This is a genomic window from Staphylococcus simulans, assembly GCF_002902285.1.
Classification (GTDB): domain Bacteria; phylum Bacillota; class Bacilli; order Staphylococcales; family Staphylococcaceae; genus Staphylococcus; species Staphylococcus simulans.
On record NZ_PPRU01000025.1, the window covers coordinates 89,701 to 147,371 of the forward strand.

General features: G+C 35.3%; 59 protein-coding genes, 8 tRNA genes, 2 pseudogenes, 2 riboswitches and 1 other annotated feature (1 of these 72 running past the window's edge). Of the genes and pseudogenes, 18 read left to right on the forward strand and 51 right to left on the reverse strand.

Annotated elements, in window-relative coordinates; genetic code table 11:
* From CD112_RS13765 to CD112_RS06510, 5 genes and pseudogenes are all read right to left on the reverse strand, one after another.
* Positions 1-688, reverse strand: a pseudogene (locus CD112_RS13765) (DNA translocase FtsK); the annotation flags it as partial.
* A gap of 23 nt (positions 689-711) precedes the next feature.
* The gene (ytpR, locus tag CD112_RS06495) at positions 712-1,311 is read right to left on the reverse strand and encodes a YtpR family tRNA-binding protein (protein ID WP_002481216.1); all 600 of its coding nucleotides are present in this window, start codon (positions 1,309-1,311) and stop codon (positions 712-714) included.
* A 12-nt stretch (positions 1,312-1,323) separates the two neighbouring features.
* Positions 1,324-2,190, reverse strand: coding sequence for a DUF1444 domain-containing protein (locus tag CD112_RS06500; RefSeq protein WP_002481217.1), 867 nt, complete (start codon positions 2,188-2,190; stop codon positions 1,324-1,326).
* 92 nt (positions 2,191-2,282) lie between these two features.
* Entirely contained in the window at positions 2,283-2,591 is a 309-nt protein-coding gene (locus CD112_RS06505) for a thioredoxin family protein (protein WP_002481218.1), read from the reverse strand.
* Positions 2,592-2,615: 24 nt separating this feature from the next.
* On the reverse strand, positions 2,616-3,692 hold the full coding sequence (locus CD112_RS06510; protein ID WP_103364044.1) for a M42 family metallopeptidase: 1,077 nt from the start codon (positions 3,690-3,692) through the stop codon (positions 2,616-2,618).
* Positions 3,693-3,775: 83 nt separating this feature from the next.
* Here CD112_RS06510 and CD112_RS06515 point away from each other — a divergent pair, with 83 nt between their 5' ends.
* The gene (locus tag CD112_RS06515; RefSeq protein WP_103364045.1) at positions 3,776-4,087 is read left to right on the forward strand and encodes a hypothetical protein; all 312 of its coding nucleotides are present in this window, start codon (positions 3,776-3,778) and stop codon (positions 4,085-4,087) included.
* A 78-nt stretch (positions 4,088-4,165) separates the two neighbouring features.
* Here CD112_RS06515 and CD112_RS06520 read toward each other — a convergent pair whose 3' ends face one another.
* From CD112_RS06520 to CD112_RS06555, 8 genes and pseudogenes are all read right to left on the reverse strand, one after another.
* Positions 4,166-4,996, reverse strand: coding sequence for a YtnP family quorum-quenching lactonase (locus CD112_RS06520; RefSeq protein WP_103364046.1), 831 nt, complete (start codon positions 4,994-4,996; stop codon positions 4,166-4,168).
* A gap of 104 nt (positions 4,997-5,100) precedes the next feature.
* Positions 5,101-5,739 (reverse strand): tRNA (guanosine(46)-N7)-methyltransferase TrmB, encoded by a 639-nt coding sequence (trmB, locus tag CD112_RS06525; RefSeq protein WP_103364047.1) that lies wholly within the window; start codon positions 5,737-5,739, stop codon positions 5,101-5,103.
* A gap of 13 nt (positions 5,740-5,752) precedes the next feature.
* Positions 5,753-6,544 carry a phosphotransferase family protein gene (locus CD112_RS06530; RefSeq protein ID WP_023015987.1) on the reverse strand — a complete coding sequence of 264 codons (792 nt, stop codon included), beginning with the start codon at positions 6,542-6,544 and terminating at the stop codon, positions 5,753-5,755.
* A 266-nt stretch (positions 6,545-6,810) separates the two neighbouring features.
* On the reverse strand, positions 6,811-7,659 hold the full coding sequence (gene dat, locus CD112_RS06535) for a D-amino-acid transaminase (protein ID WP_070848365.1): 849 nt from the start codon (positions 7,657-7,659) through the stop codon (positions 6,811-6,813).
* A gap of 2 nt (positions 7,660-7,661) precedes the next feature.
* Positions 7,662-9,077, reverse strand: a complete 1,416-nt coding sequence (pepV, locus tag CD112_RS06540) for a dipeptidase PepV (protein WP_103364048.1) — start codon at positions 9,075-9,077, stop codon at positions 7,662-7,664.
* 342 nt (positions 9,078-9,419) lie between these two features.
* Positions 9,420-9,686, reverse strand: a pseudogene (locus CD112_RS13955) (YtxH domain-containing protein); the annotation flags it as partial.
* Positions 9,687-9,711: 25 nt separating this feature from the next.
* The gene (locus tag CD112_RS06550; protein ID WP_023015990.1) at positions 9,712-10,407 is read right to left on the reverse strand and encodes a pseudouridine synthase; all 696 of its coding nucleotides are present in this window, start codon (positions 10,405-10,407) and stop codon (positions 9,712-9,714) included.
* Positions 10,407-12,041 (reverse strand): putative polysaccharide biosynthesis protein, encoded by a 1,635-nt coding sequence (locus CD112_RS06555; RefSeq protein ID WP_002481228.1) that lies wholly within the window; start codon positions 12,039-12,041, stop codon positions 10,407-10,409. Before CD112_RS06555 ends, CD112_RS06550 begins: the two co-directional genes overlap by 1 nt.
* A gap of 269 nt (positions 12,042-12,310) precedes the next feature.
* Here CD112_RS06555 and CD112_RS06560 point away from each other — a divergent pair, with 269 nt between their 5' ends.
* Positions 12,311-13,567 carry a BaiN/RdsA family NAD(P)/FAD-dependent oxidoreductase gene (locus CD112_RS06560; RefSeq protein ID WP_103364049.1) on the forward strand — a complete coding sequence of 419 codons (1,257 nt, stop codon included), beginning with the start codon at positions 12,311-12,313 and terminating at the stop codon, positions 13,565-13,567.
* Positions 13,568-13,653: 86 nt separating this feature from the next.
* On the opposite strand, the gene CD112_RS06565 is transcribed toward CD112_RS06560, so the two are convergent.
* From CD112_RS06565 to CD112_RS06575, 3 genes are all read right to left on the reverse strand, one after another.
* Positions 13,654-13,971 carry a rhodanese-like domain-containing protein gene (locus CD112_RS06565; RefSeq protein ID WP_002481231.1) on the reverse strand — a complete coding sequence of 106 codons (318 nt, stop codon included), beginning with the start codon at positions 13,969-13,971 and terminating at the stop codon, positions 13,654-13,656.
* Positions 13,972-13,991: 20 nt separating this feature from the next.
* Positions 13,992-16,406: a leucine--tRNA ligase gene (gene leuS, locus CD112_RS06570; protein ID WP_103364050.1), complete on the reverse strand. Its 2,415-nt coding sequence runs from the start codon at positions 16,404-16,406 to the stop codon at positions 13,992-13,994.
* A gap of 51 nt (positions 16,407-16,457) precedes the next feature.
* Positions 16,458-16,648, reverse strand: a binding site (T-box leader).
* A gap of 137 nt (positions 16,649-16,785) precedes the next feature.
* Positions 16,786-17,964 carry an MDR family MFS transporter gene (locus CD112_RS06575; protein WP_002481234.1) on the reverse strand — a complete coding sequence of 393 codons (1,179 nt, stop codon included), beginning with the start codon at positions 17,962-17,964 and terminating at the stop codon, positions 16,786-16,788.
* A gap of 272 nt (positions 17,965-18,236) precedes the next feature.
* On the opposite strand from CD112_RS06575, the gene mnmL reads away from it, so the two are divergent.
* Positions 18,237-19,199 carry a tRNA modification radical SAM protein MnmL/YtqA gene (gene mnmL / locus CD112_RS06580; RefSeq protein WP_002481235.1) on the forward strand — a complete coding sequence of 321 codons (963 nt, stop codon included), beginning with the start codon at positions 18,237-18,239 and terminating at the stop codon, positions 19,197-19,199.
* Positions 19,196-19,753 carry a tRNA 5-(aminomethyl)-2-thiouridylate-methyltransferase MnmM gene (gene mnmM, locus CD112_RS06585; protein WP_103364051.1) on the forward strand — a complete coding sequence of 186 codons (558 nt, stop codon included), beginning with the start codon at positions 19,196-19,198 and terminating at the stop codon, positions 19,751-19,753. The genes mnmL and mnmM overlap by 4 nt, the downstream gene beginning before the upstream one ends.
* Positions 19,754-19,818: 65 nt before the next feature.
* Here mnmM and CD112_RS06590 read toward each other — a convergent pair whose 3' ends face one another.
* On the reverse strand, positions 19,819-20,775 hold the full coding sequence (locus CD112_RS06590) for an L-lactate dehydrogenase (RefSeq protein ID WP_002481237.1): 957 nt from the start codon (positions 20,773-20,775) through the stop codon (positions 19,819-19,821).
* A gap of 176 nt (positions 20,776-20,951) precedes the next feature.
* A complete protein-coding gene (locus CD112_RS06595) occupies positions 20,952-21,782 on the reverse strand; it encodes an alpha/beta fold hydrolase (RefSeq protein WP_002481238.1) in 831 nt (276 codons plus the stop codon).
* A 261-nt stretch (positions 21,783-22,043) separates the two neighbouring features.
* Here CD112_RS06595 and CD112_RS06600 point away from each other — a divergent pair, with 261 nt between their 5' ends.
* Positions 22,044-23,039: a proline dehydrogenase family protein gene (locus CD112_RS06600; protein ID WP_023015993.1), complete on the forward strand. Its 996-nt coding sequence runs from the start codon at positions 22,044-22,046 to the stop codon at positions 23,037-23,039.
* 73 nt (positions 23,040-23,112) lie between these two features.
* On the opposite strand, the gene ribH is transcribed toward CD112_RS06600, so the two are convergent.
* The 7 genes from ribH to CD112_RS06635 form a co-directional block, all read right to left on the reverse strand.
* Positions 23,113-23,574: a 6,7-dimethyl-8-ribityllumazine synthase gene (gene ribH, locus CD112_RS06605; RefSeq protein ID WP_070626312.1), complete on the reverse strand. Its 462-nt coding sequence runs from the start codon at positions 23,572-23,574 to the stop codon at positions 23,113-23,115.
* 32 nt (positions 23,575-23,606) lie between these two features.
* A complete protein-coding gene (gene ribA, locus CD112_RS06610) occupies positions 23,607-24,788 on the reverse strand; it encodes a GTP cyclohydrolase II (protein WP_103364052.1) in 1,182 nt (393 codons plus the stop codon).
* Between the two features lie 15 nt (positions 24,789-24,803).
* Positions 24,804-25,436 carry a riboflavin synthase gene (locus CD112_RS06615; protein ID WP_057509781.1) on the reverse strand — a complete coding sequence of 211 codons (633 nt, stop codon included), beginning with the start codon at positions 25,434-25,436 and terminating at the stop codon, positions 24,804-24,806.
* Positions 25,437-25,440: 4 nt separating this feature from the next.
* Positions 25,441-26,490: a bifunctional diaminohydroxyphosphoribosylaminopyrimidine deaminase/5-amino-6-(5-phosphoribosylamino)uracil reductase RibD gene (gene ribD, locus CD112_RS06620; protein ID WP_103364053.1), complete on the reverse strand. Its 1,050-nt coding sequence runs from the start codon at positions 26,488-26,490 to the stop codon at positions 25,441-25,443.
* A gap of 162 nt (positions 26,491-26,652) precedes the next feature.
* A riboswitch (FMN riboswitch) is annotated at positions 26,653-26,789 on the reverse strand.
* Between the two features lie 94 nt (positions 26,790-26,883).
* Positions 26,884-28,365 carry an FAD/NAD(P)-binding protein gene (locus tag CD112_RS06625; RefSeq protein ID WP_002481244.1) on the reverse strand — a complete coding sequence of 494 codons (1,482 nt, stop codon included), beginning with the start codon at positions 28,363-28,365 and terminating at the stop codon, positions 26,884-26,886.
* Between the two features lie 141 nt (positions 28,366-28,506).
* Positions 28,507-29,352 carry a peptidoglycan release complex glucosaminidase SagB gene (sagB, locus tag CD112_RS06630; protein WP_002481245.1) on the reverse strand — a complete coding sequence of 282 codons (846 nt, stop codon included), beginning with the start codon at positions 29,350-29,352 and terminating at the stop codon, positions 28,507-28,509.
* Between the two features lie 401 nt (positions 29,353-29,753).
* Complete coding sequence (locus CD112_RS06635; RefSeq protein WP_023016000.1) at positions 29,754-29,975, reverse strand: hypothetical protein; 222 nt, start codon at positions 29,973-29,975, stop codon at positions 29,754-29,756.
* A 204-nt stretch (positions 29,976-30,179) separates the two neighbouring features.
* Here CD112_RS06635 and CD112_RS06640 point away from each other — a divergent pair, with 204 nt between their 5' ends.
* Both CD112_RS06640 and CD112_RS06645 read left to right on the forward strand, forming a co-directional pair.
* A complete protein-coding gene (locus tag CD112_RS06640; protein WP_103364054.1) occupies positions 30,180-30,677 on the forward strand; it encodes a sigma factor in 498 nt (165 codons plus the stop codon).
* 80 nt (positions 30,678-30,757) lie between these two features.
* Positions 30,758-31,117, forward strand: a complete 360-nt coding sequence (locus CD112_RS06645; protein ID WP_126498008.1) for a hypothetical protein — start codon at positions 30,758-30,760, stop codon at positions 31,115-31,117.
* Here CD112_RS06645 and CD112_RS06650 read toward each other — a convergent pair.
* Positions 31,092-31,553 (reverse strand): hypothetical protein, encoded by a 462-nt coding sequence (locus CD112_RS06650; RefSeq protein ID WP_103364056.1) that lies wholly within the window; start codon positions 31,551-31,553, stop codon positions 31,092-31,094. The genes CD112_RS06645 and CD112_RS06650 overlap by 26 nt on opposite strands.
* Before the next feature lie 141 nt (positions 31,554-31,694).
* The gene (locus tag CD112_RS06655) at positions 31,695-32,411 is read right to left on the reverse strand and encodes a transaldolase (protein ID WP_002481250.1); all 717 of its coding nucleotides are present in this window, start codon (positions 32,409-32,411) and stop codon (positions 31,695-31,697) included.
* A gap of 187 nt (positions 32,412-32,598) precedes the next feature.
* Here CD112_RS06655 and CD112_RS06660 point away from each other — a divergent pair, with 187 nt between their 5' ends.
* The 3 genes from CD112_RS06660 to CD112_RS06670 are packed head-to-tail and all read left to right on the forward strand — an operon-like array spanning position 32,599 to position 33,685.
* On the forward strand, positions 32,599-32,907 hold the full coding sequence (locus CD112_RS06660; protein WP_057509776.1) for a hypothetical protein: 309 nt from the start codon (positions 32,599-32,601) through the stop codon (positions 32,905-32,907).
* 60 nt (positions 32,908-32,967) lie between these two features.
* Positions 32,968-33,339 carry a fluoride efflux transporter CrcB gene (crcB, locus tag CD112_RS06665; protein WP_103364057.1) on the forward strand — a complete coding sequence of 124 codons (372 nt, stop codon included), beginning with the start codon at positions 32,968-32,970 and terminating at the stop codon, positions 33,337-33,339.
* A complete protein-coding gene (locus tag CD112_RS06670) occupies positions 33,332-33,685 on the forward strand; it encodes a fluoride efflux transporter FluC (RefSeq protein WP_002481253.1) in 354 nt (117 codons plus the stop codon). Before crcB ends, CD112_RS06670 begins: the two co-directional genes overlap by 8 nt.
* 51 nt (positions 33,686-33,736) lie before the next feature.
* Here the strand turns inward: CD112_RS06670 and CD112_RS06675 are convergent, their stop codons facing one another.
* From CD112_RS06675 to metK, 3 genes are all read right to left on the reverse strand, one after another.
* A complete protein-coding gene (locus tag CD112_RS06675; protein WP_103364058.1) occupies positions 33,737-34,573 on the reverse strand; it encodes an aldo/keto reductase in 837 nt (278 codons plus the stop codon).
* A gap of 121 nt (positions 34,574-34,694) precedes the next feature.
* Positions 34,695-35,594, reverse strand: a complete 900-nt coding sequence (locus tag CD112_RS06680) for an NERD domain-containing protein (protein ID WP_103364059.1) — start codon at positions 35,592-35,594, stop codon at positions 34,695-34,697.
* Between the two features lie 96 nt (positions 35,595-35,690).
* A complete protein-coding gene (gene metK, locus CD112_RS06685) occupies positions 35,691-36,887 on the reverse strand; it encodes a methionine adenosyltransferase (RefSeq protein ID WP_002481256.1) in 1,197 nt (398 codons plus the stop codon).
* 110 nt (positions 36,888-36,997) lie between these two features.
* Positions 36,998-37,113, reverse strand: a riboswitch (SAM riboswitch).
* Between the two features lie 161 nt (positions 37,114-37,274).
* On the opposite strand from metK, the gene pckA reads away from it, so the two are divergent.
* On the forward strand, positions 37,275-38,867 hold the full coding sequence (pckA, locus tag CD112_RS06690; protein WP_002481257.1) for a phosphoenolpyruvate carboxykinase (ATP): 1,593 nt from the start codon (positions 37,275-37,277) through the stop codon (positions 38,865-38,867).
* Positions 38,868-38,919: 52 nt separating this feature from the next.
* Here the strand turns inward: pckA and CD112_RS06695 are convergent, their stop codons facing one another.
* Together CD112_RS06695 and ytkD are read right to left on the reverse strand one after the other, a co-directional pair.
* Positions 38,920-39,693: an alpha/beta hydrolase family protein gene (locus CD112_RS06695; protein WP_057509771.1), complete on the reverse strand. Its 774-nt coding sequence runs from the start codon at positions 39,691-39,693 to the stop codon at positions 38,920-38,922.
* On the reverse strand, positions 39,659-40,150 hold the full coding sequence (gene ytkD, locus CD112_RS06700; protein WP_002481259.1) for an RNA deprotection pyrophosphohydrolase: 492 nt from the start codon (positions 40,148-40,150) through the stop codon (positions 39,659-39,661). Before ytkD ends, CD112_RS06695 begins: the two co-directional genes overlap by 35 nt.
* A 77-nt stretch (positions 40,151-40,227) precedes the next feature.
* Between ytkD and yidD the strand changes: the two genes are divergently transcribed.
* Positions 40,228-40,485: a membrane protein insertion efficiency factor YidD gene (yidD, locus tag CD112_RS06705; protein WP_002481260.1), complete on the forward strand. Its 258-nt coding sequence runs from the start codon at positions 40,228-40,230 to the stop codon at positions 40,483-40,485.
* On the opposite strand, the gene menC is transcribed toward yidD, so the two are convergent.
* The 3 genes from menC to CD112_RS06720 all read right to left on the reverse strand — a co-directional run bounded on the left by menC (position 40,476) and on the right by CD112_RS06720 (position 43,685).
* Entirely contained in the window at positions 40,476-41,486 is a 1,011-nt protein-coding gene (gene menC, locus CD112_RS06710) for an o-succinylbenzoate synthase (RefSeq protein WP_103364060.1), read from the reverse strand. The genes yidD and menC overlap by 10 nt on opposite strands.
* Positions 41,487-41,488: 2 nt before the next feature.
* A complete protein-coding gene (menE, locus tag CD112_RS06715; RefSeq protein ID WP_103364061.1) occupies positions 41,489-42,877 on the reverse strand; it encodes an o-succinylbenzoate--CoA ligase in 1,389 nt (462 codons plus the stop codon).
* 115 nt (positions 42,878-42,992) lie between these two features.
* On the reverse strand, positions 42,993-43,685 hold the full coding sequence (locus CD112_RS06720; protein WP_023016242.1) for a hypothetical protein: 693 nt from the start codon (positions 43,683-43,685) through the stop codon (positions 42,993-42,995).
* A gap of 179 nt (positions 43,686-43,864) precedes the next feature.
* Here CD112_RS06720 and CD112_RS06725 point away from each other — a divergent pair, with 179 nt between their 5' ends.
* The 3 genes from CD112_RS06725 to CD112_RS06735 all read left to right on the forward strand — a co-directional run bounded on the left by CD112_RS06725 (position 43,865) and on the right by CD112_RS06735 (position 47,728).
* The gene (locus tag CD112_RS06725) at positions 43,865-44,377 is read left to right on the forward strand and encodes a hypothetical protein (RefSeq protein WP_002481264.1); all 513 of its coding nucleotides are present in this window, start codon (positions 43,865-43,867) and stop codon (positions 44,375-44,377) included.
* Positions 44,378-44,636: 259 nt separating this feature from the next.
* Positions 44,637-46,679: a heavy metal translocating P-type ATPase gene (locus tag CD112_RS06730; RefSeq protein WP_070626279.1), complete on the forward strand. Its 2,043-nt coding sequence runs from the start codon at positions 44,637-44,639 to the stop codon at positions 46,677-46,679.
* A gap of 446 nt (positions 46,680-47,125) precedes the next feature.
* Positions 47,126-47,728 carry a hypothetical protein gene (locus CD112_RS06735; protein ID WP_070626277.1) on the forward strand — a complete coding sequence of 201 codons (603 nt, stop codon included), beginning with the start codon at positions 47,126-47,128 and terminating at the stop codon, positions 47,726-47,728.
* A 266-nt stretch (positions 47,729-47,994) separates the two neighbouring features.
* Here CD112_RS06735 and CD112_RS13960 read toward each other — a convergent pair whose 3' ends face one another.
* From CD112_RS13960 to CD112_RS06795, 13 genes are all read right to left on the reverse strand, one after another.
* Positions 47,995-48,045 carry a hypothetical protein gene (locus CD112_RS13960; RefSeq protein WP_371099750.1) on the reverse strand — a complete coding sequence of 17 codons (51 nt, stop codon included), beginning with the start codon at positions 48,043-48,045 and terminating at the stop codon, positions 47,995-47,997.
* A 34-nt stretch (positions 48,046-48,079) separates the two neighbouring features.
* The gene (locus tag CD112_RS13965) at positions 48,080-48,220 is read right to left on the reverse strand and encodes a type II toxin-antitoxin system YoeB family toxin (RefSeq protein WP_372514647.1); all 141 of its coding nucleotides are present in this window, start codon (positions 48,218-48,220) and stop codon (positions 48,080-48,082) included.
* A 41-nt stretch (positions 48,221-48,261) separates the two neighbouring features.
* Positions 48,262-48,441 (reverse strand): hypothetical protein, encoded by a 180-nt coding sequence (locus CD112_RS06745; RefSeq protein ID WP_070626275.1) that lies wholly within the window; start codon positions 48,439-48,441, stop codon positions 48,262-48,264.
* Positions 48,442-48,710: 269 nt separating this feature from the next.
* A tRNA-Ser gene (locus tag CD112_RS06750) sits at positions 48,711-48,799 on the reverse strand.
* Positions 48,800-48,847: 48 nt separating this feature from the next.
* Positions 48,848-48,919: transfer RNA gene (locus CD112_RS06755), tRNA-Glu, on the reverse strand.
* Between the two features lies 1 nt (position 48,920).
* A tRNA-Asn gene (locus CD112_RS06760) sits at positions 48,921-48,995 on the reverse strand.
* 13 nt (positions 48,996-49,008) lie between these two features.
* Positions 49,009-49,082 (reverse strand) — tRNA-Gly (locus CD112_RS06765).
* Positions 49,083-49,093: 11 nt separating this feature from the next.
* Positions 49,094-49,169 (reverse strand) — tRNA-His (locus tag CD112_RS06770).
* 23 nt (positions 49,170-49,192) lie between these two features.
* A tRNA-Phe gene (locus CD112_RS06775) sits at positions 49,193-49,265 on the reverse strand.
* An 11-nt stretch (positions 49,266-49,276) separates the two neighbouring features.
* Positions 49,277-49,352: transfer RNA gene (locus tag CD112_RS06780), tRNA-Asp, on the reverse strand.
* Positions 49,353-49,371: 19 nt separating this feature from the next.
* Positions 49,372-49,445, reverse strand: a tRNA-Met gene (locus tag CD112_RS06785).
* Positions 49,446-49,856: 411 nt separating this feature from the next.
* On the reverse strand, positions 49,857-50,390 hold the full coding sequence (locus tag CD112_RS06790) for a transcription repressor NadR (RefSeq protein ID WP_002481268.1): 534 nt from the start codon (positions 50,388-50,390) through the stop codon (positions 49,857-49,859).
* The gene (locus tag CD112_RS06795; RefSeq protein ID WP_070626434.1) at positions 50,362-51,480 is read right to left on the reverse strand and encodes a cysteine desulfurase family protein; all 1,119 of its coding nucleotides are present in this window, start codon (positions 51,478-51,480) and stop codon (positions 50,362-50,364) included. Before CD112_RS06795 ends, CD112_RS06790 begins: the two co-directional genes overlap by 29 nt.
* A 103-nt stretch (positions 51,481-51,583) precedes the next feature.
* Here CD112_RS06795 and CD112_RS06800 point away from each other — a divergent pair, with 103 nt between their 5' ends.
* Genes CD112_RS06800 through nadA form a run of 3 tightly spaced genes read left to right on the forward strand, consistent with a single transcriptional unit; the run spans position 51,584 to position 55,043 of the window.
* Positions 51,584-53,158: an L-aspartate oxidase gene (locus CD112_RS06800; protein ID WP_070848415.1), complete on the forward strand. Its 1,575-nt coding sequence runs from the start codon at positions 51,584-51,586 to the stop codon at positions 53,156-53,158.
* Positions 53,109-53,942, forward strand: a complete 834-nt coding sequence (gene nadC, locus CD112_RS06805) for a carboxylating nicotinate-nucleotide diphosphorylase (protein ID WP_023016248.1) — start codon at positions 53,109-53,111, stop codon at positions 53,940-53,942. Before CD112_RS06800 ends, nadC begins: the two co-directional genes overlap by 50 nt.
* Positions 53,943-55,043 (forward strand): quinolinate synthase NadA, encoded by a 1,101-nt coding sequence (gene nadA / locus CD112_RS06810; RefSeq protein ID WP_002481272.1) that lies wholly within the window; start codon positions 53,943-53,945, stop codon positions 55,041-55,043.
* Between the two features lie 63 nt (positions 55,044-55,106).
* Here the strand turns inward: nadA and CD112_RS06815 are convergent, their stop codons facing one another.
* From CD112_RS06815 to hemH, 3 genes are all read right to left on the reverse strand, one after another.
* Entirely contained in the window at positions 55,107-55,664 is a 558-nt protein-coding gene (locus CD112_RS06815; protein ID WP_070626432.1) for an RBBP9/YdeN family alpha/beta hydrolase, read from the reverse strand.
* A 272-nt stretch (positions 55,665-55,936) separates the two neighbouring features.
* Positions 55,937-57,334, reverse strand: coding sequence for a protoporphyrinogen oxidase (hemY, locus tag CD112_RS06820; RefSeq protein WP_174165798.1), 1,398 nt, complete (start codon positions 57,332-57,334; stop codon positions 55,937-55,939).
* On the reverse strand, positions 57,327-57,671 hold the 3' portion of the coding sequence (gene hemH / locus CD112_RS06825; protein WP_002481275.1) for a ferrochelatase. It continues 612 nt past the right edge of the window; the window shows 345 of its 957 coding nt (coding positions 613-957); the start codon falls outside the window, past its right edge — the gene reads right to left on this strand; it ends in the stop codon at positions 57,327-57,329. The genes hemY and hemH overlap by 8 nt, the downstream gene beginning before the upstream one ends.

Genomic DNA, 57,671 nt, shown 5'->3' on the forward strand with positions numbered 1-57,671 from the left:
TTTCATTTTTTGTGTCTTCGGATTCTCTTGTTTCAACTTCATGTGCTTTTGAAGCTTGTTTACGTGAACCATTTAATGGATCTGTCGGTATTTTTTCTTGTTGCTTTTTAGGTTTTTCAGTAACACCCTCTGAACGTTGAATAACACCATTTTCTAAAGGATGACGTTTTTTCGTACCGAAAATAGCTGAAGGTACTTCTTCGGCTCTGAATTCACCACTTTTATAATAAATATCTTTCGTATCATAGCGTGTCGAATAATTCTGTACACGTCTATTTTGATGTTCTCTTTGATGCGTTTGTTCTGGAGCACGTTCTTTTGATTCTGATTGCTTACGTGTGTTGCGTGAAGAACGAAATGATGGTGTATCGTCATCATAAAACGTACGTCTTCTTCTATGACGACGGTCTGGTTTTTGATACGAAGAAGTTTCAACAAATTCTTCTGACTCATAAGTTGGTTCAGAATGATTGGATTCTGAATCTGATTCTGTTTGTTGGTCAGAATCATTCACATGAAGTGGAAATCTAAAATTACCTTTTGGACGTTCGTAAATATCATTATTTTCTGGTAGTAATGCATGACGACGACGTTCTTTTTCTTCTAATTTTTGTCTGCGCTGACTATATTTTCTTTGATAAACTTCTTCTTCGTCTTCATCACTAAACAATTTATCAAACCAGTTCATAATGTCACTTCCTTCCAATCACTTTATTCTTCGAAAAATGGTTGTCCTGTTTGGTAATCCTCAGATAATACCATAATCCCTTTTTCTTGCGGTGCGTTCGGTAAATTTAATTCTTTCATTGAGCAAACCATACCGCTTGATGGTACACCACGTAATTCAGCATCTTTAATAACCATACCGCTAGGCATTACAGCGCCTACTTTTGCGACTACAACCTTTTGATCTGCTTCAACATTTGGCGCACCACATACAATTTGTAATGTTTCATTTCCAACATCTACTTGTAAAATGCTTAATTTATCGGCATTTGGATGTTTTTCTTTAGTTTTAACATAACCTACTACAAATTTTGGTGATAAGTCAGAATCTAATTGATCGTCAATACCTGATTCTTTTAAAACGTTTTGTAAACCATCTAATAATTCTGGTGTAAGTTTAATATGTCCATTACCTTCGATTGGTAAATGCTTAGAAGCATTGAAGATATTATATCCTACAGCTTTACCATCTAACGTAATTCTCACTACGTCACCATGTGTTGTATAGTCGAACTCTCCTTCAGCAGGTTCTACTTGTAAGAATGCTACATCTCCTACGCCGTTTAAGTTGTAAAATAAATTCATTATCTATTCTCCTTATTTCTTATCGTTTTTCTTTTGATTTTTTACTGTGCTCAATTCTTGGACCACATTTGGACTCTTATCTTTTTTGTTTTTATTATTTTTAGCCAAGATAAAGATAGGTTCTAAGTGGCCATTATCGTATCCGAATGATAGCGATGTAATTGGTACAAGACCTTTCGTGAAGAATTCCATGGTTAAATGAGCCATCACATCGTAACCCGTTTTATTTCTGATATCTGCCACAACTAAAACATCTTGATGCGGAACAGCTACTAACATTTCACCTTCACAGTTTTCTTCAAATTGATTTAATAATGGCGTGTTTAAAATTCTACTCGCATCGTACCCATCATTCGTATTAATAAAATAGAACAGATTGCCTTTAACTTCATCTGTTTTGTATGGGTTATCTAATTTTCTGATATTGAATAATGCCATTTCTTTAATTTGTTGTGCAGTCACATTCAATTGTTTCAGCATTGATTCGTCAATGAGTCGATAAGACTTTCCTAAATCTAATGCATAATAGATATTTGTTTCTGCTGTATGTGCATCAATCACGAACGGATGCCCCTCTTTAGTTTCCTTATCGAAACTTGCTGCACGCATCACTGGCATCACTTTGATATTGTCCATTTGTTGAAGTGCATCATCACTCATTTGTTGAATTGTTTCATTGACATAGTAAACAATCTCATCAACAATTTTTTCTTGTTGATCGTTATATTTCGCGACGATGGGTGTTAATCTAATCGTTACACCTTTACCATTATCTTTACGTGCAATGCGCAAGGTATCTTCTTCTCTATTAAATGTAAAATTAACATCTAAATGATTTAAACGTTCTTTTAGTTTATCTCTCATTTGAAAGACATTCATATTAACACTCCTAATTACATACCTTTTTATAGTTTACCGTAAAAATACCCTTAGGAACAGAAAAAATGTGAATTTCCTAAGGGTATTTTTATTTAAATATTCGTAATAAATTCGCTGATTTGTTCAATCGTTTTTCTATCTTTGCTGACATAACTTCCGACTTGTTCACCGTTCTCGTAAACTAAAAAGCTTGGAATCCCCATAATTCCTAAGTCCGCTGCTAAATCAATAAATTTATCGCGATCTACTGACACAAATGTATAGTCCGGATGTTTTTCTTCTAATTCAGGAAGTCTCGGTGCGATAAAACGACAATCTACGCACCAATCTGCTGTAAACATAAATACAGTTTTACCTTGTTTAAGTTGTTCAAACGCTTCTACTGATTCTAATTGTTTCATATTTATCCACTTCTTTCTTCTTATTTATGAATATTGTAAATGTGCAATGGTTTCATCATCTAATCCTAAAATAGATGCTTCAAGTAATGCTCTTGCTGAATAATAGTCTCTGATATCAAATACTGAATCGGAGCTATGAATATAGCGTGCACAAACACCAATGACTGCAGTTGGGATACCTATGTTCGCTTTGTGAATCTCTCCTCCATCAGTGCCGCCTGGTGAAATATAATATTGTGTATTAATATCATGTTGTTGTGCTTGTTCTAATAAATAATCTCTGAATGCTGGTTTAAGAATCATGGTACCATCTTTAATACGGATTAATGTTCCTGCTCCCAGTTTACCAGAAAGTTGTTGTACACCTTTCATATCGTTAGCTGGTGAACAATCGACTACAAATGTTACATCTGGATCAATTTGTTCTGCAGCTGCACGTGCACCTCTTAAACCGACCTCTTCTTGGACATTTGCACCTACATATAAATCAACATCTAGTTCTTTGTCTTTAAATAATTTTAAAATTTCAATCGCTAATAAACAACCATAACGATTATCCCATGCTTTACCCGCAAAACGATGTTCAGATAATTGAATTAAAGAGGTATCAGGAACAATTGAATCTCCAATCTCTACACCACGTGCTCTGACTTCATCTGCAGAGTCACTACCGATGTCTAACATTAAATCTTTAATTTGCGGTCGACCTTCATTACCTGTTCTGAAATGTTTAGGAATGCTTGCAACAACACCTGTAATAATTTCTTGTTGTCTTGTTTTGACTTTTAAACGTTGACCTTGCCATATATCTGCAGCAACGCCGCCTAAGTTCGTAAAGTGCAGCATACCATTTGATGTAATGTCAGTAATCATAAAACCGACTTCATCCATATGTGCTGCTACCATCACTTTTTTCGCATTTTCTTTTTTAGATTTTTTTACCGCGTAAAATCCACCCATACGGTTATAGATGAACTCGTCAGCGTATGGTTCCATTTCTTTTTTTATGTACGCTCTTAAATCTTGTTCAAAACCTGGTGCACCATGAAATTCTGTTAAAGCTTTAATATGTTGTAATGTTTCATTTTTCGCAATTTCCACTGTTCATCGCTCCTTAATAATTCATTATCCTCCTAATGTTATGGTAGAATATTGTTATAACGTAAGTGGAGGTATAAATTGAGATGTCTCGAAGAAAAATTTTGTTATTGATAGTATTACCAATCACAGTTTTATTGAGTAGTTTACTAGCTTACCTCACATTTTTAGGCACTAAAAAGTATAACCCGCAAAAGTTAATTGAAGAAGTGAAAAGCTACTTTATGAACGTGACAGGGTCATACATTGTCTCAGAACCTCAACCATTCGAACAAGACGATATTCATTATGAAATATACCGTGGCGGTGTTACAACTAAAAACCACGGCAAAATCAGTAATTATGAATTTATCGCCGATGCGACAAATGGTAAAATCATTAACATAAAAGAAGTTTAATGATATTGGTATGCATACTTATTCTAACAATGTTTCCGTATAACGGAGACATTGTTTTTTTGTTGCATTTGTTTTAAGTTATTGATTTCTTTTTATTTCTGCTTTGATAGAATGATCTTCTTTATCAAATTTAAGCGCAAAGTATGACGCATCATGATAAAACAAGAACCAATAATCCTGCATAATCAACCAAGGCAGCCATCTTTCTTTCTCTCTGATTGATTGCATTGGATAATCATCATATGATGTTACCCATAATGGGTTCATATGCGCATGTGAAGGAAAAATATCTGCCATATGGACTGCTTTTTCTTCATCACTTTCAATAGTAATTATACTATGTCCAAAACTATGGCCACCCGAATGATACATATGAACACCTGGCACAACCTCAATCTCATCTTCAAATAAAATTAAACGCTTTTGATAATCACCGAGATTAAGTTCAGGCCAATATGTTGCTTTACTGCGTAGATTAGGTGCTAAAAATTCATGCCATTCATCTTGTTGTATATAATGAACTGCATTAGGGAATTTCGCATGACCTTCTACATCAGATAAACCTGAAGCGTGATCATAATGCATATGGGTCATCAAGACAATATCAATGTCCTCTGATGTTAAACCGAGCTTTTGCAGCCCTTCTTCAATTAATCCTTCATTTTCAACACCAAAGTTACGTTTTTGTTTTTCAGTAAGCTTGCCTTCACCTAAACCTGTATCAATCAAGATATTGTGTTCTTCTGTTTGAACTAAAATCGGAGATACACTCATGGGTACTTGGTTCTTTTCATTTGCTGGTATTTTTCTATCCCATAAGGGTTTCGGAACCGGACCGAACATCGTGCCTCCGTCCATGTGCGTCATACCACCGTTCAAATCATGGATTTTAAATTTTCCTAGTTTCAAAAGCCTCACCCTAACGTTCAGATATATAACTAAGTATAGGTTGATATAGACATATTTTCAAACTTTAGAAACGCAAAAAAACTGCATTCTATTGAATGCAGTGATTAATGATGAAACTTTGCTTCCATTCGGTAAATACGTGAACCTTTATCCGCAAACTTTCTTTCATATTCAGTTTCAATATTATCCTCATCATCTTCATCATGAAGATTAAGATTAATCTTAGTAAAATACATACCAAACTGAGACATACTTTCTAAACTATAAGCAAATAATCCTCGATTATCAGTCTTGAAATGGATTTCTCCATCTTCTTTCAAAATCGTTTTATATAATGCAAGGAACGTGTGATACGTTAGTCTTCGCTTCGCATGTCGTTTTTTCGGCCATGGATCAGAAAAATTTAAATAAACACGATCAATTTCGCCAGGTTTAAAGTAATCAGTTAATTCCATTGCATCATTACAAATTAGTTTGATATTCTGCAAATCCTTTTCCAACACTTTATCTAACACACGAATCATCACGTTTTTATCTCTTTCTAAAGAGACAAAGTTGACTTCAGGATGTTGTGCAGCGAGTTCTGTAATAAACTGCCCCATTCCAGAACCGACTTCAATATAAATCGGTTGTGATTTATCGAACCATGCTGACATCTTGCCAGCATGCGTTCCATCCATATCTACAACTGTATTATGTTTGCGCAAATAATCCTCTGCCCAAGGTTTATTTCTTAATCTCATTTGCTTATTCTCCTCAAATAAATACGTTGCTGTTCATCACTTCATTTAAAAATTTCAGCCATATATTCATATCTTTATAACGTTTCTGTTCTTCAGACCACTCTACAAGACCAATCGCTTGAATAACGGTATACCATTTCATTCTTTTACTTAAATCTAATGATTCTTTGCAACCATATTTTTCAAGCCATTCTGACCACTCATTTTGAGGAACGTAATTGTAAAGCAGCATTCCGATATCGATGGCAGGATCTGCTAACATTGCACCTTCCCAGTCGACTAAATAAAGTTCATCACGATCAGATAGCAACCAATTATTATGATTTACATCTCCATGAACGACTGTATAAAAGCGAGGGTCCAAATGAGGTTTATGCTCTTCAAGATACGTCAAGGCTTTTCTGACTACATGGTGCGTCAGTACCTGTCTGGAAAGCGAGGTATTGATTTTATTGTATAGAATATCTGGTGTAATAGGTTCCATTTCCATTCTTTTCAACATGGTCAATAATGTTTTTGAGCTATGAATTTTTTTCAATAACTTAGCCACTCTTGTCTGAGTCATTTCTTCGAAAGTCAATTCTCTGCCATTTTTCCAATGTTGCGCTGTGACAACTTCCCCTGTTTCTATTCGTTTTGTCCAAACTAATTTAGGGACAATACCTTCAGCTGATAATGCCGCTATAAATGGATTAGAATTTCTTTTCAAAAATAGCTTTTGACCATCTTGTTCGGCCATATAAGCCTCTCCGGATGCGCCTCCAGCAGAATCTAAAGTCCATCCTAACTGATAGAACTGCTCCAACACGTTCACCTCGCTTTCAATTAGAAAATGGCTCTAGAAGTGTATTTCAAGAGCCATATTTTATATTTCTTTAAAAAGTTTAATACTTTTACGTCCTTAGCACTCATTGTTAATTTTATAATTTTTAACCTTGGTTTTCAACCAAAAATGAGAAACAAAAAGACACATTTTACTTTCTAGAAAGCTATTGAAAATAATTAAATTTTCAGTAGCGACAAAATAAAATTATAACACATTTTCAAGGTAAGTTGGAGAAAATCATGCAATTAATGACTTTCCTCAATTTTTTGTTCGAAGCCTTTTTGTAATTGGCGAGTAATTGGACCGACTTCACCATTGCCGACCGCTTCACCATCCAATTTAATTACAGGCATCACTTCAACAGACGTACTAGAAACAATAATTTCATCTGCTTGTTTTAAGAAATCCACTGTAAACGTTTCTTCTTTAAATGGGATTTCTTGTTCTTCAGCAACTGCTTTAATAACTCGTCTCGTAATACCATTCAAAATATAATTATTCGTAGGATGTGTATAAACAACACCGTCTTTAATTGCGTAAACGTTACTTGAAGCTCCTTCAGTAACTGTTTCGCCACGATGTTGGATTGCTTCATCAGCGTTATATTTCACAGCGTATTCTTTCGCAAGCACGTTGCCTAATAAATTTAAGCTTTTGATATCACATCTTAACCAACGAATATCTTCTACAGTAACAGCATTGATACCATTTTCTAGTTTTTCCACAGGTCTGCCGTAGCTTCTTGTAAATGCCATCATCTGAGGTTTAACATCTGGTCCAGGGAATGCATGATCTCTTGGTGCTGCACCACGAGTAACTTGGATATACACCCCACCATTTTCAACATTATTTACTTCTGCAAGTTTTTTTACTTTGTCAGTTAGTGATTCTATTGTTTCATCTAAATCAATATTTAATTCTGACGCACTTCGTAAAAATCTTTCAAAGTGTTCTTTTGCAGTAAATAATGTATTGTCATAAATACGAATGTATTCGTAAATACCGTCACCAAAGTTATAACCTCTGTCATTGTATGGTACATTTGCATCCTGTTCATCTACAAATTGGCCGTTCAAAAATACCTTGTTTGTCATACTCATTCCTCCACACATAATGCGTATAGCGCTTCTAAATAAATGCTAGTAGCATTGAAAAGTTGTTTTTTCGTAATATATTCATTTCTTTGATGCATTAAATCCTCTGAGTCGCTGAACATTGCTCCGAATGCTACGCCTTTATCTAGATTACGTGCATAAGTACCTCCGCCAATTGTATAAGGCTCAGTCATGTCACCTGTTTGATTACGATAAGCTTGAACTAATGATTGTACAAATGGATCTTCTTTATCTACATTGTGCGGACGTTGAACTTTCCCAAGTTTAAGTTCGAATCCTAAATCATTCACTTCATGCTTGAATCCTTCAATTGCTTCATCAAATTCAAATCCCTCTGGATAACGTAAGTTCACACCGAATCTTCCGCCTTCAGGCAATGTATATGAAATAATACCGATATTTGTTGTTAAGTCTCCCATTTTATCAGTATGGAATTTCATACCCATTTTTTCACCGAAGTGAGATTCGAATAAGTAACGTTCACTTAAATCAACGAATTTAGCTGCTTGAGTATCTAATTCTAATCCACGTAAGAAGTGGAGTAAGAACAAACCGGCATTTAAACCGATAGATGGGTCCATACCATGAACCGCTTTACCTTTTAATCGTAAAACCAGCTTATCGTCTTCTAATTCACTGTTACCTACAAGTTCATGTGCTTCTAGATATTGTTGGTAACGTTCTGTTACTTCTGAATTGTTATTTTTAACTTTGAGATGTGCAACTGCTTCATCTGGAACCATGTTATAGCGTTGTCCAGATTCAAATGATAAAAGTGTAACTTCTGAATTTGTATCAGTAGAATCTTTTGCTTCACCAGCTAATTCAATATCGAATGTTGTAATACCTTTTTCACCATGGATTGCAGGGAATTCTGCATCAGGTGCAAAGCCTAGTTCAGGCATTTCTTCTGTTTTGAAATAACGATCTACACAAGTCCAGTCTGATTCTTCATCTGTACCAATGATAATGTGTACACGTTTTTTCCAGTCTACATTCATTTCATTTAAGATTTTAACCGCATAGTACGCAGCAATTGTTGGACCTTTATCATCCAATGTACCACGTGCAATAATTGCATCTTCAGTTACAGTCGGTTCAAACGGTGGTGTATCCCAACCTTCACCTGCAGGTACCACGTCAACATGACAAAGAATGCCGAATAAGTCTTCACCTTTACCTGCTTCAATTCTTCCTGCAACATGATCGACATCGTGGACATTAAATCCGTCACGTTCTGCAATTTGATACATATAATCAAGCGCAGCTCTAGGACCTGGACCTAGCGGTGCATCAGGTGTAGCTTTGCTATCATCTCTGACACTTTCAATTGAAAGTAAGCCGTTTAAATCAGCAATAATTTGATCTTGGTATTCTTGCACTTTTTCTTTCCACATTCGTGATCAACTTCCTTCTCAAATTTTAGTTCACTCTATATTTTACCCTAACTGATTCTTAAACAACAGTGGGAACCTACTTAATTTTCTGACTTAATCTCAAAATGTTGTCATCACAGTCATCTCAGAATGAAATTTTTAAATAAAAAAATACCTTAGCTATTCGCTAAGGTACTGAAGGTTCAATTGCTATTATTTAGTATCGTTTGAACCTTTATTGTCATTTTGTTTTAAGTCTTCTTCAGTCACAATTCTGATATTATTTTGTGCTTCATCAGATTGTTTAACATCATCTAAAGTTGGTGATGCTGCATCTTCTGAATTAGAGAAGCGAGCTTTTTACTCTTGTAAGAAACCTTTAGGGTCTTGTTTTACTTTTTCAGCATAGCCTTTAGGATCTTGTTTTACTTCGTTGAACGTTTCAGTTGCTTTAGATGCAACTTGGTTCGCTAATTCTTTAGCATTTTCTTTGTATGATTCTGGATTTTCTTTGTATTTATCATACTCTTGTTTTAGACGATCTCTGCTTTCTTTTCTTGATAATAATACTGCTGCAGTTGCTGCACCAATACCTAGTACTGCTTTAAAAAAGTTACTTGATTTTGCCATAATAATCACCTTGTCCTTTAAGAAATTAGTTTTTCACTAGTTCTAATTCTGCTTCCGTCAAAGTACGATATGCACCTTTTGACAGATTATCATCTAGTTTTAAGCTTCCGATTTGAACTCGCTTTAATTTAGTTACCTCATTTTCAATTGCGTGAAACATCCTTTTTACTTGATGGTAACGTCCTTCTTGAATTGTAACGTACACAATCCTTGGATTTTCCGTTAGTTCAAGCTTTGCAGGTTTAACCGGTCCATCTGATAATTCAATACCTTGTTCAAACTTTTGTACATCTTCCTCTGTTACAGGCAGTGCTGCTTCAACACGATATACTTTCGATACGTGTTTATTCGGACTCATTACATCATGATTAAATTGCCCATCATTCGTAATCAATAATAAGCCTTCAGTATCTTTATCAAGACGACCTACCGGAAATATGTCTAAATATTGGTAGTCTTCAATTAATCCGATAACCGTTAAGTGTTCTGCATCCTCTACAGCAGACACATAGCCTTCAGGTTTATTGAGCATCAGATAAATCTTATCAATATAAGTTATTTGTTCTCCATTGACTGTAATGATATCTGAATTCGGATCAATTTGTCGTTTGCTTTGTTTTTCTTTTTTGTTATTCACTTCAACAGCGTTCTGTTTAAGCAATTGTTTTACCTCACTGCGTGTTCCGACACCCATGTTCGATAAAAATTTATCCAATCGCATTATGAGATTCTCAACTTTCTACGTAACTTGCTTGGCAATTCACCTAAAAATTGGTCAGCAAGTCTTGTTTTCAGCGTGATACCGCCATAAACAACCATGCCTATAACAACCCCCACAATTAAGATAATCAGACTTCCGATTTTAGTTTGCGGTGACACAATCAGTTGCATTACCCAATATGCTGCTTCAACACAAAGCATCATGATAAAGCCATAGATAAAGATTTTCGCAAACTGTATCCAAGTTTCTGTAAATGTAAACTTAGCATACTTTTTCAAAATATAAAAGTTACATATGTTCGCAAACAATAATGCGATACCTGTACTTAATACCGCACCTGCTGTATGGAATGCGACAATTAATGGGAAGTTCAAGACAACCTTAACGACGACTGCTGCTAATATAACAAACACTGTCAATTTCTGTTTATCAATTCCTTGCAGCATTGATGCTGTAATACTTAATAAAGAAATCAGCATCGCGACGGGTGCGTAGAAGAATAATAAACGACTTCCGTCAAAGTTACTGCTATAGAACACTGTATATAACGGTGCTGCTAAAGCCATAATACCTAAACTTGCTGGAACAGTGATGAACATCAATACACCTAATGATGTTCTGATTTGACGATGCATTTCTGATAATTCCCCTGACTCATAAGTTTTAGTGATATAAGGGATTAAACTAATCGCGAAACCAGCAGCTAAAGATGTTGGTATCATCACAATTTTATTTGTTGTCATATTCAAGATTGTAAAGAAGTAGTCATGCAATTGTTGCGGTACTCCTGCCATACCTAACGCATTGTTATGTGTTAATTGGTCTACAATATTGAATAATGGGAAGTTCAAACTCACAATGACAAACGGGATACTATAAGAAATAATTTCCTTATACATTTTTGAATATGGTACATCTAAACCAGTGGTATCAGACGCTACCATTTTATCAATATGCGGTTTACGCTTACGCCAGTAATACCATAGCGTAAAGATACCGACGATAGCACCGATTGCTGCCGCGAACGTAGCGACACCATTCGCCATCAATACTGATCCACCCATCACATTTAACACGACATAACTGCCGCCTAAAATGAAAATAATACGTGCAACTTGTTCAGTTACTTCAGAAACAGCTGTAGGTCCCATAGATTTAAATCCTTGGAACACACCTCGCCAAGTTGCAAGTAACGGAATGAAGATAACAACTGTACTGATAATACGAATAATCCACGTGATGTCTTCGACAGTCCAGCCGCCCTCTATGTTTGATTTATGCGCAAGTGTCACATTGGCAATCAATGGTGATAATGCATATAAAATAATAAAACCGATAACACCGCTGATTGACATAACGATAAAACTTGATCGATATAACTTTTGACTGACATGATATGCACCGATTGCATTATATTTCGCAACATATTTTGATGCGGCCAATGGCACACCAGCAGTTGCTACCGCAATCGCAATATTATAAGGTGCATATGCATAGTTGAACGGGGCCAAGTTTTCTTCTCCGCCGATAATGGCATAAAACGGAATGATAAATAGCACACCTAGTATTTTAGTTATTAAAATACTTACCGTTAGAAGAAAGGTCCCTCTTACTAATTCTTGACTTTCATTCATTACAATCTTCCTATCTGAAAATAATTTTAATCTTATCCTACTACCAACAATTGTCAGCAGTTACTTTTTTTCATTAGTATTATAGCTTAAAATAGTGTTAACAGGAAAGATTATATAAATAATTTCACAACAGTGTCAGAGAAATATATCGCAGGCACTGCAAAACAAGCAAATGACTCACCTAAGCTTTCACAATAACCTAAATACTATACAGAAATCAAATTTAAAGGAGGCAGACGCGCATATACATTTCAGCGCGTACCGATTATATGTATCAATCGATTATTATCGGCGGCGGACCCAGTGGTTTAATGTCTGCAGCAGCCGCAAGTCAAAACAAACAAAAAGTATTATTAATAGAAAAGAAAAAAGGACTCGGCAGGAAATTAAAAATTTCAGGCGGCGGACGATGTAATGTCACAAATCGACTGCCCTATGATGAAATTATTCGCCACATTCCAGGTAACGGAAAATTCTTATACAGTCCTTTTTCAGTCTTTGATAACGAATCCATTATTGAGTTCTTCGAATCTCGCGGTGTGAAACTTAAAGAAGAAGATCACGGCAGAATGTTCCCGGTTTCTAACCGTGCTCAAGACGTCGTAGATACTTTAGTTCAAGAACTCAAAAATAATAATGTTGAAATTAAAGAAGAAACTGCAGTCAAACATATTAAGCTAGATGAGGACGGCCATTTTATTGTGACAGATCAAAATGATCCAGTTTATCATAGTAAGACCGTTGTTATTGCGACGGGTGGGACAAGTGTTCCGCAAACAGGATCAACTGGAGATGGCTATACGTTTGCTGAGTCTCTCGGTCATACAATAACTGAACTCTTCCCTACTGAAGTCCCAATTACTTCTAAAGCACCTTTTATTATCCGGAAGACTCTAAAAGGATTGAGTTTAAAAGATGTCGCATTATCAGTGCTTAGAAAAAATGGCAAACCGCGTATCACACATCAAATGGATATGATTTTCACTCATTTTGGAATCAGTGGTCCAGCCGCATTACGATGCAGCCAATTCGTCTACAAAGAACAAAAATCTCAAAAGAAACAAGACATTCAAATGCAATTAGATGTGTTCCCTGACGAAAAAGAAAATGAGGTTCAAGCGCGTATCAAATCTTTAATTAAAGAAACACCAGATAAACTTGTTAAAAACAGTCTGCGTGGGATTATAGAAGAACGCTATCTCAACTTTATACTAGAACAAGCTGGTGTAGCTGAAGACACTACAGGTCATCATATTTCCAACCAACAAATCCTAACGCTTGCACAACTGTTCAAAGGTTTTACATTTACAGTGAATGGTACGTTACCTATTGAAAAAGCATTTGTGACAGGTGGCGGTGTTTCTATTAAAGAAATTGAACCGCATACAATGATGTCAAAAATTACACCTGGCCTATTTTTATGCGGTGAAGTTTTAGATATTCATGGTTATACTGGCGGTTACAATATTACAAGCGCATTGGTTACAGGCCGTGTATCAGGTATCAATGCCGGACAGTTTGAATAGTTTTCCATTTAATTTAATCAACAAAATGAAAAATAGCCGAAACTGCATCGTAATTTTACGACCAGTTTCGGCTATTATCATTCAATTTAGATACTATTAATTTCTAAACCTTCATCGCCCCAAGCTTTCATACCGCCTTCTACATTAACCGCATGAATATTAGGGTTTTGTTCTTTCAAGTAATTCACTACATTCGCACTGCGAACACCTGCAGCACAGATAATGTAATACGTATCGTTCTCATTGAATTCATTAAGGTTATCAGGAATTTCATTCATTGGAATAGTTGTTGCTCCTGGAATAATACCTTTCGCTGTTTCTTCGTTTTCTCGGACATCAACGATATGAATTGGTTCATTATCGAACATTTTCTTTTTCAATTCATCAGTTGTGATTGATTCCATAACTTAATCATCCTCCTTTATTATTTAGCTACAATATTAACTAATTTTTGCGGAACTGCGATGACTTTCTTGATGTCTTTATCCCCTATATCTAATTTAACATTCTCATTGTGTAACGCAATATCTTCCATTTCTTCTTTTGACGCATCTTTTGGAATGAAGACTTTTGCTCTTACTTTGCCATTAACTTGGACAACGATTTCAACTTCGTCATCTACTAACAATGCTTCATCGAAATCTGGCCAAGGTTGGTAACTGATTGTCTCATTATGACCTAATTTAGCCCATAGTTCTTCACCTAAGTGTGATGCAATTGGTGATAACATTTTAACGAAACCTTCAACATATGGTTTGTATAATTGATCAGCTTTATAACCTTCATTGATGAAGACCATCAATTGACTGATTGCTGTGTTGAAGTTCAATGTATCAAAGTCTTCTGTCACCTTTTTAACAGTTTGGTTATAAACTTTTTGAAGTGACTTATCATCTGTATCTACAATTTTAGAAGATAATGAGCCATCTTCATTCACAAACAATCTCCAAACACGGTCTAAGAAACGTCTTGAACCATCTAAACCTTTTTCACTCCATGCGATTGCCGCATCTAAAGGTCCCATAAACATTTCGTATAAACGTAATGTATCAGCACCGTGAGAACGGATGATATCATCAGGGTTTACAACGTTACCACGAGATTTACTCATTTTTTCGTTACCTTCACCTAAGATCATACCTTGGTTGAATAATTTTTGGAATGGTTCTTTCGTTGGTACAACGCCTAAATCATAAAGTACTTTATGCCAGAATCTTGCATAGAGTAAGTGAAGTACAGCGTGTTCTACACCACCGATATATAAATCAACCGGTAACCAATGTTTTAATTTTTCTGGATCTGCTAACATTTCATCGTTATGCGGATCAATATAGCGTAAGTAGTACCAGCAACTGCCTGCCCATTGTGGCATCGTATTCGTTTCACGACGACCCTTCATACCAGTTTCTGGATCTACAACGTTTACGAATTCATCAATATTCGCAAGTGGAGATTCACCAGTACCAGAAGGTTCGATAGAATCAGTTTCTGGTAATAATAATGGTAATTCATCAGTCGGAACAGTTGTCATAGTGCCATCTTCCCAATGAATAATTGGAATAGGTTCACCCCAATAACGTTGACGGCTGAATAACCAGTCACGAAGTTTATAATTGACTTTTTTCTCGCCGGCACCTTTTTCTTCTAACAATTCAATTGCTTTTGTAATGGCTTCAGCATTATGCAAGCCATCTAAAGCACCAGAATTTACATGTGGACCATCGCCTGTGTATGCCGCTTCTGAAATATCTCCGCCTTCAATAACTTCTTTGATTGGCAAATCAAATTTTTGTGCGAATTCATAGTCACGTTCATCATGCGCAGGAACAGCCATCACAGCTCCTGTACCATAAGATGATAAGACATAGTCCGCAATCCAGATTGGTAATTTTTCACCAGATAATGGATTAATCGCATAAGCACCAGTGAATACACCTGTTTTGTCTTTTGCTAAATCTGTACGTTCCAAATCAGATTTCATAGAAGCATCTTTTTGGTATTTTTCCACTTCTGCTTTATGATCTTCTGTTGTAATTTGAGAGACTAACTCATGTTCTGGACTTAATACTGCGAAAGTCGCACCATAAATAGTGTCCGGACGTGTCGTAAACACATCAATTTTACCGCCATGATTTTCAACTTCAAACGTAACTTTTGCCCCTTCAGAACGACCAATCCAGTTACGTTGCATATCTTTAATTGATTCAGGCCAATCTAAATCTTCTAAGTCTTCTAATAAACGGTCTGCATATTCTGTAATACGAAGTACCCATTGACGCATAGGACGACGATATACTGGGAAACCACCACGTTCTGAAACGCCATCTACAACTTCTTCGTTAGATAAAACCGCTTTAAGCTCAGGACACCAGTTCACAGCTACTTCATCAACATAAGCTAAACCTTTATTGAACAGTTGGATGAATACCCATTGTGTCCATTTATAATAGTCAGGATCTGTTGTGCTTAATTCTCTATCCCAGTCATAACTGAAACCTAATTCTTGAATTTGGCGTTTAAACGTTTGAATATTCTTTTTAGTGAATTCACGTGGATCATTACCTGTATTCAACGCATATTGTTCTGCCGGTAAACCGAAAGCATCCCATCCCATAGGATGTAACACGTTGTACCCTTGCATACGTTTGTAACGTGAAATAATATCTGTTGCTGTATAACCTTCAGGGTGCCCAACATGAAGTCCAGCACCTGATGGATACGGGAACATATCTAAAGCATAAAATTTCTTTTGACCCAAGTTATCATTCGTTTTGAACGTTTTGTGTTCTGCCCAATAATCTTGCCATTTCTTCTCAATTTCTTGATGATTAAAACTCACTTTGCTTTCCTCCTAATAAAAAAATACAACTCAAACTATTATGCTTTGCTTATGAAGGACGACATTGTGCCGCGGTACCACCTTCATTCGTATCTTCTACGCACCTCATACATAATAGCTCGAGCTGTATTATTCTTAATATAATCGTTGGTAAGTTCATTTAAATGACTTAACTGGTTTGCACCGAACACCAGCTCTCTTGATAAGTCCATTAAATTACTACTCCATATACACTTATAACTATATTTTATTCTAACTCTTAATGCAAGTCTTAAATTCCTAGTCACCGCTTCTATTCTCATTGATATATTAATGAAGATTTTCTACGTCTCTGCTTATCCATAAAAAGAAAAAACAAGATATACCACGTATACCTTGTTTAAACATCAAATTCATCTGGTGATAAACGTTTATCATATATAAATAAGAAAAACATCGAAATAAACAATAAGCCCATCATCGTTAAGAACATGGCTTGCATATTGAAACTGTCAACTAAAATACCGCCGATTAAAGGTCCGAATGCTTTACCGACCGTCGCTGCTGAATTAACAATACCTTGATAAGCACCTTGTTTACCTTCAGGCGCTAATTGATTCGCAATAGTTGGAACGGCTGGCCATACGAACATTTCACCAAGCGTTAAAATGATCATCCCAATCACAAATACTGAAAATTGCTCCGCAAAGCTTGTCACAAAGAATGACACGATGAATACGCAAATTCCGACAAACATCTGTTTTTTCAAATTACCTCTAAGTAAGCGAATAACCGGATAAATTAAAGGTTGGGCTACTAAGATCATAATACCGTTAATTGTCCATAGAACACTGTATTGAGACAATGAAATATTCATTTCTTGAGTGAATGAAGCGATAGTGCTTTCCCATTGAATATATGCAATCCAACAAATTGAAAACATAACACAAAGTAATAACAAAGCTACAAAACGTTTGCGATATTTCTTTTGTGCCCATTGGTTTGCATCGGGTATTTTAACTTTACCGCGATATTGTAAATTAAATTGTGTCACTGCCACGATAAAGAATGCGACATACATTAACAAGTTTGCGATGAAAATGTAATTAAAGCTGAGTTCAGCTACATACCCAGCAATAGCAGCACCAAATGCGACACCTAAGTTTTGTGCTAAATAGATAGCATTAAAGGTTTGGCGTCCACCATTCGGCCAAACTGCACCTGCCATCGCATAAATTGCCGGGATAATGATACCGCCCCCAAATCCTAACATGACTAACCATACCGCATATAAAGGCCATCCATGATAGAAATTCAATAATGTCGTTGCACATAAACAAATCACTGCACCGCTCATAATCGTAATAAAACCACCGAGCTTATCAAAGAAAAAGCCACCTAATAAGTTCCCGACAACCATACCTAAAGAGTTGATCATTAAAACCATTCCGGCAGTCGTCAAACTCTTCCCTAATTCCTGACTCATATAAATCGTATTTAAAGGCCATAAAAAACTAGCACCCATAATATTGATGGCCATACCAATAACTAACCACCAAATGGATTTAGGCATATTCATACTGTTCCACCCGCTTTCTATTCTTTTTATCTTTTTCTCAGGCAAAAACGTTCTGTATTTTTACCAATAAAAATTTCGCAAACAGAGACAAATAACTGTAAGCGAAACGTGTTTAGGATTTATATTGAATTGAATTTTGAATTTTGCAACCAAATCATCTTACTATAATTTTCAAATGAATAAAAGACCTAATTCGGATTTTCTCCTCAACATGTCCCTTCAATTTATGGTAAAATCTTACAATGGATTAATTTAAGAAAGGAAAATGTCATATGGGTCGATATTTTACGTATGCATTTGAAGATAAACGTTATCATACATGGAATTACCATTTAAAAAATAGATTCGGACAAAAGATATTTAAAGTCGCATTAGATGGAGGCTTTGATTGCCCAAACCGAGACGGCACTGTTGCACATGGCGGTTGCACATTCTGCTCAGCTGCAGGAAGTGGTGACTTTGCGGGAAATCGTGCAGATCCGATTGATGTACAATTTAAAGAAATTAAAGAACGCATGCATGAAAAATGGCATGAAGGTAAATATATTGCTTATTTCCAAGCCTTTACAAATACACACGCACCTGTCGAAGTGTTAAAAGAAAAATTTGAACCTGTGTTGAAAGAACCTGGTGTTGTCGGCTTATCCATTGGAACAAGACCTGACTGTCTTCCTGACGATGTGGTTGAATACTTAGCGGATTTAAATAAACGTACGTATTTATGGGTGGAATTAGGATTACAAACCGTACATCAAGAAACTTCCGATTTAATCAACCGTGCACATGATATGCAGACATATTATGATGGTGTTGCTAAATTGAGAAAACATAATATTAACGTGTGTACCCACATTATTAATGGTTTGCCTGGTGAAGATTATGACATGATGATGGAAACAGCAAAAACTGTCGCACAAATGGATGTTCAAGGTATCAAAATCCATCTATTACACTTACTTAAAGGCACACCGATGGTAAAGCAATATGAAAAAGGCATGTTGAATTTTATGTCACAAGAAGAATATGTCAACTTAGTTTGTGATCAATTAGAAATCTTACCACCTGAAATGATTATTCATCGTATTACAGGTGATGGCCCAATTGATTTAATGGTTGGACCAATGTGGAGTGTTAATAAGTGGGAAGTGCTGAATGCGATTGATGCAGAATTAGCACGTCGTCATTCCGCACAAGGTGAACATTATCAACCTGTAGAGAAAGTAGAACAATCATGAAAGTAGAACGTATTTTACCATTTGCGAAGTCATTAATTATCTCTCACATCAATGAAGCTAGCACAGTAGTAGATGCTACGTGCGGCAATGGACATGACACATTATTTTTAGCCCTGCATGTTCCAAAGGGGCATGTGTATGGGTTTGATATACAGGAAGCGGCTATCAAAGCAGCACGAGAGAAAGTAAAAGATTATAACAACACTACTTTGATCTTAGATGGACATGAACATGTATCACGCTACATCAAACAAGAAGATTTGCCGATTGATGCGGCAATCTTTAATTTAGGATACTTGCCTAAAGGTGATAAACATATTGTGACGACTTCTGAAACTACTATACAAGCCATTGAGTCACTTTTTGAAATGTTAGCACCAGAAGGTATTATTGTAATTGTGGTTTACCCTGGCCATCCTGAAGGTCGAATAGAAAGCAATGTTGTCTTTGAATATCTTCAACAATTCGATCAACAAAAAGCACATGTCTTACAATACGGTTTTATTAACCAACAAAATAATCCACCTTATATTTGCGCGATTGAAAAAAGATAATATCTGAGTATAAAAATAAGAGCAGTTACCGCATAATGCGATAGCTGCTCTTGTTGTATTTAAACTTAGTTAAATAATTTATCTACACTTTTAGTTGTTTCTTTTAATACTTCTACAGAGTGGCTAAACTCTTTAGTTTCTCTTTCATTTAAAGGTGTTTCATAAATTTTCACTGCACCTGCACGGTTTACAAGTGTCGGTACACCGATGTAAACATCTTTATGACCGTATTCACCTTCTAAGTAACTTGAAACTGTTAATACAAGATTTTGGTTACGTAAAATGGCTTTAGAAATGTGTAATAAGCCCATTGCGATACCATAATAAGTTGCGCCTTTAGCTTTAATGATGTCATAAGCTGCATCACGTGTATTTAAGAAGATTTCTTCAATACGTTTTGCACGTTCAGGATCACCATTTAAAATATCATATAAATTTTGACCTGCAATACTTGCTTGTGACCATACTGCTAATTCTGAATCACCATGTTCACCAATAATGCTAGCATTAACACTTTCAGGTGCTACACCGAATTCTGCACCTAATTCATATTTGAAACGTGCTGTATCTAGAATTGTACCAGAACCGATAACACGTTCTTTTGGTAAACCAGAAACTTTTTTAGTGACATAAGTAAGCACATCTACTGGGTTAGCAGCAATTAAGAAAATACCATCAAAACCGCTGTCCATAATTTGACCCACAATTGATTTGAAGATTTTAGTATTTTTTTCTACTAAATCTAAGCGTGTTTCACCAGGTTTTTGGGGTGCACCTGCAGTGATAACAACTAAATCAGCATCTGAACAATCAGCATATGAACCTGCTGTAACGATAGATGGTGATTCACCATAAGGCATACCATGGTTTAAGTCTAGTACATCGCCTTTTACTTTTTCTTCTACTAAATCAATAATTACTAATTGATCAGCAACACCTTGTGCTACCATAGCGAATGCATAACTAGAACCTACTGCACCATCGCCTACTAAAACTACTTTATTCGCTTTTACATTACTCATATTACTTACCCTCTCCAATTTAGAATCGCTTCTATGTGATTTATTTCACATATACAAGATACCAATTTCAGCCTATAAAATCAATGCGAAATGCTTGGAAATTTTACACATTGTAAACATTTACCGACAATACAAAAGACGCTGTAATGGTAAAGGTTATTACAGCGCCTTTTTGATTAAATTTCAATTTGATCATCAATGTCATTTGGTATAAAACCTAATGCATTGACTTTGTTATTTAAATAACTAAGGATATAACGCATGACTAACGGACGCTCTGGTTCATTATGAATTTCATGGTAGAGTCCTTCCCATGCTTTATAATAAAGTTCGTCTGTTTTTACACGTTTTTTGATTTCTACAATCGCATCGGTGTCTAAAATTTGATCTTCTTTCCCATACATTAAGCACATTGGGATACTTTGGATGTCTTCTAAATGTTCTAAAGTCTTTTTCATGACATGAACAACTTCTTTATACCAATGGTAAGATACTTTTGTCAGCATCAAACCATCTTCTTTAGTTTCTCTTATAACTTCTTCATTTCTTGTTAAATGCTCTGGTTCAATGCCTACATTAAAGCGCATATCTTTAACGCCTGCACCAATATTAGATGTAAATAGATTTTTGCGTGTTTTAGCATTTGTCTTAAACGCAACTAATGGCGAAAGTAAAATAATACCTTCAATCGGCAACTCAGTTCTTTCCATTAAATTTAATGTAATCAAACCGCCTAAGCCGACACCCATTAAAAATGTAGGTAATTTATATTCACTCGCTATTCTCAACCATTCCAAGATATGTTCGTGATAGACTTCAAAGTTGTCGATTTGACCTTTATTAGATCTTGAAGTTTGGCCTTGTCCAGGCAAATCACCCATAATCACATGATATCCATTTCGTCTGAGTGATGTAATCACATAGGCATATCTGCCTGTATGTTCTAATATATTATGAGCAATAACTATGACACCTTTTGCTTCACTTTCTGTTTCCCACTTCCACATATCAACGACTACCCTTCTACTGAATTAATTACTATTATTGTATCAAAACGAACCGATTAAAATCTATTTAGAACTGACATATATACTCAACGGAATTAAGGATAACCTTTTTAGTATTGTGTTCTTTTCTCATATCAATTACATAATTTACTATTCGTGTTATTTATAAATAAATAAGTATATTTGTATATTGTTAACGTTTTTATACATTTATGAAACATGATACACTATTTTTAACAGAGTTGTATGGGAGGAATTTACATGCCATTAGTCAAAGATTTTTTTATCAGTTTATCAAATAACACTTTTTTGAACCAAGCAGCACGAAAATACGGACCTATGTTAGGTGCCAGTAAAGTAGTTGTTGGTAACTCGATTGATGAAGTTATTAAGACAATCCAAACACTTAATGATAAGGGGATTACGGTGACTGTCGATTGTCTTGGTGAATTTGTAGATTCAAAAGAACAAAGTATTAAAGAAAAGAAAATTATTTTAACTGTACTACAAGCAATTTACGACAACAATTTAGACGCACATATTTCTCTTAAAATCAGTCAATTAGGCGCAGAGTTCGATGTAGATTTGGCAGAACAGAACTTAAGAGAAATTGTAGAAAAAGCAAAGTCACTTGGTAATATTCATATCAATATTGATACCGAGAAATATGCAGGCTTATCAAATATCCTCTATGTATTGGATGAATTATCAAAAGATTATGATAACATCGGAACAGTAGTTCAAGCTTATTTATATTCAGCCGACAATATGATTGAAGATTACCCGCACATTCGATTACGTTTAGTCAAAGGTGCTTATAAAGAAAATGCGTCTATCGCCTACCAAACTAAAGATGACATCGATGAGAATTACATTAAGCTTATCGAAAAAAGACTGAAAAGTGCGAAGAATTTTACATCTATCGCTACACATGACCACAAAATCATTGATCATGTTAAAAAATTCGTTAAAGAGAACAACATAGATCGTGATAATTTCGAATTTCAAATGTTGTATGGTTTCCGTTCAGAGTTAGCTTATGAAATTGCCGAAGACGGTTATCATTTCTGTATCTATGTTCCATTTGGCGAAGATTGGTTCGGATACTTTATGCGACGTTTAGCTGAACGTCCGCAAAATTTAAATTTAGCTGTCAAAGAATTTGTGAAACCTAAAACACTTGCTGTAGGCGCTGGCGCAATTGCCGCAATTATTGGTTTAAGTTTCGGTCTCAAAGGCTTAAAGAAACGCAAGTAAATACTGTATTCATGAAAAAGGCAAGACCACTATCGGCCTTGCCTTTTGTCTGTTATTTTTAATTCAAAAACACTTATTGAATTGATTTTAATAAGTTTGCCATTTCAATTGCAGCCATTGCTGATTCTGCACCTTTATTGCCCGCTTTTGTACCTGCTCGTTCGATTGCTTGTTCAATTGTCTCAGTTGTTAGTACACCGAAGATTACTGGCAAGCCTGCTGTATCACTCACTTTTGATACGCCTTTTGCAACTTCATTACATACATAATCATAATGAGATGTTGCTCCGCGAATGACACAACCCAATGTAATCACTGCATCATACTTATTTGTTTCTGCTAATTTTTTAGCAGCTAGTGGAATTTCAAATGCACCTGGTACATATGCTACATCAATGTTATCATTTTCTACTTCATGACGGACTAATACATCTTTAGCCCCTTCTAATAAGCGACCTGTAATAAAATCATTAAAACGACTCACAACAATACCGATTTTTAAATCTTTACCTAATAGTTTACCTTCAAAGTTCATGTTAATTCCTCCAATAATATCGTTAAAATTTATTAAATCATGTGTCCCATTTTTTCTTTTTTCGTTTGCATATAATCATGATTGTGACTACATTCAGGTACAATCAGTTCAATTCGCTTTTCAACTTCAATACCATAATGTTTTAACCCTTTGAATTTTTCTGGGTTATTACTTAACAAGTTCACTTTTTCAATGCCGAAGTGTTTTAAAATTTCAGCAGCATGATAATAATCTCGTAAATCTTCTTCAAAACCTAATGCTAAATTCGCAGTGACTGTATCGTGACCTTGTTCAATCAGTTCATAGGCTTTCAGTTTATTAATTAAGCCAATGCCTCGACCTTCTTGTGGTAAGTAAATCACCATACCGTTGTGTTCATCGATGTATTTCATTGCTGCTTCTAATTGAGCACCACAGTCGCAACGTTGACTATGGAAAATATCACCTGTCAGACAAGATGAATGAATACGTACATTTTCTACGTTTTGAATGTCACCTTTAACAATTGCTACAATTTCATCATGTGAATAATCTGATTCAAATCCATACATATCAAATGTACCGAAATCTGTAGGTAGTTTTACTTTAGCTTTTGCATGCATGTGCTGTTCATGCAATTTACGGTAATGAATCAAAGATTCAATGGTAATCATTTTTAATTGATGTTTTTCTTTAAATGCTTGGAGTTGCTCACCTTTAGCCATTGTGCCGTCTTCATTCATGATTTCACAAATGAGACCTGCTGGTTTTGAGCCTGTCATACTTGCTAAATCTACAGCCGCTTCCGTATGTCCTGGACGTACTAGAACCCCGCCGATTCTAGCAATCAATGGAAATAAATGACCTGGTCGATTAAAATCTGCACTTGTACTCTCATCATTAATCAAAGCTTTAGCTGTCAGCATTCTCTCAGCAGCGCTGATACCTGTCGTAGTATCGATATGATCAATACTTTCAGTAAATGCTGTACCAAATGCATCGCTGTTATCTTTAACCATCGGCTCTAAATTTAATGAGCGTGCGATAGAAGGAGCTAGAGGTGCACAAATTAAACCACGTGCTTCTCGCGCCATAAAATTGACTGTATTTTCATTCATCAATTCCGTTACAGCTACTAAGTCCCCTTCATTTTCTCGGTCTTCATTATCCACAACAATAATACTTTCACCTTGTTTTAGTGCTTCAACTGCACTTTCGATATCATCAAATTGCATTTCTGAACACTCCTCTTAGAAACCGAATTGCGCTAATTTATCTGGCGTTAATTCAGTATTTTGATTTGAAATTGCTTTTTGTACATATTTAAATAACATATCCGCTTCCAAATGCACGGTATCACCGACACGCTTTTGACCTAAAATCGTTGCGCGTTTTGTTTCTGGAATTAAATGAATATCAAATTGGCCTTCTGCTAATCTGAAAATCGTTAAACTTGTTCCATCAACCGTGATTGAACCTTGTTGAACCATTTGGTCAGTAATAGATTTAGGACATTGTATGGTCATGATATTAGAATTAGATGACGGTCTGATTTTTAGGACTTTTCCGACTTCATCGACATGACCTAACACAAAATGGCCGCCAAATCTGCCCTGACTCGGCATAGCGCGTTCAAGATTGACCGAGCTGCCTTTAGTCAGTTGATTGAGATACGTTTTATTTTCTGTACCTTTGATAACATTCACATCAAAGGATTTCTGATTAAAGGAAGTTACTGTTAAACATGCACCATTGACACTGATTGAATCGCCGATATGCATATCTTCTAAAATTGTTTCACATGCTATCGAGAGTTTTATGACATTTTGTTCTGTCACAAGGCGATCAACCGTACCGATTTCTTCTACAATACCGGTAAACATGAAATCACTTCTTTCTTAATACAACTTTGATATTTTGATCGATGATTTCAGAATGGTCAATTTCAAATTGAGGAGTTTGTTCTAAAGGAAGTACATTGTCAGTTTGATAAAACTGATACTTGCCAGAACCTCCAATTACTTTCGGGGCGTAGTAAATAATCAGTGTTTGGACACACTGTGATTGGAGAAATTGTGAAGTCACTTTAGGTCCGGCTTCTACATAGACTGAGCCGTTACCTCTTTGATATAAATCTTTTAAAATAGTTTCAATAGAACAATCATCTAATACAATGATTTGAATATTAGACCCATGCTCTTTTGTTTTTAATTGTGTATTTTCTGTATACACAAGCACAGGTGTCAGTTGATCAGTAAATAAAGTTTGTGTGAAATCCAAATGACCGCTTCTCGCTAACACCACACGTACAGGCTGTCTTTCTCCTTCTAACCTTACCGTTAAACTCGGATTGTCAGCTTGTACAGTACCTGCACCGATTAGAATAGCATCATGTCTTGCTCGATGTTTAAACACATCCTGTTTCACACCTGGATTTGTAATCCACTTACTTTGACCGTTATCTGTCGCTTGCTTTCCATCTAAACTGACACTAACCTTTAAAGTTACTTCAGGTATCTGTGCTTGTTTAGCTTTGAAAAAATCTGTATACATAGCTTCTGCTTGTGCATCATGCTGATATTCCACTTCTATACCTGCTTCAGTTAAAATCTCATCACCAGGTGAATCTAAAGTTATATCTTTCATCGCATATACAACTTTTGAAATACCTGCTTCAATGATTTTATTGACGCAAGGCGGTGTAGAACCAAAGTGTGTGCAAGGTTCAAGCGAAACATAAATCGTTGCGCCTTCTGCATCTGCACCTGCCATATCTAAGGCTTGTACTTCCGCATGTCGTTCACCTTGTTTTAAATGCGCACCCAAACCGACAATTCTGCCATCTTTAACCACGACAGAACCAACGGCAGGGTTCACACCCGTTTGGCCTTCAGCCATTTTTGCTAATGCAATCGCATTTTGTAAAAATCGATTCAAACAATCACCTCATTAAAATAAAAAAATTCCGTCACCTAACTAAAGAGGCAACGGAAAAATGTATCATCACCGTATTTAAACAGAGTCCACCCATGTTAAAAATTGCTAACACAAACTAGACTTCACTTAAATACGCGTTTTAAATCATATTTAATGACGTCTTGATTCTTTCTCCCATCCAGACTTTCACTGTCGGCTCTAGATTCACACTAGATCAGCCATACTCTAAAATAGAGTACAGGTCGCAGGCTTATGTTTTTACTGCCGGTTGGGAATTGCACCCTGCCCCGAAAGAATATTATGAAATTGTTTCTGAATCGAACGAGCAATACTTTGCTCATATATTTATCATAGCTTATTTTAATTTAACTGACAATAATTATTACTTAATGATTATCTATTCTCCGAATGAAATTCATATAAACTATTAACCGCTTGTACAGATTGACGCACAATCATATTGACACCATTTCGTGCTTGGTTGATGCCGTTGGTAATCTGACCAATCGCAATTAAGTGTGGCAGTGTTCCGTATCTCGGGCTGATGACTTGATTTGTTTCAGGCACAATTTGAATGCCGCCCATCGGATGCGCTTGCACAATTTGTCTATTCGCAATATCAATTAAAAAGCCGTCATCTTCATCTAAATCTTTTAATTGTGTTCTAGGTCCAGTCGCATTAATCACAACATTATATTGTTCAGTTTCGTTTGAATCTTTATATTTGAAAACAAAGGTATCATTTTCTTGTACAACTTTTTCTAAATCTTTTTTGATTAACAAGTGTCCCGCTTCTATCTCTTCTATAAGCAAACGTGCTGTGCGTGGCGGCATTGGGTTGGAATTCGCTTTTAAAATCGGCATGTAGCGTTTCATAAACTCCCTTTGATCTTCAATGCTTAAACTATTCCAAATCCAGTTCATATTTTCTTTTATCGTTTCTAATAAACTTTGGAATACACCTAATATTTCTGGGTGAGCTAAATCATATTTTAAATCTTTAATTGGGTCGCCGACTTTTCGATTGATAAGCTGTTGAAGTGGGATATTCAAATCCTCACACTCTTGCTTAAAGAGATGAATAGCAGTCTCTAGTGGAACTACACCAAAATGAGATTTAATAATCTGATTAAAGTTTTCTTTAGTTAGATACTTTAATGTAATTTCTGGCATTTCCCCTCTGACACTTGGCAACTCTCCACGTCGACTCACAGCCGTCAATGGCAAGTTAGGATGATGCTTCACAACATAACGAATAACATCAAGACTAGATAAACCTGTTCCGATTACTGCGATATCATCCGTATCTTCCACTGTATTTAATGTTTCATATGTGGGATAAGGTGATTTAATAAATCCTTTTAATCCTTTTAACTGGTATGGGTCATGATACGCCATCGTACCGACTGTCAAAAAGACATAGTCATATTGACGACATGCCTCTTGTTCATGATTGGTACAAATAAAGTATTGAATATGCGCATCTTTTTCAAAACCTTTTTCCAAGTACATTTCAGTCGCTTTTTCAGTAATAATATGAATATTGTCATACATGTCATTAAATTTATCGAGATAACTTTTCATATAATGTCCAAAGACAAATCTTGGTAAATAAGTCGCATTCTCAAATTTAAAATCATTTTGTTGTTGATACCAACGATAGAATTCTTCCTGATCTTTAGAATTTAATGACATATCCTTACTTGGTAAATTAATTAGTAATTGTGAGCTGTCATTTTGAAATGGTACACCTTGTCCCATATTTTTAGCATTGTCATAAACATCAATGTCTAGTTCTTTGAAATATGGGTGTTGTTCTAATTGTCTTAAAATACTGACACCTGCAGTGCCCATTCCGATTATTGCAACACGCATACAAATAACCTCCTACTCTTCCTACATAACTACCCTGTTTATTGCTTCACCTTCTATTATGCAACAAACAAAAATAAAGCGAAACAATTAAATCACATTCATTTAATCATTTCGCTTTAAACTATATATTATATTGAATTATTATTGATGTTCTTTGTCATCTTTATAAACAAATAACTTGTAGTATTTACCTTCAGTATTAATCTTTTTATAGAAATCTGCAATAAGTGATGCGTTGCTTTCTGCCCATTTGATATCTGTTGCATATTGGTGTTCACCAGGATTCTTAGGATTCCATCTCATACTATATAACGTATTTTGATCTGGATTTGATAAGAAGTGCTTATGAATAAATTCTGCACCACCATCAATCGCTTTTTCTGGTGTATCCCAACCATGTTTTTTCGCATATTCAGCACCCGTTTTAATCGGGTCTTCATCTAATGCGCCGACACCATAGAAGTTGTAGTATTTTTTACCATCAATTTCTACACCTTTTGATAATTCACTTTTTACAGCACCTGTTTCCAAGATAGCATGTGAAATTAAGTATACTTCATTTACTTGTCGTTTTTTAGCTGCATGAATAAAGTCTTCAGTATGTGCTAATAATGTAGGTCTGTCAGCAAGCATACGCTTGATTCTATTTTTATCGATACCTTGATATTTAGATAAATCTAAGAATTGATACTTTTGAGTTTTATCATCGATAAATTTTTCACTGTCCATGGCTTTCTTGATCTCTGTTCCTGTAGCATCATGCCATCTATCATTTTTGTCGGAAACTTGTTGGCTTGTATAGTTATTAATTTGTTTTTTAGCTGCTTGATTCAGAGTTACGTCCAAATGTTCAACTGTTTCTTCTTTTTTAACATGTTTAAACAATATTTGGTCGGAAATCATAGAAAAGAAAATATAACCTGTCACAGCCAAAATAACAAGCAGCCCTATAATTGCGAAGATAGAGCCTTTCTTGTGTTTCGTCATAATTACACCTCTTAGGTCAAGTTAAAGTGAACTGCTTAACACTATGTAACACGGTGTTGAAGCTTCTCGGCGCATTCATGATGACTGATTTATTTCCTACCGAGCTATCCCCATAGTTCCTACGGTTTTATAACACTTAAAAAAATTATTTCGTTTTGATTCTAAATCTTAACACTTTTTGCAGTGTATCACAATTTAGAGTTATCCAACCACCATTCTATCATATCTTATTCCATAGAACGTGCTTGAAGTCAGAATGTAATATTGCTGTATTCTTTCAATAACATTTCTATAACCTCAGTACATGATTCGTGCAAAATAACATCCTTCAAATAAAAAACAGCCTATTTATCTACAGACATTTCTGTAATAAACAGGCGAATACTAGCTTTCGTTTTTAATTATTCCGGACGTTTGTACTCCATAATTATAAAACTAGCTGCTTCTGATCTATTCTTATAGTAGTAACGGTTCAAATCGATTGTACCTTCAATTTTGCCATCACGATACATCATTTCATTTGTCATATTATTAATCATTACAAAATCTGAACTATCTTTAATCATATCCAATTCATCATGGCGTGCGAAAAAGTGTTCTAAATTCAAGTGTGCGTAATCCATGGAATCCTCCCATCTATTAGTAAATTATGTTTAATCATGCTTATTATGTCGAAAACTACAATTTATTTTGTTAAATTATTTAATTCTACCCTTCTATTTAACACCTATTTTGTACATTTAGCAAATGAAAGAATTAATCCGCTTCGTTAAACTCAAACCAACCAGAAATAATATGTTATGTACAAAGATTGAAAGTGTGGAGTGATGAACATAGAGACATTAATCATCCGACACCAGGGTATCATTTATGCTTTATTAAAAAGATATAATATTAAGTATGATATTGACGAATATGCCCAACTTTTATCCATCAAAATGTGGTCATTATTACGACAATTTGATACGTCCATTCATAATAGCATGAGCGGTTATTTATTTCAAAGGCTGAACTACTATCTCATCGATTTATTTAGAAAGAAAAGTAAAGTTTTAGAAGAGAGTAATCAAGCAATCATCTCTGATATTAAAGATACAAGTGATTACTCAGATTACAATTATCTCACGCAGTTGATCGCATCTAAATATTACTTGCTGCTTAATGACTATGAACGCATGTGGTTGAATTTAAAATTATGTGGTTATAAACAGTTCGAAATACAAACTTTGATGAAGAAGTCAGCGACTACAATCAGAAAGTATCAAATGCAAGTTCGCCATAAACTTGCACCTTTAAAACACTTTCTTAAAGGAGAGATGTCATAATGGTTGTTTGTGAACGTCCAAGAATTTTATATTTCACTTCCTACCCTCATCACACTTTCCAAATAGAATGTGTTTACAACATGTTTCATGGTTTAACGAAAGTGCCATTAAAATCTTATATGAATGCAATATTAAGACGTGAATCACCTCAATCTAAATATGCATCATATGAATTGAAACAAATGCTCAATATTCGTAAACACTTGCCATTAATCGTGAATCAACAAACCATTTTATTCCCTATACAGAATAAACGTGCACCTATCCAACATTTTGTAAATGGTTTGGAAATCATAGGTCTAAAACAAGAACGCTATACGACAAGACTGATCTTTAAAAATGGTGTGCATTTAGTCGTAAACGCCCATTACTCGTTTGTGCATCGTAAGTGGTTAGAATGTATCTTCTTACATTTTATGACTTTTCATGACGCTGATTAAAGCGATTTTCTAACAACTTTTTTGTAAAGAATGCTGTAACGATTTTCATTAAAATACTTGCGACGATCAGCGATATAATGCCACCTATTAGAATTAATGCTAATTGTACAAGTGATAAATCGACTTGTGGATTTACAAAATATTGAACGACACTTAAACTCGTTAGTAAACCAAATAAAAATAAACCTAGTAATAATGCATTGATAAGTAGCATCCCAACAATAATTAAGAATAGTGACGCTGTCCCTTGATGACGCTTTTTAAAGATATGCGTTCTTAAAAATTGATTTGAAAACTTGATAGGCTGTTTATAAGTTAATGTATCAGTCTGATTGTTTTCTAAATCCTTTAAAACTTGGCTCAACTGATCTTTTTCTTTCTTATTTAGGAACCAAAGTTGCTTTTTTACTTTTGTTTCAAATTGCTCTTTTTTCACGACATCTATACACCTGCCCGGTAAAAATTTTAAAAAGAGGCAGAAATAACTTTACGATAAGGACTGATACCTTGGTAAAGATTATTTCTGCCTTTATTTTATACTAGAATCAATTATCATGATACTAGATTTCTCATTTAATTATAGAATTGAAAGTCCTGATTTTTGAATATCTTTTGCAAATCCTTCAACAGTATCTACTGATAATTCATTGATATCTCTGCCGATATTTGGAATTTTGCTGATAACGCCTGCTGGGCATGTGATAATATCTGCACCAATTTCATCTGCTTGAATGACATTAAATAATTCACGGCAACTTGCCCACAATAATTTTACACCTTTTTTAGAATGTGTTACTTCTACAGATTCTTTCATTAGTGGTAATGGATCCACACCAGTGTCCGCAATACGTCCTGCAAAGACAGAAACATAAGTTGGAACACCTTCTGTGACTGCATCTGTAATTTCTTTAACTTGTTCTAAAGTGTATACTGCAGTTACGTTTAATTGTACGCCGTCAGCTGATAATCTTTTAATTAAAGGAATTGTAGACTCACCTTTTGTATTCACAATTGGAATTTTAACGAAAACATTTTTACCATATTGTTTTAAAATTTCCGCTTCTTTTTCCATTGTTTCTAAATCATCCGCAAATACTTCAAATGAAATTGAAGCATCTGGAATTTCTTTCACAGCTTCCTCAGCGAATGCTTTATAATCTGTAACACCTGCTTTAGCCATTAAGCTCGGGTTTGTTGTGAATCCGTCTACCTCGTTATTTTTGTAAGCTTTTTTCATTTCTTCAATATCTGCACCATCCGCAAATACTTCTACATTCAAATCTGCTTTTACCATAAAATAAGTGCCTCCTTATTACTGTTAACTTTCAATGCTGTCTAAAGTAACTTGATTATAACATTCCCCCGTTTAAATCGCGATTGATTAACTCACAGCAGAATTGTTAACAAAGGTTTAAAAAAGAAACCACAACCCTCTAAAATTTTATGATATTATAAAAGAATGTACAGAAACGGAGGTCATCATGTCACGGTCAAAACTTTATTTTTACCTTACTATAATCCTTATTATCATCAGTTTTAACTTTAACATGTATAATCCACTGTTAAACGAGCAGTTTCATTCAATTGCGAAAAAAATAATTACAAGCAGTGTTGTTAATGCAATTATCCTAATTATTGCGATCATTTTAGCAGATAAATCTATTAAACATTCAAAAGAACGTACAGATTGGATTCGTAAAGCCAGTAAAATGTTACCTATCATCTTATTTATAGTGATTGTTATTCATATCGTTACTTCTTTAATCTCATTTGGTATGATTAAATTTTAATTGACAACCCACTATAACAGTAGCATTATTTATATATTAAAAATGTAACGAGGCGATATTTTGCAGTATTTATATGTGTTCGTAGGAGGCGCACTAGGTGCCTTGCTGCGATTTATCTTTTCACAATTAAATCATGGCCAAGGATTCCCAATCGGAACTTTTATTGCTAACTTAGCGGGTGCCTTTTTTATGGGTTTAGTCTCCGTCTTGGTAATTCAAACTTTTAAATCTAATCCTTTACTCAAAAAAGGAATTACAACTGGATTTTTAGGTGCATTAACCACGTTCTCTACATTTCAATTTGAACTGGCAAAAATGTTTGAACATCAGCAATATATTTTACTTTTTGTCTACGCGATTTCAAGCTATATTCTTGGTTTAGCAGTATGCTATATCGGTAGTAAAGCTGGAGGTGCCTTAAGTCATGAGTAACCTTTTATTAGTAATGCTTGGTGGCGGTTTAGGCGCTGTAGTCCGTGCAGCTGTCACAAATAGCTGTTCAAAACTATCTACTCAGCTGCCAATAGCAACGCTTATTGTCAACTTAGTAGGCAGTTTCTTAATCAGCTTGCTATCAGGTATCGCAATTGCACAAGCTTGGTTGTCTCCATTGATTATTGTAGGATTTTTAGGTGGATTAACTACATTCTCTACCCTATCACTGGAATTAACCAATATGTTGACCACTAAGTCACAACGTATGCTTTTTATTGCGTATAGCTTTTTACAATATGGATTATGCTTTATCGCATGCCTAATCGGTTATGTTATCGCATAAAAGAAGCGTTATCTTTTACAACTCACTGTAAAGGGTAACGTTTCTTTTTGATTAATATGATTTATAAGATGGTACACCTGCGTCTATACTTTTATTTTGATTTAATAGATCTATACGTTTCATTTGGTCGTCGGATAGCTCAAAGTCAAACACGTTGATATTTTCTTTAATGCGTGAAGGTGTAATGGATTTAGGAATCACAATAACATCATGTTGAATATGCCATCTCAATACAACTTGCGCAGGTGACTTCTCTACTTCGTCAGCGATAGCTTGAATTGTTTCATCTTTTAAGATGTCGCCGTTCATAAATGGTGACCAAGCTTCTGCTTGAATACGTTGCGCTTTAAGATACAACCTTAAATCATTTTGTGTTAAATAAGGATGAAATTCTATTTGATTAATCACTGGTTTAATCGATGCATGTGACAACAAACTTTCTAAATGATGCGGTTGAAAGTTGCTGACACCAATATTTTTAACTTTATTTTGTTTTAATAAATCTTCCATGCCTTTCCATGTATCAATCATTTCTTCTTCATTAGAGCCAGGCCAATGCATTAAATATAAATCTAAATAATCTAAATCAAGTTTATCTAAAGTTCGTTGATAAGCTTCTTCTACATTCATTCTGCCGTAATCATCTAACCATAGTTTTGAGGTAATGAATAAATCTGAGCGGTGTATGCCAGCGGCTTGAATACCCTTTTTAATGCCTTCTCCTACTTTTTCTTCATTTCCATAGCGTGCAGCTGTATCTATACTGCGATAACCGTGTTCTATCGCAAATGATACACGTTGTGCTAATTCATCACTATTTTCAATTCTATATGTGCCAAGTCCCAATTGTGGCATCGTTTGTCCATTATATAGCGTAAATGTATTCATTTTCTCTCTCCTTGCATTGTTGCTTTACCTTTATGCTATGCACAATGAATAAAACTGTAAAACATTTTGAATTAAAAATGCACTGCTAACTGTAAAATTACAGTCAACAGTGCATATTGTATTAATTAAATGATTCAATTTCTTCCATAACACGTTGTAAGTCTTCAACATTATATTGAATACGTCCATGGAAAACGAATTTATTAAAGTATTCATCTAATTGTTCTGGTCCAACTAGTACTTTAGTATTTGTTGTTTGTGCGTAATTTGAAATTGTCACTGCACCTTCATTTTTAGGATTGAAATAAAGTAATGCCATTGGTGTATATTTCAAATTCAATTCGCGCTTCAATGTATCTGCTAAGTGCTCAACTTCTTTTAATTGATTTGAGTAGTTTACAAATGAAGCTGATTGCTTATCATCATTTTCATCTAACACTAATGTTTGAGGATGACGTTTATCTAAATCCAACACATCAAAGACTTGTTCAATGGTTGGTAATGTACCGAATTGTTCTTGACTGATGCCATTATAAACATGTCCTTTAAGTAATTGAGAATCGATAATGTATAAGCCTGTACGTGTTAAGACTAAATGACTGATACGATCAATCGCATTAAAATCATTTTTAGGTAAGAAGATATTCGCCATAATATGCATATCTTCTGGTCGAATACGTTTTTCTTTAACCAAACGATCTCTGATACCGATTAAACGCATGTCTGTCACATACTCACTATGATTTTTCGAGAAGAGCTTCAGCGCATCGATTTCACGATCTTTTGCTGTCACTGTTTCATCGAAATCAGCGCGTTGTTTTGTGACCGCTTTTTTATGTTCGACGCGTTCTTTTTCAAGCTCGTCTTCATAATTTTCTTTTATACTTCTTTCTTTTGCCTCATATTGTTCCTCTGCTTTCAACTTAGCCTTTTTCTTACTGTTTAAGACAACTAAGAATAAGACAAAGAAGATAACAGCGACGACAATTGCTGCAATCAAACCAATTTCTAATGGTCGCATAACATATTCCGCTCCTTTACATATCTTACTCCCAATTATAAAGGAAAATATCGAATGTATCGATAATAAAATGTCACAAATTCAAAAACTGTATAGTTATGCTTGAACAGCTTCTTTTAATGCATCTACTTTATCTACACGTTCCCATGGTAAAGCAACATCCGTACGGCCAAAGTGACCATAAGCTGCTGTTTGTTTATAAATAGGACGTTTTAAGTCTAACATTTTAATGATACCTGCTGGACGCAAGTCAAAGTTAGCTCTTACCGCTTCTACCAATTGTCCTTCAGAAACTTTACCAGTTCCAAATGTATCAATTGAAATAGATACAGGTTCTGCTACACCGATAGCGTATGCAAGTTGTACTTCACATTTATCTGCTAATCCTGCTGCAACAATATTTTTAGCCACATAACGTGCTGCATATGCTGCTGAACGGTCTACTTTTGTAGGATCTTTACCACTGAAGCAACCACCGCCATGACGTGCAAGACCACCATAAGTATCTACAATAATCTTACGTCCTGTTAAACCAGCGTCACCTTGAGGTCCGCCAATCACAAAACGACCTGTCGGGTTAATGAAGAATTTAGTTTCTTCATCTAATAGCTCAGCTGGTACGATTGGATCAATCACATGTGTTCTGATATCACGTTGAATTTGATCTAATGAAGCATCTTCAGCATGTTGTGTTGAAATAACAATCGTATCAATACGTGCTGGTTTATCATTTTCATCATACTCAACAGTAACTTGTACTTTACCGTCTGGTCTTAAGTAAGTTAATGTACCATCTTTTCTGACATCTGATAAACGTTTCGCAAGTTGGTGTGAGAAGTAAATAGGTGTCGGCATATACGTATCTGTTTCATTCGTCGCATAACCAAACATTAAACCTTGGTCACCTGCACCTGTACTTTCAATTTCCTCTTCCGTAATTTCATTTCTATATTCTAAAGCAGTGTCTACTGCTTGTGCGATATCTGGTGATTGCTCATCAATTGCTGACATCACAGCCATTGTTTGGCTATCATAACCATATTTCGCTCTCGTATAACCGATTTCTGCTACTGTATCACGGACAACCTTAGGAAAATCAACATAAGTTGCTGTAGAAATTTCTCCGACAATCATAGCCATTCCCGTAGTGACTACTGTTTCGCAAGCTACTCTTGCATCCGGATCTTTCTTTAATAATTCATCCAGAATAGCGTCTGAAATTTGGTCCGCTATTTTATCAGGATGCCCTTCTGTAACAGATTCTGACGTAAACAATTTTCTATTATTCGACATAACTGACTCCTTTTAATTTTGATTACGAAAATTCTCTATCTACGAGCTCAAATAAAAAAGGACTTTCAAACTATATAAACATAGAGAGAAAGCCCTTAAACGTCCTTTCGCTCTTATCGTTCAAACATCTTTAATGACATTTGCAAACGGTTTGGCACCTTTCTCCGATAAGGAGAGGTTGCTGGGCTTCTTTGGGTCCATGTCCCTCCGCCACTCAGGATAAGAGAATCCGTTAATCACAATACTACCCAAACTCTTTAGGCTTGTCAATTCTATATGTCTAAAATCTTAAATCTGTTATGGAATAATCGGCATATTATGTTATACTATGAAAATGTAAAGGCTTACAATTATTAACAATACTTACGCGCTGGAGGGGTTTTTAAAATGGCAGTAGATGCACAAACTAACCGTAATAAGTTGGATCATTTGATTGGAAAGTCTTCATCACTTTTCCAACTCACAACTACACAATTGTACAACAAGATTCTGGACAACAACGAAGGGGAACTGACAGAGCTTGGGGCTATCAATGCACTGACAGGTCAATACACTGGACGTTCACCTAAAGACAAATTTATTGTAAATGAACCTTCTTATAGAGATACGATTGACTGGGGTTCAATCAACCAACCTATTGAAGAAGATACATTCTTAAGACTTTACGACAAAGTTTTAGACTATTTAGATCAAAAAGATGAACTTTATGTCTTCAATGGTTATGCAGGCAGCGACGAAGATACACAACTACGTTTAACAGTAGTGAACGAAATGGCATGGCATAATTTATTCGCGAAAAATATGTTCATCCGCCCTTCTTCAAAAGAAGAAGCTCAAAAAATCAAACCAAACTTCACAATTGTTTCAGCACCACACTTCAAAGCTAATCCTGAAGTAGATGGTACAAAATCAGAAACATTCGTGATTGTTTCATTCAAACACCGCGTTATCTTAATCGGGGGAACTGAATATGCGGGTGAAATGAAAAAAGGTATTTTCTCAGTCATGAACTATTTATTACCACAACAAGACATCATGAGTATGCATTGCTCAGCCAACGTTGGCGAAAAAGGTGATGTTGCTTTATTCTTCGGTTTATCAGGAACTGGTAAAACAACATTATCTGCAGCACCTGACCGTAAATTAATCGGAGATGATGAACACGGTTGGAACCAAAATGGTATTTTCAACATTGAAGGCGGCTGCTACGCTAAAGCAATCAACCTTTCAAAAACGAAAGAACCTGAAATTTTCAACGCAATCCGCTACGGTACAATTTTAGAAAACGTAGTCGTTGCTGATGATGGTTCAGTTGATTTCGATGATAACGAGCACACTGAAAATACACGTGCTGCTTATCCGATTGATTACATTAAAAACATTGCTAAACCATCTAAAGCTGCACACCCAAATACAATCATCTTCCTTACTGCAGATGCATTTGGTGTGTTACCGCCAATCTCTAAATTAAACAAAGCACAAGCACTGTATCACTTCTTAAGTGGTTTCACATCTAAGCTTGCAGGTACTGAACGTGGTATTACTGAACCAGTTCCTTCATTCTCAACTTGCTTCGGTGCACCGTTCTTGCCATTAAACCCTAAAGTTTATGCAGAATTATTAGGTGAATTAATCGATAAACACGATGTGGATGTTTACTTAGTGAATACAGGCTGGACTGGTGGAAAATACGGCGTAGGTCGTCGTATCAGCCTTAAATATACACGTCGCATGGTAGACGCTGCGATTAAAGGCGACTTAAAAGATGCTGCATTCGAAAAAGATGAAGCATTCGGTTTAAGTATTCCAACTGAAATTGAAGACGTACCAAATTCAATTCTACAACCAATCAACGCTTGGAGTGATAAAGACGCATACCGTGAACAAGCTGAAGACTTGAAATCACGTTTCGTTGAAAACTTTAAGAAATTCGGTGAAGAAAACGATGAAATCGCTGAAAAAGGCGGATTCCAAGCCTAATTAAATATAGAAATAAAGAATTCCGAGAGAGGTCACCCCTTTCTCGGAATTTTTATATCTTTTTTGCTTCAACATCGTCCATCCATTGATGTATCACTTGTAATACTTGTTTTAATGCTTTCGGTCTCGGAATATGTCCTTCCTTAGGTTGATAATACGTTTGATAACGATGTCCGATTTTTTTCAAGTAATTTTCTAAATAATAAGCTTGATGAATACCAACTTGAATATCTTCACCGCCATGAATAATTAAAATCGGTGGACTATTTGCGTCAATATATTGTAAAGCTTCTCTTTCTTGATAAGCAGCTAAATCTTTTTTAGGATGCCCTACCATACGACGTAACATCCCTCTTAAATCCACTCGCTCTTCATACATCAAATGCAAGTCAGATACACCGCCCCAAGTAATATAGCTGTCTGCTGGTAAATCTTGGAATGTTAATAATCCTTGTAATCCACCTCGAGAGAAACCAATTATATGCACAAAAGCTTCTGGATATAATATTTTTAATATACGGATCGCTTGTGTCACATCATGCAAATCATCACCACTGAATTCATCTCTGCCTTCACTGCCATTGTTACCGCGATAGTAAGGTCCGAAAACTAACGTATGATCATTCGCAAACTGTAATAGACGTCCAGTTCTGACACGCCCTACTTTTCCTTTACCGCCACGTAAATAGACTACAATGCGCTTTACAGACTGTTTAGGTGTAATCATAAGTCCTTTGACTCGTAAATCATCTACAAGGTAAGTTACTTCTTCACCACGATGCGTTGTGAGATCAATCGGCATCCTCTTTCTTTTGATAAAGTCCAAGTTCTATCACTCTTTCTACACATTTTAATATCGCTTCGTCTTCTAATAAGAAACTCTTTTCTTCATCCGAAATTTCATCTAAATGTTTACACGTCACAGGGCCTGCTGTTTCTAAATAATCGTTTTTACTTTCTAAAGTGTCTACTTGCACCGCAAAGACATCTTTCGTAAACCATTTCGTCCCTTCTGGGTGATATACGGTATATTGCGCAACATACGTCATCTCAGCAACAATCCCGCCAGTTTCTTCATAGACTTCACGAACAATTGCTGATTCGCTACTTTCACCCTGTTCTATTTTCCCACCTGGAAATTCTATCCCTCTTTTTTTATGTCTAGTTAAAAGATAACTATCATTGAGAAATGCGATCGCAAGAACGTGTTCCCCATTTGGTTTATCTTGTGGTTGTGTAAAATTCAACCGAATTTCTTTATCAAATTGATCATGTATAATCACGTTCTATCACATCCTTTTATTATATATGCTAAAATAGATTCGTTACGAATTGAGACAAATCAGTTGGAGGGATTAATTTGAAGAAGCTCTTACTCGGCTTAATATGGATATATCAACATTTTATTTCACCGTTGACACCTCCTACATGCCGCTTCTACCCTACATGTTCAAACTATACAAAAGAAGCTATTGAAATCCATGGCCCAATCAAAGGAACATGGCTTGGTATCAAACGCATTTCAAAATGTCATCCGCTTCATAAAGGTGGATTTGACCCAGTGCCATTAAAGCATGACAAGCATCAACATTGTCATCATCACCATCATCATGAATAAATTTTTAATTGATCCGCATCAATTTCAGGGGGCGCAAAGTATAAGTGTCCCCTTTTTAATATGCCGTTTTCTTGTGTAAACTCCTGATCAAAATAATAGCCATAAGGCGTTACATCCCCTGGATAGTCAGCATACTGACTTAGATAAGCAGTAAAATAGCGGCTTAATCCATATTCATACATACCGCCGATCACTACTTTAATGTTTTGTCGATGCAAGCTGTCTATCGCATCTAATATTTTATCTATGCCGCCAAGTCTGAAAGGCTTTAAAATCACTGTATCAATCGGATATTGTTCAATCAAGGTTAAAATGCTTGAGACATCTCTTGCTTTCTCATCTATTGCTACAGGTAGGATAACTTTTGGAGATAAGGTTTTCAACATTTCTAAATCCTTAAAAGGCTCCTCGATATACAAGATATCTTCAAGGTTTTGAACTTTTTTTAAAGTCGCTATATCTTGATTCGTTAAAGATTCATTCGCATCTAATGCGATCCATGGTTTAATTGGTAAATTTTGTAGCTGTTCGATGTCAGCAATAACTTTTGGCGACCACTTTAATTTAATACGCTTTGGTTTTGTTTCTAATAGTTGCTGATAATTTTCAGTTGATAAACCACTTATCGTTGCACCATACTGAACCTCGAATGAAGGAAGATGATGGAAAACTTGATATAACGCCATCGCAACAGTACTTCTCGCTGCAGGTGCGTGATTCAAGTGGTTCAACAATACTTTAGCTTCATCAAAGGTTTCTATCTCTTTATCTTTGAGGACTGTATTAAACCATTGTTTCAATGTTTCATACACACTCTCTATTGTCTCTTTATCATACCAATCTGTTTCAAAGGCATTACATTCGCCGAAATAAGTTTGTCCGTGCTCATTTTTCAATCCGATCACTAAGACTTTTCTTGTTTCTAGAGTGACTTTAGGCGTTTTAATCTGATGCTTAAATGCTGCTTCATACGTATAAAATAGAATCGATTCAAAACGCATGCTTATTCCTCTAGCTTTCCACGTTTTAATTTACCTGTAGATGTATAAGGCAATATTGTCACTTGTTGATAGTATTTCGGCACTTTATATTTCGCTAATTCCTCTTTTAAAAAGGTATCTAATGCGTCATGATTTATATCTTTTTCACTCGTATAATATAATGCCGGCACTTGTCCCCAAGTATTATCATCTTTGGCATAACACATTGCATCTGTAATACCGTCAAAACGTTTCACAACTGTTTCGATTTCATAAGGATAAATGTTTTCTCCACCGCTGATAATCAAATCTTTTCTGCGGTCATAAACCATCACAAAGCCATCCATATCTACACTTGCGATATCACCTGTTTTAAAGTAGCCATCTTCAAATACATCTGTCAGATTTTCAGGATATAGATAACCTTCCATAACGTTGTCACCTTTTAATAAGAGTTCTCCATGTCCTTCATGGTTTGGATTGATAATCTTAACTTGAACGTTTGGGCTCGGTTTCCCTACTGTGTTAGGATTTTGTTTAAGCATGGATGGAGAAGCGGTTAAAAATTGTGAACACGTTTCTGTCATACCAAATGAATTATAAATCGGTAAATCCGCTTTCAAGGCGTTATGAATTAAATCATCAGATAATTTCGCACCGCCAAGCAGTATTTTTTGAAGTTGATAAGGTTGTGTTAAACCTGCGTCCATCATCCAACCTAAAGTTTGCGGCACGAGTGAAATGTGGGTAATCTGTTCACTTTGAATCGCTTTTAATACCGTTTTTGTTTCAAATTTCTGCATTAATCTGACTGTAAAACCTTCAATGATACTGCGCAGTAACACACTTAAACCTGAAATGTGATAAATCGGCAAGACAGATAACCATTTCGTATTACTATCAAAACCTAAGCTTTCTCTGCATCCATTCGCACTTGCTAAATGGTTATTAAAAGTTTGGGGTACTGCCTTTTGCGGACCTGTCGTTCCTGAAGTAAACATAATCGAAGCGATACGGTTTAAATCCAGTTCAGTCTCATAAGTTTGTGTTGAGCGACGTTGTTCAACTTCACTCCAATTTATAATGGTAAAATCATCTAATTCTAATGGTAATGTGGCAATGATTGTATCTGTGTGTACAGATTTAAGTTGCGCTTTAATTTCTTTGTATGTAAGTCGTGTATTAATCATGACTGCTTCTATACCAGCAAACCATGCACCATAAATCATTAAAGCCGCATCTATACGATTATCTATATAAAATGCAATTCTCTTTTGATTCAGTTGTTTAAATACATATGCATATTGTTTTGCTGATTGATACACGCTCGCGTATGTAAGTTTTGTTGCTCCATCGTCTAATGCGATATTTTCAGGAACACGCTCTGCGCTTTGTTTTAACCAAAAATCCATACTATCTTCCTCCCATAATCTCTACCTATCTATCATAACAAAATTCAAGTAGTTTCCCTTAATTTTCGAATTGAAAAAAGAGGATGCGCGTTGCACCCTCTCATTTCTTTCATATTTAATTGAACAGTTGACTTAGTTTATCTTTAATCGTTTGTAGTTTACTATCGATATCATTTAATAAACTGTCTACTTTAGATTGATTTTCACCATTTTGTTGCGCTTGGTTTGCTTGTTTTAATTTATCAACCGCATTTTGATATTGGTCAGTGACATTTTGATCTGTCGCATTTGAAGCTTTATCTTTTAATTGGTTAACTTCATTTTGTGCAGATTCAATCGCATTCTGGCTATTTTGACCATTTTGAATGTTGTTTTTAGCACTTTCAATTTTTTCTTTAATGACTGTTTCTTTCTCACGAATGATTTCTTTATAGTTATTTGTCACTGGTTTTTGAGTTTGTGAGCTATTAGGTTGTGTTTGTTGTGTTTGCGCATTTTGATTTGCGGTTTCTGTGCTATCTTTTGGCTGCATCATATTTCTAACTATAAATATTGCTACAACAATCAATAAGATAACTACAATCGCGGCCAAACCTTTTTTCCATTTACTATTTTTACGATTCTCATCTTCCAACATACGTTCACGTCTGTAATCACGTTCATTATAATAACGACCATCTTCATCAGAACGTCTGCGGTACTCTTCTTCACGTGTATCACGATATCTTGGATCGTGTCCATCTCTTGAGTCACGTGGGTCTCGATTATAGCGGTCATAATCAGGTTGATTTCTATCTGAGCGTTTCATGTCTATCACCTTATTTCGAAATAATGTTAAAGTTTTTCTTATATTACTCTTACCACTATTGTACCACGCGTATTCATCATGCACCTCGTATAAAAGTCGTATCTATTTCTCTATTTCTATTGTATTCAATATAGAGTTATAAGATAATAATAGAAATTGCTTGAAATGAGGGAATTGTTTTGCGCCAATCATCCAATAAAATGCCACGTACTATCATGAAATATTGCGGCTCAATTATATTATTACTACTTATCGTCTACTATTTATACAAAAATTACGGTAGTAACTTATTCAGACTAGATATTCCAACTGATTCTTCTATGTATTACATTATTCATCTTGATTGGAATAGATATGCTGAAGCTTATGTCGCAACTTTGACTACAATCATTATCCCCTTATTTCTAATCGGGATAATCCTGTTCATACTGACTCGCCTAACTAAAGGTACAGTTAAAAATATATTAATCAAAATACTGCCATTGATATTATTCATTGCACTTTTTGTCTTAATCTTTGTGCCGATGTTATTCGTACTAAACGTGACACACTTTTCATTCTTAGCAACATTTTTATCATTCTTGGCATTATCCAAACCAGCAATGGTAAAAATCTATCGTTTCAGCCAAAAAAGTGTTGATGAGATCAATCATCCAGAGATCAATACAACAGAAAAAGAAAATAAATCATAAGATGCATCCACTTCATATCGGAGTGGATGTTTTATTTCTTTAACTATCTACTACTTAGCGTTATATGAACCTATATAGCTCATAACAAAATAAGCAAACGCTCTTTGAATGAACATAATTGCTATTGATTGAAACGTAATTCTGAGTGGATGATTGCTTAGCGAAAAAGAAACATAATTGCATATACTCCATACCCCTATACCGTATATGTTATACTAAAGTTGTATTTACTATATCAATATATTTAGGAGGTATTATTTTGTCTAGTCATGAACATACACATAAAAATGGACAACATAAACACCATGAGCATACGACTGATAACGGTCACAATCATCACATGCATCATCATGGGAATTTTAAGCGTAAATTCTTTATTTCTTTAATTTTCACGATACCGATTATTATTTTATCACCTATGATGGGTATTCAATTACCATTTCAAGTTACTTTTTCTGGATCAGACTGGATTGTTTTAATTCTATCGACCATTTTATTCTTTTATGGTGGTATGCCCTTCTTATCAGGCGCTAAGGATGAAATCGCTTCTAAAAAACCAGGCATGATGACATTAGTAGCACTTGGTATTTCAGTAGCTTATTTCTATAGTTTATATGCATTTTACATGAATAACTTTAGTGATTCATCGTCGCATACAATGGATTTTTTCTGGGAGTTAGCAACTTTAATTATAATTATGTTATTAGGCCACTGGATTGAGATGAACGCAGTAGGCAGTGCTAGTAGTGCCCTTAAAAAAATGGCCGAACTACTCCCCAATACTGCAGTTAAGGTAACTGAGGATGGTCAACGTCAAAAACTTAAAATCTCGGATATTCATAATGGTGATATAGTAGAAATCAAAGCAGGTGAAAGTATTCCAACAGACGGAGTAATTGTTGATGGTAAAACATCGATTGATGAATCATTAGTTACTGGAGAATCTAAAAAAGTTCTAAAAAACAAGAACGATAATGTTATCGGTGGTTCAATGAATGGTTCTGGTACAATTCAAGTTAAAGTAACTGCAACTGGAGAAGATGGCTATTTATCTCAAGTTATGGGGTTAGTAAGCCAAGCTCAAAATGATAAATCAGATGCTGAACTTCTTTCTGATAAAGTCGCAGGATACTTATTTTATTTTGCAGTAATTAGTGGATTAATTGCGTTTATTGTTTGGATGCTGATACAAAACGATATTGATTTTGCGCTTGAACGCTTAGTAACTGTATTGGTCATTGCTTGTCCGCACGCTTTAGGTTTAGCTATACCCTTAGTTACAGCACGTTCTACTTCTATAGGTGCACATAATGGATTAATTATAAAAAATAGAGAATCTGTAGAAATCGCACAACACATCGATTATATTATGATGGATAAAACAGGTACATTAACTGAAGGAAATTTTTCAGTTAACCATTATGAAAGTTTTACTGACGAATTTAGTCATAAAGAAATATTAAGTTTGTTTGCTTCATTAGAAAGCAGCTCTGAACATCCGCTCGCTGTTGGAATTGTCGAATATGCAAAAGAAGAAAACATTTCTTATTCATATCCTGAAGATGTTAATAATATTTCAGGTGTGGGATTAGAAGGCAGTGTTGATGGTAAAGAAATTAAAATTGTAAATGCCTCATATTTAGATAAAAAGGATTTGAAGTATAATAAAAAACAATTTAAAGAACTTGCTCAGCAAGGTAACTCTATTAGTTATTTAATTTATGAACAACAAGTGATTGGCATTATCGCCTTAGGAGATCAAATCAAAGAAAGTTCAAAACAAATGGTCGCAGATTTAATAGCGAAAAACATCACACCAGTTATGCTTACAGGAGATAATCATGAAGTAGCACAAGCAGTAGCTAAAGAATTGGGAATTAAAGATGTTCATGCGCAATTAATGCCTGAAGATAAAGAAAGAATCATAAAAAATTATCAGAAAAAAGGCAGCAAAGTAATGATGGTCGGCGATGGCATTAATGATGCGCCAAGTTTAGTCAGAGCAGACATCGGAATGGCAATCGGTGCAGGCACAGACGTAGCTGTTGAATCAGGTGATGTCATACTTGTCAAAAGTAATCCTTCTGATATTATTAACTTCCTTACCCTATCAAAAAATACAATGCGGAAAATGGTTCAAAACTTATGGTGGGGTGCTGGATATAACATCATTGCAGTACCTCTTGCAGCTGGTGTACTAGCCTTTATGGGTATAATACTCTCACCTGCTGTCGGAGCAATACTCATGTCTTTAAGTACAATTATCGTTGCGATTAATGCTTTCACATTAAAATTAAAATAAATGATTCAATGAGATATAACCACTTTCATCAACAATTTATGAAAGTGGTTATTTTTAGTAAATGCCTATTTATTTGTACTATTGACCAGTTACAAAGGGAAAAGGGCTCTTCACAAAAATAAAAAAAGCCAAATGATTATGCATCAATTGGCTACTACTTTTAAAAATTCAACTTAAGTAGGCATGAACTCTCCTCTTTATAAATCTTCAACTTTAAACTGGCATGAACTCTCCTTTTTGAATCATTCAACTTAAATAGGCATGAATACTCCTACTTTTATTCACATGTGTTGTATTCAAATGCATTATACACTAAGCGTTATTTTCGACACAAGAAATTTTATAATGATAACAAATAATAGTTCACATTAAAATTGATTTAGTTGATTCCTTTTAACTTAAAAGGGTATTAAACAACTAAATACATAGAAAAGGATGAACCAATCATGAAAAAGTTAATTATACCGTTATTTAGTTCCCTATTACTATTAACTGCTTGTGGTAATAGTGATGAAAGTAATAAAGAAACTGCGAAAAACGAAACTAAAACACATGAAAAAGAGAATAAAAATAAGGAAAAAAAACAGAAGAAGAAAAATGAACAAAATAATAATCAAGAAAAACAAGAAAATAGTGAATCTACAGAACAAGTTAATGAAGATTCTGTAAACGATCAAGCAAATATTGAAAATTCTTTCACACAACAAAATGTTAATGAACAAAACCAACAAAAAGTAGATTCAAATCAAGAGCACTATCAAAGCAACACACAAGAACCAACATATGAAGAGCAAATGCGTGCCAATGCAGAAGTAGCTAAACAACATGGATATACCGGAATACCTAATGGTGATATGGGGGCTACTGAAGAAATGAATGAATTTTTGCAAAATCAAAATAATAATCATGAAACAGAAAGTAAACCAAGTAATTGGATTCAGGATCAAATAGACTGGAATAATGCAACTGAGTCGGAAAAAGAACAAATTAGAAAAAACGATGCTGAAAAATATGGAGTTGAATATAATCCTGAAGATTATATTGAATAGCATTGTATAAATGTTATCTGTATAATCTACCTCAAATCATACAAAGATAAAACCATTCAAGCTTCTTGTATTTCAAGTGCTTGAATGGTTTTTAATAAAAAGAATTCAAAAATGTGAACTAATTACAAACTGCAATAAAAGAAAGTCATATAAAAAGATATAACCCTAATAACATAAAAATGTTTTAGATAAAAAATTAATTAGACAATTTTAGTACGGCGCACTTTAACAAAGATTTTCTACTGTTACTTCAACATTAATATATTTCATTCATAATGATATTTACAAGAAGCAACTAATATAGATTCATTAGTCACTTGATAAACTAATCTATATTCTTGTGTAATTCGTCTACTCTACCAACCAGTGAATTGTCCTTTTAACAATTCCTTCTAACATGCCATCTCTTTCAATGCTCTTAATCAAAACAATGATTTTCTTCCCTACTTTTTTATCTTGAACTAGCCAGTTCTTATAATCTTCAGATGTAATTACTTATCGATTCATACTTGTACCACTTTACCTTTTTCTAGTTATTCCATTGATTGTTTTAAATATGCTGTATTGGCAGAGTTCTGTTGTAAATAGAGAATTTCTATGTTTGTACTATGATCTGACCCAGAAACCAAAACACCGTTATTGTTATTTGGTGTAGTAGTATTAGCTTCATCATTTTTGTTTGGTTGATTCATTGAATGTAATTCATTAAACATGGTTATCACCACTGCTATCAAAGAAAACTTATACTTATATTGCATATATTATAATAGTATTTCTTTATAACTATAATATCCAAAAAAATGTCATGAGCTTTTTAAAACAGTCTGCATATGTCCATTTTAATAAATACTATTCTTAAAAAAGATTCTCAACCAAAAAAACTCTAACCCCTTGATATCCAAGAAGTTAGAGAAAAACAAAGCATCTATATTGAGTTAAAACGTAAGTTATAATTAATTTCAATTTAGTCTTATGATGATAACGGAGAGTGAGGGATTCGAACCCTCGAGACGCTTGTGGCGCCTACACACTTTCCAGGCGTGCTCCTTCGGCCAACTCGGACAACTCTCCATGTATACAAATTAAAAAATCAGAAACGATAATTCGTTTCTGATTGAATGACTCCTACGGGACTCGAACCCGTGTTACCGCCGTGAAAGGGCGGTGTCTTAACCGCTTGACCAAGGAGCCGTGGCTCCACAGGTAGGACTCGAACCTACGACCGATCGGTTAACAGCCGATAGCTCTACCACTGAGCTACTGTGGAATAATAAGTAATTTGGAGCGGGTGATGGGAATCGAACCCACAACATCAGCTTGGAAGGCTGAGGTTTTGCCATTAAACTACACCCGCATTAACGATTATGGGGCGGCTGATGGGAATCGAACCCACGAATGTCGGAACCACAATCCGATGTGTTAACCACTTCACCACAACCGCCAGACAAATAATAAAAATAAGAATGGTTCAGGACAGAGTCGAACTGCCGACACATGGAGCTTCAATCCATTGCTCTACCAACTGAGCTACTGAACCTTAATTAATAATGGCGGTCCCGACGGGAATCGAACCCGCGATCTCCTGCGTGACAGGCAGGCGTGTTAACCGCTACACTACGGGACCCCTTGAAAAAAGATATGTATTGCGGGAGGCGGATTTGAACCACCGACCTTCGGGTTATGAGCCCGACGAGCTACCGAACTGCTCCATCCCGCGGTAATATTATTAATCTTGCGACTTACCTATTCATCATATCACAATTTGTTAACCAATGTCAAACCTTTTTTAACAATTTGTGAATTTTATTTTCAAAATGTTAAAGTTGTTTCGAATTTGTTATCTCTTTTTTCAAGACAATACCTAGTATATCGACTTCCCTATCTTGCGTCAACCAGTTTCTGTTAGAAATAAGTGTAATAAATATATAATTGTTATAAATTTTTATATTTAGAGTGCAAATGGTCTCTTTTTATTTACAAATCAGTGATGCTTAAGCTTTCCTTTTGTAAATTTCTTTAAGGTTACAGTAGATATTGCGTTATTTTATATCCCCTCTTAATAAAAATTCAGCAACTTAAAACGCGAATCATGCTTCAAGTTTTAAGTTACTGATTATTAATTTTATATTTAAACCATTTCTTCGCTTTCTGCGAGAAAGCCATTTCGATTCAAATCATCTATCGCATTATCTAAGATCTTTTCAGTGTCTGCAGATAATGTATGCAGATGAATACCATCTGTTAATTTCGCTAACATTGTACCTTTAAAGCGTGTCATTTCTTCTACAAACGCTTGAATATCTTCTTCAGTTTCAATCATCAATTCAGCACGGATACTGCCATATACAGGATGCTCAACAGAAACATCATCAATCATTGCGCCATTTTCAACGATAAGTTTTAATTCTTCTTCCATCTCATCATAATCATGTTGGCACATTACCACACGTTTACAGCTTTTTCCTTGAGGTTCAATGTCCATAAAGTAACCCTTGCTTGTTGAACTGATCGCATATTCTTTCGTTTTTAAGTGTGAGATATCTTTCACGATAATTTGTCGCGAGACACCAAAACGTTCACTCAGTTCTGAACCTTTAATGGGTCGTGTCGAACTTTGTAAGAGTTCAACGATTTCAGTTCGTCGCTGATCCGCTTGACTCATGGGCAGCCACTCCTTCTAATATCTTATCTATTTCATTAAAACATGTATCAATTTCACCTAATGTTGAATTGCTTGAAAATGAAATACGTACATATTGATCCGCTTCATGTTCTGTTTGTTTAATCTTCTCAATTAAACCCTCACTCAATAATAAACCATGACCGCATGCTGTACCAGTTGAGATACATATATTACGGCTAGATAAAGATTGCATAATATATTGACCTTCAAATTGCGGTGTTAACAATCCAATAATATGAGGTGCTTGTTTATCACTTCTTAATACACTAAAACCAGATGCTAAAGCACGTTCAGTCGCATATTGATGGAGCTTTGTTAAATGTTCATAATGCGCATCTAATGATAAAGCTCTTGTCATTGCTAAGATGCCAGGCACATCTAACGTACCATTACGTGTACCTTCTTCATGGAAGTAATGTATATTTGTAGGTCGCACTGACTTGTGTTCAATCAACAATGCCCCTACACCTTTAGTACCTTTAAATTTATGTCCAGAGAACGCATATGAAGTAAAAGCTTGAATCGCTTTATCTTCAATCTTTTGTACAGCTTGGACACCATCCACATGAAATGGAATATTGTATGCTTGTGCGAATTCAGCAATTTCATGCACTGGTAGAATATAACCAATTTCAGAATTCACATGTTGTGCAATAATCAATACTGTCTCATTATCTACTAGTGCTTCTAAAGCTGCTAAGTCGATTGCACCTTCGTTTGTTAAAGGCATTTCTACGATTTCAAATTGTTTTTTATATGGTTCTAATGCTGCATAAATAGAAGGATGCTCATAAGGCGAAACTAAAACCTTTCCTTCTTGTGCTTGTGATAAATAAATATCAATTGCGATTTGGTTTGCATGTGATCCACTTGTTGAGAATAAAACTTCTTTATCCGTATTGAAATGTTTTTGAATATAGTGTCGGCTAGAATTCAAAGCTTCTCTTGCCATTTCTCCACCGACATGTAAACTCTCACTATTAAAAAACAACGTTTGTTGTGCTTCATTATATATTGCCAGCGCTTCTTTTGATGGTTGTGTTGTCGCTGCATTATCTAAATAAATCATATCTTTTCTCCCCCACTTGCAATTATCTTACTTTTATGACAAAATCATTGCATACATATATGTTAACATAATTGTATATATTAATGTAAATAGAGGTGTAAACATGAAACGTGTCATTGTCGTTGGAAGCGGAATTGCTGCACTCTCGTTTGTTCGTCAATTACAAGATGATATCGAAGTGATTTGTATCACTAAGGACAAGCTTGCTGAAAACAACAGTAATTTTGCCCAAGGTGGCATATGTTTTTCAAAAAGAGAAGAAGATGAAGCAATCAGCCATAGCCAAGATACTTATGAAGCCGGAGCTGAAATGGGAGATTTTAATGTAATCCAAGAAGTCATTACGAAAAGCTATCCTTTAATTCAAGCACTCGTAGATGAAGGTGTTCCATTCGATTCAAACCCAGTCACACATCATTTAGATTACGCAATGGAAGGCGCACACTCAGCTGCAAGAATTTTGCATGCTGGCGGTGATCAAACTGGTAAGTATATCGCACAACATATGGTAGAACATCTTTCTCATCCACACTTATCCATAATGGAATCAACAGAAGTCATTGATTTAATTTATAACCATGAACATCAAGTCTGTGGCGTACTTGTTTTAGATAGTACTGACGAACAACAAATCATTGAAGCAGATAGTGTCGTGTTCGCAACAGGAGGTATTAACAACCTCTTCCCTACTAACTCTAATATACCACATACCATTGCATCAGGATGTGTGGTCGCATTACGTCATGACATCGCTTTAGAAAGTATGGAAATGATTCAATTCCACCCTACTTTATTAGGTGAACCTGAACATGCCTATAGTTTAGTGTCTGAAGCTGTTAGAGGTGACGGTGGTGTGCTAGTCAATGAACAAGACATTCCGTTTATGGATAAAATACATCCGATGAAAAGCTTGGCTCCACGTGATGTGACTAGTCGTGCAATCTATCATCAACAACAAGAAGGTCACCAAGTCTTTTTAGATATTAGTGCGATTTCGAATTTTGCAGAGCGTTTCCCTACTATTTACAAAGCTGTTCAAGCACATTATCCTGAAGCGATTGCCAAACAACGTATCCCTGTTACACCAGGCGCACACTATACCGTCGGCGGCATTAAATCAGAGATTGATGGTACAACAAGTCTTGAAGGCGTGTATGCGATTGGAGAAGCGGCTTGTACAAACTTTCATGGTGCCAACCGCTTAGCCAGTAATTCATTATTAGAAGGTTTAGTTATGGGTGCTTTATGTGCCGAGAAGTTAAATCAAACTTTACAACCTGTCAGTCATAGTCATTTTAATCCAGTATTTAAAATACCTTCTATCTCAGCTGATAGAGCTGCACAATTACAACAAAAAAGTTTTGACATTTTAGGTGTGGAACGTAAAGGAATCAAAATGCAAAACTATTTGAAAGAAATTGAACAGACATTATTCGAAACATCTGAAACAGAATATGTCGATAAAGCAAAATGGCAACGTTATTGTACTGTCAAATTACTACAAATCGTCTGTACAGCAGCGCTTGCTCGTCAAGAATCAAGAGGCGTACATTACAGACTTGATTATCCACATCAAGATAAGCAATTACAATTTGAACTTATTGAAATCAATTCAGGAGGCATGGAACATGTTAAATCCACTACTCGTCAGAGAGAAAATCACTCAATATTACATTGAAGATAATCAATATGGTGATTTAGCAACACACATCTTTGATCAGACACAACAAGGTACAATGTACTTAAAATCAAAAGATAACGGTATCTTTTGCGGCGAAACTATTATCAAAGAAGGATTCAAGTTATTAAAGAGTCACATCGATATCGACCAAAAAATCAAAGATGGTGAGACAGTCAAACCTGGTGATATCATCGCTGAAATTACAGGTCCTGTTTACGTATTACTTACTATGGAACGTATTGTTCTGAACTTAATTCAACGTATGTCAGGTATTGCCACACAAACACATCGTATCGCAGAAAAAATTGCGCATACTTCTACGCGCATTGTTGATACAAGAAAAACAACACCAGGCTTAGGTATCTTTGAGAAATTTGCGGTGACTGTTGGAGGTGGTTTGAACCATCGTCGTTCTTTAAATGATGGATTGATGTTGAAAGATAACCATATCGCTTTCTCTGAATCAATGGAAATTGCGATTCAAAACGCTAAAAAAGTTGTAGGTCCAATGGATAAAATTGAAGTAGAAATTGAAAATGAAGAGATGCTTAACACAGCAATCGATCAAGATGTAGACATCATTATGTTTGATAACCAAACACCAGAATGGATTGCTGAACATATTAAAGCAGTTCCTCAACATATTCAAACTGAAGCTTCTGGTAATATTAACGAAACTAATGTCGTTGCGTACGCTGAAACTGGCGTAGATTTCATTTCAATGGGTGCTCTATTTTATGCGCAAAACGCGCTCGATATTTCTGCAAAGGTTGTGATTTAAATGTTTAACCCAATGTTATCTGTATCAAAGGAAATTCCTGAAAAGTATCTTAAAATGTCAACTGAGGAGTTAGAACAACATATTCAATCTATTAAAGATGAATTAGGCGATCGCCTATTCATGCCGACACATCATTATCAAAAAGATGAGGTCGTTCAATTTGCCGATATTACGGGTGATTCATTAGAACTTGCTCGTATCTGTAAAGAAAATACTGCTGCTGAATACTTCGTATTTAACGGTGTACACTTTATGGCAGAAACAGCAGACATCTTAACAGACGACCACCAAGACATTTATCTACCAGATTTATCGGCTGGTTGTTCTATGGCAGACATGGCAAATATCACACAAGCTTTACATGGCTATGATGTTTTAACACAAGAATTCAACTTAGATATCTTGCCATTAACTTATGTCAATTCTACTGCAGCGATTAAAAAGTTCGTTGGCGAACACGGTGGTTCATGTGTAACTAGCGGTAACGCAAAATCAGTAGTGGATTGGGCATTGAAACAAGGTAAAGTTATTTTATTCTTACCTGATCAACACTTAGGACGTAATACAGCATATGATTTAGGCATTCCACTTGAACAAATGGCAGTATGGGATCCAATTGCTAAAGAACTTGTTTATGAAGGCAAACTTGAAGATTTACGTATTGTTTTATGGAAAGGTCATTGTTCTGTACATGAGAAATTCCATAAAGCACATATCGATTTAGCACGTGAACGTGATCCTGAAATCAATGTGATTGTACACCCTGAATGTGAATTCGAAGTGGTACAAGCTGCTGATTATGCAGGCTCTACACGCTACATTATTGAAACTATCAAAAACGCACCAAAAGGTTCTCGTTGGTTAATCGGAACTGAAATGAACTTAGTGAATCGTTTAAAAGATACTTACACAGACATCACGATTGATTCATTAAACCCATTAATGTGTTCATGTTTGACTATGAACCGTATTGACCTTCCTCACCTAGCTTGGTGTTTAGATAAAATTTTAGATGGCAACCGTGATAACATCATCAAAGTTGATGCTGAAACAGCAAAATATGCGAAAGAAAGCTTAGATCGTATGTTAAGCATTACTTAATATAAAATGAAAAGGTCTCTCTGAACGAGTAAATACGTCAGAGAGACCTTTTTTATCAATGATTTAATTAGCCATGCGTTTAATCATATTATTCTTTAATGCGAGGAAAGTATCATAACCATCCTCAGTCGTAAAATGACCCGCTTCATCAATAACCTTCATATCACCATCAAACGCTTGAACTAAACACTCTGTATCTTGATATGGAACATTCGAATCATTTTTAGATGCGATACCATAGAAATAGTCAATACGTGATTTTAAGTCTTCAATGTCTAATGTAACATCCGGAACATGTAAATCAGGATTTACACCTTCAGCATTCGGACCAAACCCTGCAATACTGAAGAACCCTTCAATACGAATATCTGGATGTTGTTCTAAATATTTCAGCCCCGCAAGCGTACCGAAGCCATGTGTTACGAAATATGTTTCATATTGTGAAATTTCAATCTGCTCATTTAACTGCTTTAACCATTCTTCCATATTGACTGGTAAGTCATGTTGGATATTAACGATATCTGAATGATATCCTTCTAGTCTTAATGATTGTTCTAACCATTCATACCAATTTGAGTGGGCGTCAGCACCTTGAGCATGAATTAAAACAATATTAGTCATGTTCTTCACCTCTTGCTCTTTCAAAAAGAAAATGACCTGAAATATCAGTTTAAATGTATTGAAAACCGTCTCCTATCTTCTGTGCTCATCAAAAGATATTTAGCGATTTACAATCGTCATTAAAACTTAGGTTCAGGTCATCTTTCTCTTGTGTATTTCTCATACCTATAATATAAAATCCATCATATTATCTCATCGTCTTCAATTATAAGATTAATCCTATTTGATAAAAAGGTCAATCTTTTTCATTACAATTCGACATGTCAAAACATTTATTGTACAACTTCTGCTAAAGATTCTGCGGCATCTTTACCTTGTTGAATACAATCAGGTAAACCGACCGCTTCAAATGCTGCACCTGTAATACGTAAATGCGGATACGTATGTTTGATATGATCTTGAATACGTCGCACTTGTTGAATATGACCTACATGATACTGTGGCATGCTTTTTGGCATACGATGAACGATTGAAAATTCCGGATCGCCTTTAATATCCATCATTTGACTTAAATCACGAAGTACTGTCGCAACAATCTGTTCATCATCCATTTCTTCTAAAATGTTATCACCAGGTTTTCCGACATAAGCACGTAACAAGACTTTACCTTCTGGTGTTGTAAACGGCCATTTTTTGCTGGTCCATGTACAAGCGGTAATACGAGTATTAGAAGTTCTCGCAATCACAAAGCCAGTACCATCATACGTATTGACCACATCTTTTTCATCAAATGCTAAAACAACCGTCGCTACAGAAGTACTTTCCATTGTTTTAAAGTAATCTAATGCTGGATCTTCTGAGAACCATTGCATAAATGTTTGATGTGGTACTGTTACTAAAACGCCGTCATAAAAGTGTTTTTCGCCATTATAAACAACGTTATATCCTTTTTGGAAACCAATGATATCTTCTACTTTGGTTTGATATTGAATTGATGTACCTTGTTCAATCACTGCATGCGTTAACGCTTCGATAAAAGAAGATAAACCATGTCTGAATTGCTTAAATTGCCCTTTAGGTGCACCAGGATACAATTGTTTTTTTCGTTGTCTTAATAACTTCTCATGGCGCATACCTTTTATTAAACTGCCGAACTCCTCTTCTCTTTCTTTAAAGTTAGGAAACGTACTCATTAAGCTTAATTTATCGATATCCGTACCATAAATACCACCCATTAAAGGTTCAATCAGATTTTCCAATACTTCATCGCCTAAACGTTGTCTGAAGAAATCTCCTACAGAAATATCTCCATCCATTTCAATAGGTTTCTTAGTTAAATCCATAGCGGCACGTAATTTACCTTTTAATGAGATTAATTGTGTTGTCATAAAAGGTTTTAAATCTGTCGGTATACCCATGATAGAACCACCAGGTATCGGATATAAACGGTTACGTGCATAGATATAAGATTGTCCTGTTTGGTTGGTAATTAATTCATCACCTAAGCCCACTTCTGTCGCAAGATCAGTCATAATTGTTTTGCGACCCAAATAAGATTCTGGACCTAATTCAATCGTGAAACCATCTTTACGATACGTTTGAATTTTACCACCCGTACGATTTGTGGCTTCAATTATTGTGACATCATATTCAGGATGTTCTTTTTTTAAATAATATGCTGCGGAAAGCCCTGTAATCCCTCCGCCGATGACTGCGATGTTCTTACTCATTTGCATCCTCTTCTTTCGTTGTTAAAACATAATAAACTTCATCTGCCATAGCACCGATAAAGAGCGGATGTGTATTTGGCATCGGTGGACGATGATAAGTTGCGCCTACTTCGTCACATACCACTTTACATTCATAATCATTATCATAAAGGACTTCTAAATGATCACAAACAAAACCAACTGGCGTATAAATAAAATGTTCATAGCCATATTCAGCTTTTAAACTTCTTGTTAAATCTTGTACATCCGGTCCGAGCCATGGTGTGCCTGTATTACCTTCAGACTGCCATCCTCTTGCTGTGTGTTGAATATTTGATAGTTCTTCTAATAATCTTGT

What these genes read in the sequence shown, in the direction of transcription:
- ytpR (WP_002481216.1), bottom strand. Translation starts at nt 1,311, where the DNA reads ATGAATTTATTTTACAACTTAAACGGCGTAGGAGATGTAGCATTCTTA.
- CD112_RS06500 (WP_002481217.1), bottom strand. Translation starts at nt 2,190, where the DNA reads ATGAATGTCTTTCAAATGAGAGATAAACTAAAAGAACGTTTAAATCAT.
- CD112_RS06505 (WP_002481218.1), bottom strand. Translation starts at nt 2,591, where the DNA reads ATGAAACAATTAGAATCAGTAGAAGCGTTTGAACAACTTAAACAAGGT.
- CD112_RS06515 (WP_103364045.1), top strand. Translation starts at nt 3,776, where the DNA reads ATGTCTCGAAGAAAAATTTTGTTATTGATAGTATTACCAATCACAGTT.
- trmB (WP_103364047.1), bottom strand. Translation starts at nt 5,739, where the DNA reads ATGAGATTAAGAAATAAACCTTGGGCAGAGGATTATTTGCGCAAACAT.
- dat (WP_070848365.1), bottom strand. Translation starts at nt 7,659, where the DNA reads ATGACAAACAAGGTATTTTTGAACGGCCAATTTGTAGATGAACAGGAT.
- pepV (WP_103364048.1), bottom strand. Translation starts at nt 9,077, where the DNA reads ATGTGGAAAGAAAAAGTGCAAGAATACCAAGATCAAATTATTGCTGAT.
- CD112_RS06550 (WP_023015990.1), bottom strand. Translation starts at nt 10,407, where the DNA reads ATGCGATTGGATAAATTTTTATCGAACATGGGTGTCGGAACACGCAGT.
- CD112_RS06555 (WP_002481228.1), bottom strand. Translation starts at nt 12,041, where the DNA reads ATGAATGAAAGTCAAGAATTAGTAAGAGGGACCTTTCTTCTAACGGTA.
- CD112_RS06560 (WP_103364049.1), top strand. Translation starts at nt 12,311, where the DNA reads ATGTATCAATCGATTATTATCGGCGGCGGACCCAGTGGTTTAATGTCT.
- CD112_RS06565 (WP_002481231.1), bottom strand. Translation starts at nt 13,971, where the DNA reads ATGGAATCAATCACAACTGATGAATTGAAAAAGAAAATGTTCGATAAT.
- CD112_RS06575 (WP_002481234.1), bottom strand. Translation starts at nt 17,964, where the DNA reads ATGAATATGCCTAAATCCATTTGGTGGTTAGTTATTGGTATGGCCATC.
- mnmL (WP_002481235.1), top strand. Translation starts at nt 18,237, where the DNA reads ATGGGTCGATATTTTACGTATGCATTTGAAGATAAACGTTATCATACA.
- mnmM (WP_103364051.1), top strand. Translation starts at nt 19,196, where the DNA reads ATGAAAGTAGAACGTATTTTACCATTTGCGAAGTCATTAATTATCTCT.
- CD112_RS06590 (WP_002481237.1), bottom strand. Translation starts at nt 20,775, where the DNA reads ATGAGTAATGTAAAAGCGAATAAAGTAGTTTTAGTAGGCGATGGTGCA.
- CD112_RS06595 (WP_002481238.1), bottom strand. Translation starts at nt 21,782, where the DNA reads ATGTGGAAGTGGGAAACAGAAAGTGAAGCAAAAGGTGTCATAGTTATT.
- CD112_RS06600 (WP_023015993.1), top strand. Translation starts at nt 22,044, where the DNA reads ATGCCATTAGTCAAAGATTTTTTTATCAGTTTATCAAATAACACTTTT.
- ribH (WP_070626312.1), bottom strand. Translation starts at nt 23,574, where the DNA reads ATGAACTTTGAAGGTAAACTATTAGGTAAAGATTTAAAAATCGGTATT.
- ribA (WP_103364052.1), bottom strand. Translation starts at nt 24,788, where the DNA reads ATGCAATTTGATGATATCGAAAGTGCAGTTGAAGCACTAAAACAAGGT.
- CD112_RS06615 (WP_057509781.1), bottom strand. Translation starts at nt 25,436, where the DNA reads ATGTTTACCGGTATTGTAGAAGAAATCGGTACGGTTGATCGCCTTGTG.
- CD112_RS06625 (WP_002481244.1), bottom strand. Translation starts at nt 28,365, where the DNA reads ATGCGTGTTGCAATAATCGGAATGGGCACTGCAGGTGTCAGTATTTTA.
- sagB (WP_002481245.1), bottom strand. Translation starts at nt 29,352, where the DNA reads ATGACGAAACACAAGAAAGGCTCTATCTTCGCAATTATAGGGCTGCTT.
- CD112_RS06635 (WP_023016000.1), bottom strand. Translation starts at nt 29,975, where the DNA reads ATGGATTACGCACACTTGAATTTAGAACACTTTTTCGCACGCCATGAT.
- CD112_RS06640 (WP_103364054.1), top strand. Translation starts at nt 30,180, where the DNA reads ATGAACATAGAGACATTAATCATCCGACACCAGGGTATCATTTATGCT.
- CD112_RS06645 (WP_126498008.1), top strand. Translation starts at nt 30,758, where the DNA reads ATGTTTCATGGTTTAACGAAAGTGCCATTAAAATCTTATATGAATGCA.
- CD112_RS06655 (WP_002481250.1), bottom strand. Translation starts at nt 32,411, where the DNA reads ATGGTAAAAGCAGATTTGAATGTAGAAGTATTTGCGGATGGTGCAGAT.
- CD112_RS06660 (WP_057509776.1), top strand. Translation starts at nt 32,599, where the DNA reads ATGTCACGGTCAAAACTTTATTTTTACCTTACTATAATCCTTATTATC.
- CD112_RS06670 (WP_002481253.1), top strand. Translation starts at nt 33,332, where the DNA reads ATGAGTAACCTTTTATTAGTAATGCTTGGTGGCGGTTTAGGCGCTGTA.
- CD112_RS06675 (WP_103364058.1), bottom strand. Translation starts at nt 34,573, where the DNA reads ATGAATACATTTACGCTATATAATGGACAAACGATGCCACAATTGGGA.
- CD112_RS06680 (WP_103364059.1), bottom strand. Translation starts at nt 35,594, where the DNA reads ATGCGACCATTAGAAATTGGTTTGATTGCAGCAATTGTCGTCGCTGTT.
- metK (WP_002481256.1), bottom strand. Translation starts at nt 36,887, where the DNA reads ATGTCGAATAATAGAAAATTGTTTACGTCAGAATCTGTTACAGAAGGG.
- pckA (WP_002481257.1), top strand. Translation starts at nt 37,275, where the DNA reads ATGGCAGTAGATGCACAAACTAACCGTAATAAGTTGGATCATTTGATT.
- menC (WP_103364060.1), bottom strand. Translation starts at nt 41,486, where the DNA reads ATGCGTTTTGAATCGATTCTATTTTATACGTATGAAGCAGCATTTAAG.
- menE (WP_103364061.1), bottom strand. Translation starts at nt 42,877, where the DNA reads ATGGATTTTTGGTTAAAACAAAGCGCAGAGCGTGTTCCTGAAAATATC.
- CD112_RS06720 (WP_023016242.1), bottom strand. Translation starts at nt 43,685, where the DNA reads ATGAAACGCTCAGATAGAAATCAACCTGATTATGACCGCTATAATCGA.
- CD112_RS06735 (WP_070626277.1), top strand. Translation starts at nt 47,126, where the DNA reads ATGAAAAAGTTAATTATACCGTTATTTAGTTCCCTATTACTATTAACT.
- CD112_RS06745 (WP_070626275.1), bottom strand. Translation starts at nt 48,441, where the DNA reads ATGTTTAATGAATTACATTCAATGAATCAACCAAACAAAAATGATGAA.
- CD112_RS06790 (WP_002481268.1), bottom strand. Translation starts at nt 50,390, where the DNA reads ATGAGTCAAGCGGATCAGCGACGAACTGAAATCGTTGAACTCTTACAA.
- CD112_RS06795 (WP_070626434.1), bottom strand. Translation starts at nt 51,480, where the DNA reads ATGATTTATTTAGATAATGCAGCGACAACACAACCATCAAAAGAAGCG.
- CD112_RS06800 (WP_070848415.1), top strand. Translation starts at nt 51,584, where the DNA reads ATGAAACGTGTCATTGTCGTTGGAAGCGGAATTGCTGCACTCTCGTTT.
- nadC (WP_023016248.1), top strand. Translation starts at nt 53,109, where the DNA reads ATGTTAAATCCACTACTCGTCAGAGAGAAAATCACTCAATATTACATT.
- nadA (WP_002481272.1), top strand. Translation starts at nt 53,943, where the DNA reads ATGTTTAACCCAATGTTATCTGTATCAAAGGAAATTCCTGAAAAGTAT.
- CD112_RS06815 (WP_070626432.1), bottom strand. Translation starts at nt 55,664, where the DNA reads ATGACTAATATTGTTTTAATTCATGCTCAAGGTGCTGACGCCCACTCA.
- hemY (WP_174165798.1), bottom strand. Translation starts at nt 57,334, where the DNA reads ATGAGTAAGAACATCGCAGTCATCGGCGGAGGGATTACAGGGCTTTCC.